Below are 55,512 nucleotides of genomic sequence, written 5' to 3' on the forward strand. Positions count from 1 at the left end.
ACGCCCTTCGACCTGGAGGACGACGGCGTGCTCGCGGCCCGCTTCCCGCGGTTGTGGGCCCGGTTCGGCCCCGGGTAGCCCCACGGAAGGGTGCCGGGGCCGGACCGGGCGGTCGGTGCGCCGCCGGGCCGGGGGCCGGGATCAGAAGTGGGTGCCGCCGTCGATGCGGACCTCGGTGCCGGTGATGAAGGCGCCGTCCTCGGAGGCGAGCATCGCGACGACGCCGGCGACGGTCTCGGGGCCGGCGAAGCCCTGGCCGAGGGCGGGGGCGAGCTTGGCGAAGAGCGACCAGTCGGTGTCCTCGGGCAGGCCGGGGCCCTGGGACTGCTTGGAGGCGCCCGAGCCGTCGGTCATGCCGCTGGATATGGAGCCGGGCTGGACGGCGGTGAAGCGGATGCCCTGCTTGGCGTACTCGGCGGCGAGCGCGTGGGTCATGGACTGGATGCCGCCCTTGCTGGCCGCGTAGGCCGCCATGTAGGGGTGGGCGAACATCGCGGACGTCGAGGAGAAGTTGACGACGGCGGAGCCGTTGCCCTCCAGGAGGGCCGGGATGGCCTCGCGGATCACCAGGAAGGTGCCGGTGAGGTTGATCCGGAGGACCTGCTCGAAGGCGTCGAGGCTGGTCTCGTGGGTGTGCGAGGAGCGCAGGATGCCCGCCGCGTTGACCAGCACGTCCAGGCCGCCGAGGACCTCGACGGCGGCGGCGACGCCCGCGCGCACGGAGTCCTCGTCGCCGATGTTCACCACGAGGGTGGTGAGGCGGTCGGCGGCGTCGCCGGCCTTGGCGACGGTGTCCTTGAGGCCGTCCTCGCTGATGTCGGCGGCGACGACGCGGCCGCCCTCGGCCAGCATGCGCAGGACGGTGGCCTGGCCGATGCCGGAGCCGCCGCCGGTGACGAGTGCGCGGCGTCCCTCGTAACGGGTCAGCTGGTTCATGACGACAACCTCTCGATCTCACACGTTCCGGCTCATACGTTCCGGACTGATGCCACCGTACGCCTGACTGGCACGTTTTGCCACCCCTGCACAGCGTGCATTTCTGGCAGGCGCGGGCGTACGCTGGGGGCGTGAGCACCAAGCCCCCCTCCCTGACGGAGCGCCGCAAGGCCGCCACCCAGCTCGACATCGCCCGCGCGGCGGCCGAGCTGTTCACCGAGCGCGGGCCCGACGACACCACCGCCGAGGACATCGCCCAGCGGGCCGGGGTCGCCCTGCGCACCTTCTACCGCTACTTCCGCTCCAAGCAGGACGCCGTCGCCCCGCTGCTCGCGGGCGGCGCCGACCGCTGGCGCGCCGAGCTCGCCTCCGCCGGGCCGGACACCGCGCTGCCCACCGCCCTGGAGCGCTCCATCGCCGACTCCCTGGCCGCCGCGGACACCGAGGCCGAGGAGGGCCTGCGGTGGACCCGCGGGCTGCTGCGCGCGGCCGAGCACGACCCGGCGCTGCGCGCGGTCTGGTTCCGGGTCAACCAGGAGTCCGAGGACCGGCTGCGCACGGTCCTCGCCGGGCTGGCGGGCCCCGGCACCGACCCCCTGGAGGTGCGGCTCGCGGCCGCCGCGGCCACCGACGCGATCCGGCTCGCCCTGGAGACCTGGGCCGAGACCGACGCGCCGGTGCGCGGGCCGGGCTCGCCGGCCGAGCTCGCGGTGCGCTGCCTGCGCGAGCTCATGGGCGGGATGCGGCTGCTCGCGCCCCCGTCAGCCGAGCAGTGAGCGCCCCATCAGGACGTCGTCCACGAAGGCGCCGGCCAGCAGGAACTCGCCCGGCAGCACGCCCTCGACGGTGAAGCCCTCACTCTCGTAGAGCGCGCGGGCCGGGGCGTTGTGCCCGAGCACCCGGAGGGTGAGCCGGCGGGCCCCCTCGGCCCGGGCCCGGTCCGCCGCGGCCCGGAGCAGGGCGCGGGCCACGCCCCTGCCGCGGGCCGCCTCGGCGACGGCGAGGCCCTGGATCTGGCGGACGTGCGCGTGGCAGGCCAAGGGGGTGGGGGCGACGACCCGGACGTAGCCGAGCAGCGTCCCGTCCCGCTCGGCGACCAGGTAGTCCCCCGGCCGGTGCCGCTCGTCGAAGAAGGGGGCTTCCGGTGCCGGCCGGGGCTGCACGGCGTGCAGGGGCGACCAGGTCGCCCGGTCGAGCGCCGCCAGCGCGGGCTCGTCGGCGGCCACGGCGGTCCGCACCCGCGTCCGCGGGCCCTCCCGGTGCCCCGTCTCCTCCGGTTGTCGCGGTGTCTCGGGCACGCTCATGCGGGCCACTGTGCCATGGCCTCCCCCGGGCGGGGCAGGATGGCCGCATGAAGCGACAGACTCGCCGGCGCATCGCCGTCACCGGAGCGTCCGGGCTCATCGGCGCCGCCCTCGTGCGCTCCCTGCGCGCCGACGGCCACGAGGTCCTGCGGCTGGTGCGGCGGCCCGCCGTCACGGCCGACGAGGTGGAGTGGGACCCGGCCCGGCTGTACGTGGACGCCGCCGGCCTGGTCGGGGTCGACGCCGTGGTGCACCTGGCCGGCGCCGGCGTCGGCGAACGGCGCTGGACCGAGGCGTACAAGAAGGAGATCCGGGACAGCCGGGTGCTCGGCACCCGGGCGATCGCCGAGGCGCTCGCCTCGCTCGCCGACCCGCCCGAGGTGCTGGTCTGCGGCACGGCCCTCGGCTACTACGGCGACACCGGCACGCGCGCGGTGGACGAGAGCGCCCCGGCCGGCGAGGGCTTCCTGCCGGAGGTGTGCGTGGCCTGGGAGGCCGCGGCGGCGCCCGCCGAGGCGGCCGGGATCCGCGTCGCGTACGCCCGGACCGGTCTGGTGGTGGCCCGCGAGGGCGGCGCCTGGGGGCGGCTCTTCCCGCTGTTCCGGGCCGGGCTCGGCGGCAGGATGGGCGACGGGCGCCAGTACTGGAGCTTCATCGCGCTGCACGACGAGGTGGCGGCCCTGCGGCATCTGGTCGACACCCCGGCGGCCTCCGGCCCGGTGAACCTGACCGCGCCCGAGCCGGTCACCAACCGCGAGGTGACGGCGGCGATGGGGCGCGTGCTGCGCCGCCCGGCCCTCCTGCACGTGCCGGCACCCGCGCTGCGGGTGGTGCTCGGCGAGTTCGCCCGGGACGTGCTGGGCAGTCAGCGGGTGCTGCCCGGGCGCCTGTTGGAGACCGGCTTCGACTTCGCCTTCCCGACCATCGACGAGGCGGTCGGCGCCGCCGCCCGCTGACGCCACGTCAACTCCCCGCGTGCTCCCCCGTGCTGCGTGCACCCCGTCGCGCGCGGCTGCCCGCCGTGGGAGCGCTGCCTAGTCTCGTGCCGAACGAGGGCATTCCGGGGGCCCGTTGGGGGCATAGGCCTCCCACGAACCGCGCCGACCTGGGGAGGGGCACGTGCTCAACAACGCGGACGTCGTCGTCGTAGGAGCCGGGATCGCGGGTCTCGCGACCGCTCATCAGCTGACCGCGGCCGGTCTGTCGGTCACGGTCCTGGAGGCCGCGCCGCAGGTCGGCGGCAGGATGACGACCGACACCGTCGACGGCTTCCGGCTCGACCGGCTCGGGCCGCTGTTCACCGCGCCGGAGGTCGCGGGCGTGCCGCTGCGCCCGTTCGCCCCGGGGGTGCTCGTGCACAGCGACGGGCGCTGCGCCCGCTGGGGAGCGCCGCACACGCCGTGGGGGGCGGGCCCCTGGGGCACGGGGGGCGTACGGGGTCTGGGGGGAGCGCGCGGCATGGCGCGGGCCCTCGCCGGTGCCCCGCGGAACCCGGCGGTCTCGCTCGACCAGGCGCGCCTCGGCGCCTCGCTGGTGCGGCTGGCCACCACGCCGGCCCAGCGACTGCTGACCCGCACCGAGCGCACCGCCCGGGAGGCCCTGACGGCCCGGCTGCCCGCCCGCACCGTGCAGGGGGTGCTGCGCCCGCTGCTCGCCGCGCTGCTCGGCGACCCCGATCTGTCGACCTCCAGCCGGCGCGCCGACCTCGCGCTCCGGTCCTTCGCGCGGGGGCGGCTCGGGGTGCCGGAGGGAGGGTCGGGGGCGCTCGTGGCGCGGCTCGCGGCACAGCTGCCGCCGGGCACCGTCCGGACCGGCGTCCGGGTCACCGAGGCGTCGATCTCCCGGGTGACGACGGCGGAGCACGGCGTCTTCGGCTGCCGCGCGGTGGTCGTGGCGACCGACGGCCGGACGGCGGCGGAGCTGCTGCCGGGGCTGCGGGTGCCGGAGTACCACGCGGCGACCGTCCTCCACCACACGGCGCCGGCCGCCCCGACGGCCGATCCGGTGCTGCTCCTGGAGTCCGACCCGGGCGGGCCGGTGGCGCACACGGCGGTGATGAGCGCGGTGGACCCGCGCCGCGCGCCGGACGGCCGGGTCCTGATCACCTCGACGGTCCTCGGCACGCCGCCGGACGACACCGAGCGGCGGGTCCGCAAGCACCTGGCGACGCTGTACGGCACGTCCACCGACGACTGGGACCTGCTGGCCCTCCACCACACCCCCCGCGCCTTCCCGGCCCTGCGCCCGCCCTTCGACCCCGAGCGCCCGGTCCGCCTCCTGGCCGGCCTCTACGTCTGCGGCGCCCACCGCTCCACCGGCACCCCCCTCGGTGCCCTGACCTCGGCCCGCCGCACGGCGACGGCCCTCCTCGCCGACCTGGGCGTGCGGCCGGCGGCGCCGGAGCGGGGGGCGGAGGCGGCGTAGGCGGTTCCCTCGCGCCGGCCCCGCGCCCGCCGGGGCCGCGGGCCACCCGGCCGCGCCGGGCCGCCCGGGTCAGACCGGGCGCCTCCGGCTGCGCGCTAGCCCAGGGCCGCCACGCGATCGCGGTAGGTGCGGGCGGCCGGGGCGTCGCGGTACGGCTCCAGGCGGCGTTCGAAGTCGCGGACGTATTCCACCGCGCGGGCCGAGCGCATCTCGGCGGCCTGCTGGGCGGCCTCGGCGCCCAGCGCGCAGGCCTGGTCGAGTTCGCCGAGGGCGAGCCGGGCGGAGGCGAGGACCACCCGGCAGAAGAGGCGGCTGCGGGCGAAGCCGGGGGCGCGGAGCTGGAGGGCGCGTTCGGCGTGCTGGGCGGCGGCGCGGTACTGCTGGAGGTCGCGGTGGCAGTGCCCGAACTCGTCGGCGAGCTGTGCCTCGTCGAAGGAGCGCGCCCAGTAGGGCACCTCGTCGCCGGGCCGGGCCGCCTCCAGGGCCCGTTCGGCGCGGGCCAGGGCGGCGCCGCAGGCCCGGGAGTCGCCGAGGACGGCGTGCCCGCGGGCCTCGACCGAGTGGAGCAGGGCCTGGACGACCGGCGGGGCGGCGGCCCCGACGCCCTGCTGGGCGACCCGGGCGAGCTGCACGGCCTCGCGGCCGTGCCCGAGGTAGACGGCCTGGTGGCTCATGGTGATGAGGACGTACGAGCCGTAGGCCCGGTCCCCGGCGGCCTGGGCGAGCCGCAGCGCCTGGACGAAGTAGCGCTGGGCGAGGCCGTGCGCGGCGATGTCGTACGAGGTCCAGCCGGCCAGCCGGGTGAGGTCGGCGGCGGCGCCGAACAGCCGGCGCCCGACGCCCTCCCCGTACGTGCCCCGCAGCATCGGCTCGGCCTCGTGCTCCAGGTAGCGCACCAGCGCCTGGCGGGCGTGGCCGCCGCCGTAGGCGTGGTCGAGGGTGCGGAAGAGCTCGGCGACGGAGCGCAGGGCCGCGATGTCGCCGCTGGACACCCGCTGGCCGGGGCCCCGGTCCGTACCGCGCTGGCGGGGCACGGAGTAGCGGCCCTGGAGCGGCACCCGCGGGTCCTGCGCGGCGGCGGAGCCGGGGCGGCCGGCGGCGGGGGCGGGCTCGCCGCGCGCGACCCGCTCGTCGGCGCGGCCGATCAGCCAGTCGCGGCTGGGCACGACCAGGCCGGCCGGGGTGAACGCGATCTTCCGCAGCTCGGCGTGGCTGCCGGAGTCCTTGCGCCACAGGCCGCTGACGATGTCCACGGCCTCCTCGGGCGTGGCGGCGAACTCCAGGCCCGCGTAGACCGGCGCGCAGGCGTCCAGGCCGAGGTCCTGCGCGGAGAGCCGGCGGCCCAGGCGGCGGGTGAAGACCTCCGCGATCAGCGCCGGCGTGGTGCCGCGCGGCTGCTGCCCGCGCAACCACCGGGTGACCGAGGTCTTGTCGTACCGGAGGTCGAGGCCGTGCTCCAGGCCGAGCTGGTCCACCCGTCTGGCGAGACCCGCGTTGGAGAAGCCCGCCTCGGCGATGAGCGCGGCGAGCTGGCGGTTCGGGATGCGCTGCGAGGGTCGTTCCGTCATCAGCTGTGCGGTCTCCTGCCTTCCGGGCCCGGGGTGGCAGCCCGTATGGACCCTCGTGGCCCTCATGGAACGGCGTGAATTTAGCGGCAGTCACGGCCATTACCACCACCTTCGCCCCACATTCATCCGATCGTGTGAGGATTGGCTGTCCGCTGACGTGGGGCTCGGGGGCCGGCGTAGAAGCTGCTCGCCCCGACGCCGGAGGGGTGCTCGCGCACCTGCCGGAGGCCGTTCGGGCGCGCCGCCGTACAGTGGCATGGGCGCGAATGACGCATGGTGCCGAGCCGGCTCCCGCCCCCGGGACGATCCCCGGGAACCCGGCCCGCGGCACCCAGGAGGAGGCATGGCCGTGAGTGAGCTGCGATTCGTCCGTCTGGGCTTCGGCGACGACGCCGTGGACTACCGGGTGGCCTGGGACAAGCAGCGCGAGGTGCACGCCGCGCGGTTCGCCGACGAGATCGAGGACACCTGTCTGCTCCTGGAGCATCCGCCCGTGTACACGGCGGGCCGGCGCACCGAGGACAGCGAGCGGCCGCTGGACGGCACGCCCGTCGTGGACGTCGACCGCGGCGGCAAGATCACCTGGCACGGGCCCGGCCAGCTGGTGGGCTACCCGATCATGAAGCTGCCCCGGCCGGTCGACGTGGTCGCCCACGTCCGCCGCCTGGAGGAGGCGCTGATCCGCACCGCCGCCGAGTTCGGTCTGGAGACCACCCGGATCGAGGGCCGCAGCGGCGTCTGGGTGCTCGGCGACCCGGTCGAGCAGCGCCCGGCGCTCGGCGGCCTGTCGCTCGACTTCGACCCTCGGCTGACCGACAGCGAGTTCGACCCCCGGCTCAACGGCCCCGAGTACGCCCCGTCCAACGCCGGCCAGCGCCGCGAGGACCGCAAGCTCGCCGCCATCGGCATCCGGGTCGCCAAGGGCGTCACCATGCACGGCTTCTCGTTCAACGTGAACCCCGACAACACCTGGTTCGACCGGATCATCCCCTGCGGCATCCGCGACGCGGGCGTGGCCTCGCTCGCGAACGAGCTCGGCCGGGACGTCACGATCGAGGAGGTGCTCCCGGTCGTGGAGCGGCACCTGCGGGACGTGATGGCCGAAGCGGTGCTCAAGCCGCGCGAGATCGAGCGCGAGACGATCCCGCACGAGGCGCCCCGGCGCGAGACGGAACGGGCCTCGGCCTGAGGAATGCGCACCCATGGCCACGGGTTGGCCAAGGGTGAAGGCATGAGAACCAACGGGCGTACCCTGGTGGACGCCGAAGAATCGAAGCTACAGGAGCCGATGTGTCCGCAGTCGCACCCGACGGACGCAAGATGCTGCGCCTGGAGGTCCGGAACGCCCAGACCCCCATCGAGCGCAAGCCCGAGTGGATCAAGACCCGCGCGAAGATGGGCCCGGAGTACAACAAGCTCCAGGGGCTGGTGAAGAGCGAGGGACTGCACACGGTCTGCCAGGAGGCGGGCTGTCCCAACATCTTCGAGTGCTGGGAGGACCGCGAGGCCACCTTCCTCATCGGCGGTGACCAGTGCACCCGCCGCTGCGACTTCTGCCAGATCGACACCGGCAAGCCGGAGGCCCTGGACCGCGACGAGCCGCGCCGGGTCGGCGAGTCCGTCGTCACCATGGACCTGAACTACGCCACCATCACCGGCGTCGCCCGCGACGACCTGGAGGACGGCGGCGCCTGGCTGTACGCGGAGACCGTGCGCCAGATCCACCAGCAGACCGCGGAGCGCGCCGCCGGCCGCACCAAGGTCGAGCTGCTGGCCCCCGACTTCAACGCGGTGCCGGAGCTCCTCCGCGAGGTCTTCGACTCCCGCCCCGAGGTCTTCGCGCACAACGTCGAGACCGTGCCGCGGATCTTCAAGCGGATCCGCCCCGGCTTCCGCTACGAGCGCTCCCTGGACGTCCTCACCCAGGCGCGGGACTACGGTCTGGTCACGAAGTCCAACCTGATCCTGGGCATGGGCGAGACCCGCGAGGAGATCAGCGAGGCGCTGCGCCAGCTGCACGAGGCCGGCTGCGAGCTGATCACCATCACGCAGTACCTGCGCCCCTCCGTCCGGCACCACCCCGTGGAGCGCTGGGTCAAGCCCGACGAGTTCGTGGAGCTGAAGGAGGAGGCCGAGCAGATCGGCTTCTCCGGTGTGATGTCGGGCCCGCTGGTCCGTTCCTCCTACCGGGCCGGCCGCCTCTACCAGCAGGCCATCGAGCGCCGCGGCGCGGTCGACAACGCCACGCAGGCGGTCTGAGACACCGGGGCGCCGCACCGCGGGCCCCCGGCCCTCGCCCGCTCCCGTCCGGGGCCCGTACGCAGCCGCGTACGGGCCCCGGCGGCCTTCCGGGCCGCGCGCGTCAGGCTTTCATCAGTGTTTGACCCCCGGGTCATGCCCTGGTAACACCGTTCTGTGAGGCTGTACTCACTCACCGCCACCGAGCGTTCACGGAGGCCCTCGCCCATGCAGGCCGCGCACATCCGAGCCAACGCCCTCCCGACCGTCACCGGCGCCCTGCGCGCCGTCGAGTCCGTGCTGCTCTCCCGCGGGCAGCGCACCGCCCGGCGCAACGCCTGGACCTCGGTCCTGGAGGACCGCCGCCGCGCCAAGGACCGGGTCGAGGCGCAGCACGTCCTGGAGGCCGTGGAGGGGCGCGCGTCCCGGGGCACGTAAACTTCAGGACATGGCGAGGAAGGCAAACACGGGCGGCGCTGACGCCGCGAACCCCGGGCGACTGAAGCAGATCGCCCTCACGTACAAGATGACCCGGAAGGCCGACCCGAAGGTCGGTCTCGTCGTCGCGGGCGTGGGCATCGTCGTACTCGGTGTCCTCCTCGCGATCGGCTTCCTGATCGGTCACCCCGTCTACCTGGGCATCCTCGGCTTCGTGCTGGCGTTCCTGGCGATGGCGATCGTCTTCGGCCGGCGTGCCGAGAAGGCGGCCTTCGGGCAGATGGAGGGCCAGCCGGGCGCGGCCGCGGCGGTGCTGCAGAACATCGGGCGCGGCTGGACCGTGACCCCGGCGGTGGCGATGAACCGCAACCAGGACGTGGTGCACCGCGCGGTCGGCCGCCAGGGCATCGTGCTGGTCGGCGAGGGCAACCCGAACCGGCTGAAGACGCTGCTCGCGGCCGAGAAGAAGAAGATGGCCCGGATCGTGGTGGACGTCCCGGTGACGGACATCCTCGTCGGCAACGACGAGGAGGCGGGCCAGGTCCCGCTGAAGAAGATCCGCACCAAGATGCTGAAGCTGCCGCGACTGCTGTCCGGCCCGCAGGTGACGGCGGCCAACGACCGGCTGCGGGCGATGGGCGACCTGATGAGCAACATGCCGCTGCCGAAGGGCCCGATGCCGAAGGGCATGCGGATGCCGCGCGGCGGGAAGATGCGCTGACGCGCCGAGCACACATGCCGAAGGGCGCCCCGGACCTGGTCGGTCCGGGGCGCCCTTCGGCATCTCGCCGTCACACCGTGCGGGGGCGGGTCAGATCCTGACCTGGACGGCGCCGGAGAAGCGGTCGTGCAGGCCGCGGCCGTCGCGGTCCCAGATCAGGGCCGGGATGGCGAGGCAGACCAGGACCGAGCGGAGCGCCGCCCGCAGCGGGTTCAGCCGGCCCCCGCGCGCGGAGACGACCCGCAGCCGGAAGAGCAGCTTGCCGGGGGTGGCGCCGACGGTGCCGACCGTGAGCGCGCTCATGACCAGCAGGATCACCAGCGCCCAGTTGCCGGTCGCCTGGTCGTAGCCGTGCGTGATGAGGCCGTATGCGATCAGCATGCAGAGGGCCCAGTCGACGGCGAGGGCGCCGAGGCGGCGGCCGGGGCGCGCGATGGAGCCGGGGCCCTCCTCGGGCAGGCCGAGCTGCTGCCCGCGGTAACCGAAGTCCACGCCCGCTTCTTCGGCGGCGGCGCGGGGGCCGGAGAGCCATGATCCGAGTGCTTGCCTGTTGTCCACCCGACCACGGTACTGCGCCCGTTTTTGATCACTTCGGCCCGGGTGGCCGGGACGCCGGGGATCCGGCGCGCGAGCGGAGCACGAGCGCGGAGCGCCCGGGAAGCGCACCCGCCCCGGTTAACTTCGACGAAACAAATGGGTCATGCTTGAGAAATCCCGTCTGCCTATGGTCGGGTCCAGCGTGAGCCACCGCACTGGCCCCACGACCGAGCTGCAACCCCGCCCCTCCCCGGGCCGGGAGTAGGAGGAGTTGGATGTTCCAGAACGCCGACGAGGCCAAGAAGTTCATTCAGGACAATGACGTCAAGATGGTCGACGTCCGGTTCTGCGACCTTCCGGGCGTGATGCAGCACTTCACGATCCCGGCGACGGCGTTCGACCCGTCCGAGGAGCTGGCCTTCGACGGCTCGTCGATCCGCGGCTTCCAGGCCATCCACGAGTCGGACATGGCCCTGCGCGCCGACCTGTCGACGGCCCGCCTGGACCCGTTCCGCCGCGACAAGACGCTGAACATCAACTTCTTCATCCACGACCCGATCACGGGCGAGCAGTACAGCCGTGACCCGCGCAACATCGCGAAGAAGGCGGAGGCGTACCTGGCCTCCACCGGCATCGCCGACACCGCGTACTTCGGCCCCGAGGCCGAGTTCTACGTGTTCGACTCGGTCCGCTTCGAGACCTCCGCGAACCAGGGCTTCTACCACATCGACTCCGAGGCCGGCGCCTGGAACACCGGCAAGGAGGAGGACAACCGGGGCTACAAGGTCCGCTACAAGGGCGGCTACTTCCCGGCCCCGCCGGTCGACCACTTCGCCGACCTGCGCGCCGAGATGTCCCTGGAGCTGGAGAAGGTCGGCCTGCAGGTCGAGCGCCAGCACCACGAGGTGGGCACCGCCGGCCAGGCGGAGATCAACTACAAGTTCAACACGCTGCTCGCCGCGGCCGACGACCTGATGCTGTTCAAGTACATCATCAAGAACGTCGCCTGGCGCAACGGCAAGACCGCGACCTTCATGCCGAAGCCGATCTTCGGCGACAACGGCTCGGGCATGCACGTCCACCAGTCGCTGTGGTCGAACGGCGACCCGCTGTTCTACGACGAGGCCGGATACGCGGGCCTGTCGGACACCGCCCGCTACTACATCGGCGGCATCCTGAAGCACGCCCCGTCGCTGCTCGCCTTCACCAACCCGACGGTGAACTCCTACCACCGCCTGGTGCCGGGCTTCGAGGCCCCGATCAACCTGGTCTACTCGCAGCGCAACCGCTCCGCCGCGATGCGCATCCCGATCACGGGCTCGAACCCGAAGGCCAAGCGCGTCGAGTTCCGCGCGCCGGACCCGTCCTCGAACCCGTACCTCGCCTTCTCCGCGCTCCTCCTCGCGGGCCTCGACGGCGTCAAGAACAAGATCGAGCCGGCCGAGCCGATCGACAAGGACCTGTACGAGCTCGCTCCCGAGGAGCACGCGAACGTCGCCCAGGTCCCGACCAACCTGGAGTCCGTCCTCCGCGCCCTGGAGGAGGACAACGAGTACCTGCAGGCCGGTGGCGTCTTCACCTCCGACCTGATCGAGACCTGGATCGACTACAAGCGCACCCACGAGATCGCGCCGATCCAGCTCCGCCCGCACCCGCACGAGTTCGAGCTGTACTTCGACCTCTAAGCCGGCTGTTCCGGCGAGGCCCGTCGTCCCCTTCCGGGGGCGGCGGGCCTCGCCGTTTCCGGGGCTCGGGGTCAGCGGCCGAAGCGGATCAGGGCGCGGACCATGCGGCAGGTGGTGTCGGACGGCGGGTGGATGCCGAGCTGGCCGGCGGTGGCGCGTATCTTCGCGTTCGTCGCCCGCGAGGGCAGGTAGACGCCCGCGTCGAGCAGGGCGATGGCGAGGCGCATGGCCTTCAGCCGGCGGTTGTGCGTGACGTACCACTCGCGGGGGCGGCCCGCGGGGAGCGGCTTCTTCTGCAGCGGCTTCCAGGGTTCGAGGGACGGTGTCCGGATCATGGCGACAGCCATGGGCGACCTCCTGGCGAACGGTGGGTGCGGGCCCTCCCCGGGACCCTCACCTTCACCCCCGATTTTAGTGGCCCCCACTGACAATCGCCCCTGGCCAGACGCGTCTTGAGGGGGTGGGGAAAGGTGGTGCGAGGGGGGTTTGAAGGTACGTTGGAGGGCATGGAGATCTGGATCAATCCCGCCTGTTCCAAGTGCCGCGGCGCGCTGACCCTGCTGGACGCCGAGGGCGCCGACTACACCGTGCGCCGCTACCTGGAGGACGTGCCCTCGCCGGACGAGATCCGCGCCGTCCTGGAGCGGCTCGGCCTGGAGCCGTGGGACATCACCCGCACCCAGGAGGCGGCCGCCAAGGAGCTGGGCCTCAAGGACTGGCCGCGGGACGCGGCGCACCGGGACCGCTGGGTGACGGCGCTGGCCGAGCACCCGAAGTTGATCCAGCGTCCGATCATCACCGCCGACGACGGCACGGCCGTGGTGGCCCGCTCCGAGGAGGCGGTGCGGGACGCGCTGTCCCGCTGAGCCTGGGGTCGGCGGCCCGGACCCGGGCCGCACCGCGGTGCGGCCCTCCCCTCCCGCGTCGGTGGCCGGCGGGCGGGCCTCACACCACGGCGACCGCCTCGGGCCCCGGCGCGGTCCCGGTCTCCGCGCCGGTCGTCGCCGCGGCCTCCGCCGCCGCCAGGATCTCGGTCAGCCGGGCCCCGAAGCGCACGTCGCAGGGGTGCGGGCGGCCGGTGCGGGCGGCTTCCAGGAGGGCGTCGACCGCCGCCTGGAAGGCGTCGAGGGCGCCGTCCCAGTACGGCATGACGGCCTTGCCCCGCTCGCCGTGGACCGAGAGGGCGGCCTCGGAGGCGGCCTGCGGGGCGCTGAGCGTGAGGGTGGCGGTGCTGCTCGCGCCGGAGGTGTGGCGCAGCGTCAGATGGCGGGTGTCCGCCCGGCCGGCGACGCAGCTGACGGAGGTGACGTCACCGAGGAGCGGCAGGAAGACGGAGAGGACGTGCGGGCCGACGTCCCACAGGCCGCCCTTCTCGCGCCGCCAGGGCGAGGCGGCGTAGGCACTGTCGGCGTCGGGCGAGAACAGCGCGCCCAGCCAGTGCGCCTCGCCGAGGAACCAGCCGCCCACGGCGGCCTGTTCCTCTGTCCACCGGGCGGTGGGCGGGGCGAAGCGGAGGGTGCAGAAGACGATGGAGGCCACCCCGGCGCCCGTGACGGCGTCGGCGAGCGCGCGGGCCGTCTCGGCCGAGGTCGTCACCGGCTTGTCGAGGATGACGTGGCAGCCGGCCGCGGCGGCCCGGGCGGCCAGCGGGGCCTGGACGTCCGGCGGCAGCGCGAGCGCGACCGCGTCGCTGGCGTCGAACAGCGCGTCCACGTCCTCGAAGGCCTTCGTGCCGTACGCGGCGGCGAGGGCGGCGGCGGCCTCGGGCCGTCTGCCCCAGACCCCGCTGAACTCCACGTCCGGATGCGCCGCGAGCGCGGGGGCGTGGGTGCGCTCGGCCCAGGGGCCGGTGCCGAGGAGTCCGATGCGGAAGGGGGTGCCGGGAAGCTTCGTCATGCCGACCAGTCTGCCGGTCGACGCCCCGCCCCGGCTCCGGGATCCCCCTGATCCGTCCCCGGCCCGGCCCGGAGCGCACGCCCGGGGCGCACGGCTCCCGCTCCCCCCCCAGCCGCCGGTCTCCCCCCGGGTCCCCGCCTCCCGGCCCGTACGTATACGGCGGCGCCGTCGGCCTCGTGCCCGGGCGCACGGCCCGCCGGGAAAACGGAGGAAGGCTGAGTAACACGGGGTTCACAAACGGGCAACCGACGGGAAATCCCGTGTTGCGAAGCTGCGCACGACGCAGACACCGCCGCCACCGCAGCTCTCGCGACGTCGCGAGCCGCCGCCGACCGCGGAGCACCCGCAGCACGCCAAAGGATGAGGCCCCGTGACCTTCAAGGCTGAGTACATCTGGATCGACGGCACCGAGCCGACCGCCAAGCTCCGTTCCAAGACGAAGATCATTCCCGGTGCGGTCCTGCCGCTGGAGGAGCTGCCGATCTGGGGCTTCGACGGTTCCAGCACCAACCAGGCCAAGGGTCACGCCTCGGACCGCGTGCTCAAGCCGGTCTTCTCCTGCCCGGACCCGATCCGCGGCGGCGACGACATCCTCGTGCTGTGCGAGGTCCTGAACACGGACATGACGCCGCACGAGTCCAACACCCGCGCCGCGCTGGCCGAGGTCTACGCGAAGTACGCCGCCCAGGAGCCGATCTTCGGCATCGAGCAGGAGTACACCTTCTTCGACGGCGAGCGCCCGCTCGGCTTCCCGGTCGGCGGCTTCCCGGCCCCGCAGGGCGGCTACTACTGCGGCGTCGGCGCGGACGAGATCTTCGGCCGTGACGTCGTCGAGGCGCACCTGGAGAACTGCCTGAAGGCGGGTCTGGGCATCTCCGGCATCAACGCCGAGGTCATGCCGGGCCAGTGGGAGTTCCAGGTCGGCCCGCTCGCGCCGCTGGACGTCGCCGACCAGCTGTGGGTGGCCCGCTGGCTGCTCTACCGCACGGCCGAGGACTTCAACGTCTCCGCGACCCTGGACCCGAAGCCGGTGAAGGGCGACTGGAACGGTGCCGGCGCGCACACCAACTTCTCCACGAAGGCGATGCGCGAGGGCTACGACGCGATCATCACCGCGTGCGAGGCGCTGGGCGAGGGCTCGAAGCCGCTCGACCACGTCAAGAACTACGGCGCCGGCATCGACGACCGCCTGACCGGTCTGCACGAGACCGCCCCGTGGGACCAGTACTCCTACGGCGTGTCCGACCGCGGCGCCTCGGTCCGCATCCCGTGGCAGGTCGAGCAGGACCGCAAGGGCTACATCGAGGACCGCCGTCCGAACGCGAACGTGGACCCGTACACGGTGACCCGCCTCCTGGTGGACACCTGCTGCGCGGCCCTGGAGAAGGCCGGCCAGGTCTGATCCGTACCGGCCCGGTCCGGAACGCCCGGAGGGGGCCCCGCCGTCGAACGACGGTGGGGCCCCTTCGCGTTGGGGCGGCGGCCCGGTGGCCCGCGATGTGACGCATCCGGTGCTCCGGGGGGTGCTCAGCGCATTTCCCTCCTGGTTTAATAGGGATATGGCCGCCATGCAGAACGACACCGCGAAGGGTCACCACGACCTCGAGCCGTTCTGGCCTTCCCGCCAGCACCACGACTTCGACCGGTGCTGTCGGCGCGTGAGGAACGCGTCGGCCCTCTAAAGCCCCCGGAGCGATCTCCGGCCCCCGGCCTTCGGCCGCCGCGCAATGACGTACGACGCCTTCGTCCCGTCCGTCCGTGACTCGCGCGAAAAGAGCTGAGCCCTCATGGCCCACACCCACACCGCCGCCACCGCCACCGCCGCTCCCCTGAACCCGGCGCTGACCGCACCGCGCCCGCGCCTGCGCGCCGTGGCGCCCGACGAGGTCGCCGGGCTCGCCCGGGTGGCCGACTTCCTGCCGCCGGGCGCCACCCTGCTGCCGGCGCCCCCGCACACGCTGCCCGCGCTGCCCGGCCGTCCGCCGATGGTCGGCTATCTGGTGCTGCTCCCCGCCGACCAGCAGCAGGCCGCCCCGGCCGCCACCACCACGGAGACGGGGCCGGTGACCATCGACGGGGTGCAGCGGATCGCCCGGGTCGACGGGCGGGCGCTCGACCTGACGTATCTGGAGTTCGAGCTCCTCGCCCATCTCGTCGCCCACCCGCACCGGGTGCACACGCGCGACCAGCTGGTGACCACGGTGTGGGGGTACGGGCACGTGGGCGACGGCCGGACCGTCGACGTGCACGTGGCCCGGCTGCGCCGCAAGCTGGGCGCCGAGCACCGCCACACGATCCAGACCGTGCGGCGGGTCGGCTACAAGTACACGCCCTGATCAGTCCGCCGGCCGGGCTCCCGGTCGCGTGGTCGGCCTCGCCCGGGCGAGCAGCGCCAGGGCGAGGTCGACGGCCAGGAACGCCACCAGGCTGAGGCCGAGCAGCGGCACGAACCAGCCCAGCAGCGCCGTGCCCGCCAGCAGCGGGAGCAGCGTCGCCGGCGGGACCCGGCGCCAGGTGCCGCGGGCGACCGGACGGCCCGGCCGGCGCAGCCACCACATGCGGTAGCCCCAGACGACCAGCAGGATCAGGGCGAGCGCGAGGGCGGCCAGCGCCAGCTGGTTGAACAGGCCGAGGTAGAGGCCCATGTGGGCGTCGATACCGATCCGGGTGAGCTTCGCGAGCAACGGGTAGTCCGCGAAGCGCAGTTCGTCGAGGACGGTGCCGTCGGCCGGGTCCAGGGCGACCGAGTCCAGCTCCGCCGGGAACTGCTTGTCGGTCTCCTTGACCACGTAGCCGCTGCCCTCGGCGGGCAGGACGACCGCGATCGACGGGCTGTCGATCCCGGCCGCGCGGGCCGCCGCGACCGCCCGGTCGAGGCCGATGTCCGCGCCCGCCGGAGCGGCCTGGGAGGGGGCCGGGTGGTGGCCGGCGCCGTGCCCGGCGTGCTCGCCGCCCCCGCCGGCTCCCGTGCCGGAGGTGACGGTCGCGGAGAGCTTCGGGGTCGCGCCGCCGAGCCGGTCCTGGACGCCGCCGATGTTCTCGCCCGCGTACCGCGACCAGGTCAGTCCGGTCGCGGACAGCGCCACGAGACCGGCCGCCGCCCACAGGCCGACGGCGCCGTGCCAGGAGAGGGTGCGGCGGCGGGACTTCGGCCCGCCCTCGGGCAGCAGGAGCGAGCGGCGCGAGCGGCGGCGCCGCCCCACCCAGAGCAGCACGCCGCCGAGCGCCACCACCCACAGCCAACTGGCGGCCAGTTCGCTGTAGTTGCGGCCGAGCTCGCCGAGGTGCAGATCGACGTGGAGGCCGGAGACCCAGGTGCGCAGCGGCAGCGCGCCGGAGCTTCCGTAGCTGGGCAGCTCCCCGCGTATCGCGGCGGTGTACGGGTCGACGAACACGCCCATGGAGGTGCCCTCGGGCGCCTCCGGGTCGGCCATCAGCACGCGCGTGGTGGCGCCGGGTTCGGCGCCGGGCCACACCGCCGTCACGGTGCCGCCGGGGCGGGCGGCGCGGGCCGCGGCGACCTGGCGCTCCAGGGGCAGCGCGGTGGCGCCCTCGGGCACCGGGACCTCGAGCTCGTGGGCGTACACCAGCTTCTCGGCCGGGACGGCGAGCGCGTACAGGAGGCCGCTGACGGCCGCCACGAGGAGGAACGGGGCGACGAGCACGCCCGCGAAGAAGTGCAGCCGCAGCACGAGCGGCCGCAGCGCGGCCCAGCCGCGCGCCCGGCCGGAGGCGGATGCCGGATTCGGGTCCGGGTCGGAGGTCGGGGCCGGATCGGAGGTCTGGGTCTGGGTCGGAGTGGGCGCAGCCGTCGCCGGTCGGTCCGGTTCCGGGCGTGCGAGGTCGTCGAGTGTCATGACGGTCCTGAGGGTCGTCGACCCGGCGGACGGCTCCGGGCCCGCGGAGGCACGGCGGCACCGTGGACGGCGCGCGTGACGCGGCACGGCCCGGCCGTACGGCACGGGTCGGGTGTCGACAAGGGAAGACGACCCTCGTCGATCACGTCGGACCGATCACGTCGGACCGATCACGTGGGACGGATCCGTACGGATCGGTCCGCTCGGACCGGTCCGTTCGGGCGGTCACGTCAGACGTGGGCTCCGAGGGCCGTGGCGCGGGGTGCGGGCGGGGACGGCGGACCGCGGCGGGAGACGGTGTGGGCGAGGAGGACGCCCCTCGGGCGCCGGGTCCGGCGGGCCGGGCGCAGCGGACGGCGGGCGCGCGACGGGGCGGGGACGCGGACGCGTACGGCGGCGAGCAGCAGCCGCAGCGGAACGGCGGCGCGGGCGCCGGCCGTCCGGGCGAGGGCGAACAGGGCGGCCTCGCCCCGGGCCAGCCAGAGTCCGCAGGCCAGCGCGGCGAGCAGGTGCGCGGCGAGCATCCCGGCGCCCGAGCCCGAGCCCGTGCCCGAGCCCGAGCCCATGGTCGCGCCGGTCAGGTGTGCCGTGTCCGCCGTGTGGGTCATGCCCGGCATCGCGGCCATCGGGTCCGCGCCGGCCGGTCCGGGGCGCTCCCCCGCACCGAGGATCAGGTGCAGGACGCCCTGGACGGCGGTGAGGCCGGACGCGACGGCGACGGGCCCGCGCCGGCGGCCGGCGGCGGACCAGGCGAGGGCCGCGGTCACCGCGAGGGCGGTGAGGAGCGAGGAGGGCGGCACCGGGTGGGCAGACATGGACGAATGCCCCACCGCAGCCAATGTCACGCACACCACCGCGAAGAGTGCGGCACGGAGGGCGCGCAGCGGCGACCGGGGGTGCGTCATGGTGCCCCCATGCTGTCACTCCTCCCGCGCGCACGGGAGACCGCCTCCCGGCCACGGGCCGCCGTTCCCGGAGCCGCTCCGCACCCCATCGGTTACGGTGCACAGGAAAAGCGCGAATTGCGAAGTGCGCCGCTTCGTACGGGTCCGGAGGAGTCGACGCATGCCCGCCATCCCCGCCACCACCGTCGCCAACCTCCGTGACCTCGGGTCGCTTCCACTCGGTCCGGGGCGCAGCGTGCGGGAGGGTCTGGTGTTCCGGTCCGGGCAGCTGGACCGGCTCGATCCGGCGGACACGGCGGTGGGCACGCTCGGGATCCGCACGGTGGTCGACCTGCGGACCGCGGGCGAGCGGGCCGAGCGGCCCGACCGGGTGCCGCCGGGCGGGCGGCTCGTGGTGGCCGACGTGCTGGCCGACTTCCTGGCGACCAGCGGGCTGCCGCCGGCCGCGCGCCTGAAGACCCTGCTGTCGGATCCGGCGCTGGCGGAGGAGCACCTGGGCGGGGGCCGGGCGCAGGCCGCGTTCACGCGCACGTACCGGGCCTTCGTGACCACGGAGTCGGCCCGTGCCTCGTACCGTGCCCTGCTCACCGAGCTCGGCGATCCCGCGGCCGGTCCGCTGCTCTTCCACTGCACGGCGGGCAAGGACCGCACGGGGTGGGCGGCCACCGTCGTGCTGTCGCTGCTCGGCGCGGACGAGCGGACCGTGATGGGCGAGTACCTGGCGGTCAATCCGGGGGTGCGGGAGGCCTTCGCGCCGCTGATCGAGGGGTTCACGGCGCAGGGCGGCGACCCGGACCTGGCTCTCGCGCTCATCGGGGTGGTGCCGGAGTACCTGGAGGCGGCCCTGGACGAGGTGGCCGTCCGGCACGGCTCGATGGAGAAGTACGTACGCGAGGGGCTCGGCGTGCCCGACGAGGTGGTCGACGTCCTGCGCGAGCGCCTGACCGCGCACGCCGCCTGACCGCGCACGCCGTCCGACCCCGTACGCGGCCCGACCCCGTACGCGGACCGGATCCGCGCCTCCCGCCCCCGGCCGCCGGCCGCCCGGTCACCGCGCCCCGCGCGCGCTCCCGCGTGACCCGTTCGGGGGACGCCGGCCGGGGTGACCATCGCACCATTCGCTCGTTCTGCTGAAGGTGAGCACCCAGGAATCCGAGGAACTCGCCCCTTCCCCCGCCCCCGGCTCCCCCGGTCCCGCGGTCCCCGGTCCGGTCGACGTCGAGCAGGCCGAGGCCGCGCTCGTCGAGCACTATCCGCGGCTCGTCCGGATCGCCTATCTGGTGCTTCCGCCCTCGCTCGGGCGCAACCGCCGGGTGCTGACCGCGCACGCGCTGGTGCAGCGCTCGCTGCCGCGCCGCCGGACCTCGGGCGCGGACGCCGGGGCGGTGCCGGGGGCGCGCCGGGCGGCGGACGAGGACGCGGTCGACCCGGGGTACGCCTACGTCCGGGGCGAGGTGCTGCGGCAGGCGCTGGTCGCGGGGCTGCCCTTGCGCCGCCGGGCGCTGCCGCGGCGGGCGCAGCTGCCGCCGCTGCTGCCGCAGGTGTGGGGGCTGCGGGTGTTCCCGCGGGCCGGTGGCGCCGACGAACTCGCCCTGGACCAGCGGCTGTCCGCGCTGTCCGGGGCGGGCCGGGCGGCCTACGTGCTGCGCGGTCTGGAGCGGCAGGGCGACCCGGAGGTGCTGCGGGTGCTCGGCGCGGCCGGGGTGGCGGACCCGCGGGCGGCGCTCGCGGAGGCGGACGGAGTCGAGGCGCAGTACGTGCTCCTGGAGTCGCCGGAGTTCGACCCCTGTTCGCTGCAGGCGCGGCCGACGGACCTGATGCGGCGGCGCCAGCACGGCCGGGCGGCGCTCGCGGCGGCCGCGGCGGTGGTGGTGTGCGGGGCGCTGCTCGGACTGCCGGGCGACGGGTGGGGGAGAAACGGTGCTGCGGCCCCCTCGTACGCCCGCAATCCGGCCGCCGAGGCGGCGCTCGACCCGGCGGGCGTGAAGCGGGTGGGGGCGGCCGAGTGGCGGGTCTCGCCGCGCACCGACTTCTCGGTGTGGCCGGCCCGCGGCGGGCTGACCGGGGACACGGCGCTGCTGCGCCGGGCGCTGGCGGTGTGGGCCCGGCCGGGGCCGACCGTGCGGGCCTCGGCGACGCCGGGCACGCCGCCGGGGCCGCCGATGGGCTCGCCGCAGCTGCTGTTCGCGGGCGAGGTGGACGCGAACCGGGTGGTGGTCTTCCACGACGGGCTGCGGGTGGTGCGGTACGCGGAGCCGGTCGGCGACACCAGTGGCGCGGTGCTCGACTTCGCGCGTACGGACGGGGCGGACGCGGTGGGTTCGGCGGCGCTCGTGGTGTCCCGGGCCGGGGGCAACGTCCGCTATCTGACGGCACCTTGGGTGCGGGAGGCGGCGGTGCGGGACCTGCTCCTGCCGGACAAGGCGCCGCGGGTGCTGACCCGGGACCCAGCGGGGGTGACCGAGCCGATTCCGAGTCCGGTGACGGCGGCGGGCTGCACCCGCTGGACCGCGCTCCAGCTGCGCGACGAGACGGGGCCGCGGCTCTTCACCGACCTGGGCGAACTGGCCCCGGCCCGGCTGACCTCCGGCCCGCCCGGGCGCCCGGCCGACGTCACGGGCGCGGCGGCGCGCGGACAGTGGGCGCGGATCGCGTGCGGGCTGCCGGCGCTGGCCTCGCACGGGGTGCGGACGGTCAACTCCTGGGCGTACGCGCGCCAGTCGCTGCCCGAGGACGCGGGGCGCGCCGAGTGGTGGTGCGTGCGGGGCGAGACCTGGCGGGGCACCGGGAGCCGGAGCGTGGCCCTGTTCCGGGCGCCGGGCGCGACCGGCCCGGCGGCGCCGGCCGCCCGCTCGGAGGGCACCCCGGCCTGCGGGCCGAAGGATCCACGGGTGCTCGCGGGTGTGGTGTGGCAGGCGCGGAGCGGGCAGTGGTACGTGCTCGCGGCGGGCTCGCCGGACTTCGCGTCGCTGACCCTGACGGGCGGGGTGAAGGCCCGCTCGGAGGGACCGTTGCTGGCGGTCAAGGCGGCGGCCGGAAGTCGCGCCGACCTCGTCGGGACGCTCGCGGACGGCCGGCGGGTGAGCGCCCTGCGCTGACCCGCCGGCTCGACCGCCGGGTCCTCCTCCCCCGACTCACGGGATGCGCGGGAGCCGGGGGAGGTGACAAGGCGCGGGGGCCGCTCGGCGATGGGGAAAAAGCACGTGCACGACCCCTGTTCCTCGGGCTTACCCCTCAGTACATTGACGCCATGTCTAATACGCAGCCCGCCCCGGTCGCGTCGGAGCACATCGAGCTCAAGGCCCGCAAGGTCTCCTTCGACTGGGAACAGACACCGCTCCACTGGGTTCCCGGCGACCCCTTCACCACCCACACCATCAACGTGCTGCACCTGCTGCTCCCGGCCGGCGAGCGCTGGTTCGTGCACGTCTACAAGCAGGTCCTGCCGTACATCACCGACGAGCGGCTGCGGGCGGACGTCATCGGCTTCATCGGCCAGGAGGCCGTGCACTCCCAGGCGCACGACGACGTCCTGCCGCACCTGAAGAAGCAGGGCCTCGACCCCACGCCGTACACCGCGCAGGTCGACTGGTTCTTCGAGAAGCTGCTCGGCGACCGGACGCTGCCGCCGGGGCGGCCGCGGCGCTGGTGGCTGATGGAGCGGGTCGCGCTGATCGCGGCCATCGAGCACTACACGGCCTTCCTCGGCAACTGGGTGCTCAACGCCGAGGCGCTGGACCGGGTGGGCGCCGACCCGGTGATGCTGGACCTGCTGCGCTGGCACGGCGCCGAGGAGGTCGAGCACCGCTCGGTCGCCTTCGAGCTGTTCATGCACCTCGACGGCGGCTACCGGCGGCGGGCCCGCACCTGGGCGACCGCCTTCGGCGCGCTGGTCTTCCTCTGGCAGCGCGGGGTGCGCTTCTTCATGGAGCACGACCCGACCGTGCTCGGCGCCAAGCCGAGCGTGGGCCAGTTGGTGCGCAAGGGCCGCGAGGGCGTCCTGCCCGCCACGCCCGACCTGCTGCGCGCGATCCCGCGCTACCTCAGCCGGAGCTACCACCCCTCCCAGGAGGGCTGCACCGCCCAGGCCGCCGCCTACCTGGCCTCCTCCCCCGGCGCCAACGGAGGCCGGGTCTGATGCGTCTGCGTACCGTCGTCCTCGTCGCCGGGGCCGCGCTGCTCGCCAAGCGGGCGCTGCGGCGCCGGATCGACGCCTCTCCGCTGTGGCCGATGCCCGCCCTGGAGGTGCCCGTCTCGGGCCGGGGCCGGCAGGCCACCGTGACCCGGCACGTCCTGGTCGCCGCCCGGACCGAGCCCGCCGAGGGGGTCGTCGAGCTGCGCCTGGAGGGCTCCGGGCTGCCCGCCTGGCAGCCCGGCGCGCACATCGACCTGGTGCTGCCCTCCGGGACCGTCCGGCAGTACTCGCTGTGCGGCGATCCGGCCGAGCCGGACGTCTACACCGTCGCGACCCGGCTGATCGAGCCGGAGCAGGGCGGCCGCGGCGGCTCCCGCGAGGTGCACGAACAGCTCCACGTGGGCACCGAGATCGAGATCCGCGGCCCGCGCAACCGCTTCCCGCTGGTGCCCGCGCCCTCCTACGTGTTCGTGGCCGGCGGCATCGGGATCACGCCGGTCCTGCCGATGCTGCGCGCGGCGGAGGCGGCCGGGGCCGAGTGGCGGCTGCTCTACTGCGGGCGCAGCCGGGCCACCATGCCGTATCTGGACGAGGTCGAGAAGCTGGGCGGCGGGCGGACCACGGTGGTCGCCGAGGACACCGACGGGCGGCCGGACCTCGGTTTCCTCGCCGGGCTCCCGGCGGAGACCGAGGTGCACTGCTGCGGCCCCGAGGGGCTGATGGAGGCGGTGTCCGCCGCGCTGCCGGAGGGCAGGGTGCCGCACCTGGAGCGCTTCTCCGCGGCCCGTACGGAGGGCGGCGCGCCCTTCGAGGTCGAACTGCGGCGCACCGGGCGCACGTTGACGGTGGCGGCCGACCAGTCGGTGCTCTCGGCGGTGCGCGAGGCGGTCCCGGGCGTCCTCTACTCCTGTCGGCAGGGTTTCTGCGGGACCTGCCAACAGCGGGTCCTGGAGGGCGAGGTGGACCACCGCGACGAGCTGCTGACCGACGCCGAGCGGGCGGACTCGATGCTGATCTGCGTGTCGCGGTGCGCCGGGCGGCGGCTGGTCCTGGACCTGTAGCGAGGACGCCGGTCGGGTCCTAGGTCCTGTCCGGAAAGTGGCGTCGTCTGCCCGCAGGGTAGGGCTCCCGGCGTCCGGTGCGTGCGATCGCACGGCGGAGGTGGGGGCACCTCCCCGGCCGCCAGGCCGAGGAGGCGGAGACGAGGCGTGCCATGGCGACCGACGACAACGCGGGCGCGGGGGCACCTCCCGTGCCCGCGGGGCCACGGGGGACTGCGTGCTGGGGGCACTCCCCCAGGCTCCGCCGGGGGCACCCCCACCCAGGCGAAGCTCTGGCGGAGCCACGAGCCAGGCGAAACCTTCCGGGCCGGCCCTAGGGGAGCACCAGCCAGTCCAGGGCGAACGCGGTGGCGAGGCCGCCGGCCAGGAGCCAGGTGGCCAGCCGCGTCCGCCCGTTGCGGGACAGTTCGATGACGACCCCGCACAGGATCATGGCGAGTCCGTAGACGCCGACGACGAGGACCGAGGTGTGCGCCGCCAGGCGGGTCACGAGGACCGCGGCGGTCACGACGAGCAGCACGGATCCGGCGATGACACGCGCCAGCCGTGCCTGCCGGGGCGTGAGTCCGGTCGGCTCCGCCTCGGTCTCCGGGACGTCCTGCTCAGAAGCACTCATGGGGCGGGAGCGTAACGGACTCCCGTTAGGCTGTTCGCATGACGACCGGGGTACGCCGACGGATGGGCGTCGAGGAGCGCAAGCAGCAGCTGATCGGGGTGGCCCTCGAGCTGTTCAGCCACCGCTCGCCCGACGAGGTCTCCATCGACGAGATCGCGGCGGCCGCGGGCATCTCCCGGCCGCTGGTCTATCACTACTTCCCCGGGAAGCAGTCCCTGTACGAGGCGGCGCTGCGCCGTGCGGCGGACGAGCTGGCGGCCCGGTTCCTGGAGCCGCCGCACGGCCCGCTGGGGGCCCGGCTGCTGCGGGTGATGGGCCGGTTCTTCGACTTCGTGGACGACCACGGGCCGGGCTTCGCCGCGCTGATGCGGGGCGGTCCGGCGGTCGGCTCCTCGACGACGAACGCGATGATCGACGAGGTGCGGCAGGCGGCGTACGAGCAGATCCTGGCGCACCTGGAGGTGACCGAGCCCTCGGCGCGGCTCGAACTGGTCGTGCGGTCCTGGGTGTCGCTGGCCGAGTCGACGGCGCTGCTGTGGCTGGACGGGCGCCGGGTGCCGCGTGCGGAGCTGGAGCTGCAGCTGGTGCACGACTTCGCGGCGCTGACCGCGGTCAGCGCCGCGTACGACGACGAGATGGCGAAGATCGTGGTGCGGATCCTCGCCGACGAGCCGGCCGACGGGCCGTTCGGCGATCTGGTGGGCCGGCTCGTGGCGCTGGTGCCGCAGGTCGGCGAGGTCTCCGGTCAGTAGGACGGGTCGAGGTCGCGGACCTCGGCGGAGACGTGCACGCCCTCCGTGTCCTTGAGGTAGTCCGGGACGAGCGCGAGGACGGCCCGGCGCAGCCGGGACTTGGCCTCGTCGCTGCGGCCGGTGAGCAGGGCGATCTCCACGTGGACGACGCTGCCGTCGGCGGAGCCGTCGCCGACGACGAGCTCCTCTACTTCGCGGAAGCGGGTCGTGCAGGCTTCGAGGCGGGCGTCGACGGTCTCCACGACGAGCGGGTGCAGCGCGAGCGCGAAGCCGCGCCGGTCGAGGGGCGCGGAGTAGTCGACGGTGATGAACGGCATGGGGGTCACTCCTGGTGGTGCGGATGTCGGGCCCAGCTTGACCGGCGCCCGCCGCACGCACAAGGGACCGTTCGCGGGGCGAACGGTCCCTTGTGTCCTGCGGGAGATACGACTCCGGGATCAGCGGGCCGTGAAGACGGCCACCGTGCGGGCCGGGACCGTGAAGGTGCCCGAGGCCTCGTCGTAGGCGGCGGTCTTCACCACCGGGTCGGCGCCGGCGGCCTGGACCGGGTGGAGGCGGTAGCCCTTTCCGGCCAGTTCGGCGACGTGCTGCGTGGTGCCGGCCGGGGTCGCGTTGAGGACGACGACCAGGTCGCCGAGGCGCATGGTGATCACGCCGGGCGTCTCGTCGCGGCCGGACAGCGGGAAGGACAGCCGCTGCTGCACCTCTCCGGCGGTCGCCAGGGAGAAGACGGGCTCCGTGGTGCGGATCCGCTGGAGGTCGCGGTAGGCGGCGGAGGCGCGGGTGATCTCCGGGCAGCCGACGGTGAGCGCGGGGTTCACCAGGAGCGGCTTGCCGTAGGACCACTTGGCCTTGTTGTCGGCGGCCGGCGGGAGGCCCCGCCCGAAGCCGTTGCCGTCGCGGCAGTCCCAGTGGATGGCGTTGAACCAGTCCCCGCTGTCGTACGAGTTGCGGTCGAGGGACTTGGAGCGGAGCAGGTCGCTGCCGGCCTGGGAGAGCGCCGGGCCCTGGGAGAGGGTGCCGGTGGCCATGGCGAGGACCTGCATGCGGGCCCGGTCGGCCGCCGGGGTGCCGGCCGGGAGCTTGAAGGCGAGGGCGTCGAAGAGGCTCTCGTTGTCGTGGGCGTCGGCGTAGGCGAGGGCGTCGCCGGGTGCGGCCGCGTAGCCGGCCGGGGCGCCGTTGTAGTCGACCTCGGAGCCCTTGACCGTGCGCCCTGAGGTGTCGGTGAAGGTGTACGAGGCCAGGTTGCCGGACAGGCCGACCTTGATGAGGTCCTGGTAGTGCAGGAGGCGGGCCTTCTGCTGTTCCGGGCTGCCGTTGGCGGCGGAGCCGTTGGGGTCGGTGAACAGGCCGGAGGCGAAGCCCTGGACGCCGGGGTCCTCGTCGAAGGGGCCGCCGCCGCGGACGGCGTCGCGGGCCCGGTCGGAGAAGGTGGCGACGCCGGTGCCGGCCATGTTCTTCTGGGTGGCCTGGACGAAGCGGGCGTCGTCGGCGATCTCGCCGAAGTTCCAGCCCTCGCCGTAGAGGATGATCGCCTTGCCGTCGACGCCGTCCTTCTCGACGGTGAGCGCGTCGAGTGCGGCCCGCACGGCGAGGACGTTGGCCTTGGGGTGGTGGCCCATGAGGTCGAAGCGGAAGCCGTCGACCTTGTACTGCTTGGCCCAGGTGACGACCGAGTCCACGACGAGCTTGCCCATCATGGCGTTCTCGGGCGCGGTGTTGGCGCAGCAGGTGGAGGTGGCGACGGTGCCGTCGGCCTGGAGCCGCTGGTAGTAGCCGGGCACGATGCGGTCGAGGACGGACTTGTCGGACTGTCCGGCGGCCACGGTGTGGTTGTAGACGACGTCCATGACGGTGCGCAGGCCCTCGCCGTTGAGCGCCTGGACCATCCGCCGGAACTCGACGGTGCGGCGGGTGCCCTCGGGGTCGGTGGCGTAGGAGCCCTCCGGCACGGTGTAGTGCAGGGGGTCGTAGCCCCAGTTGTAGGCGTCCTTGGCCGCGGCGGCGGCGACGCAGGCCTGCTGATCCTCGGAGTCGGGGGCGTAGACCTTCAGGTCGCAGGCGGGTTCGGTGCGGTCGGACCTCTTCTCGGGGATGGTGCCGATGTCGAAGGCCGGGAGCAGGTGGACGTAGGAGGTGCCGGAGTCGGCGAGCGCCTTGAGGTGCCGCGAGCCGGCGCTGGCGGTGTCGCCGAAGGCGAGGTAGGTGCCGCGGTGGGCGGCGGGCACGGTGCTGTCCGCGACGGAGAAGTCGCGGATGTGCAGCTCCTGGATCTGGGCGTCGCGCAGCGGCACGGCGGCCGGCTTCCGCAGGCCCTGCCAGCCCCGGGGGGCGAGCTTCGGGTCGGCGAGGTCGACGACGAGGCTGCGGGCGGAGTCGGTGGTGAGCGCGGTGGAGTACGGGTCGGTGACCCGGTTCTCGACGAGCTTGCGCACGCTCGGCGCCCAGACCTTCACGACGTAGCGGTAGGGCTTGCCGGCCCAGTCGCGCGGGCCGGTGACGGACCAGACGCCGGAGGCGGCGTCGCGCCGCATGGGCACGGTCCTGCCGTCGAGTTCGAGGGCGACGGACTGGGCGGTGGGGGCCCACACGGAGAGGGTGGGGCGGCCGTCGCGGAAGACCGGGCCGAGCGCCTTGCGGGTGGCCTGTGCGGCGTAGAGGTCGTCGAGGACGCCGGCGGTCTGCACGCCGGTGGCGGCGAGCAGGGCGCCGTTGGCGGCGCGCTGGGTGGCGATCAGCTGGCCGCGCAGGGAGTCCCGGACGCGGTCGGCGTCGCGCGGGTCGACGGTGAAGGCCGGGTAGTCCTTGAGGTGCGGGAACCTCGCCTTCTGGGCGTCGGTGAGGGCGGCGGGGCTGAGCCGCAGCCAGCGGCCCTCGTCGCTGAGGGCGCCGTCGGTGACGGTGATGCCGCCGTCCGCGCTGCCCGGCGCGTACACCAGCTGCTGGCTGGTGGCGTCGGTGGCCTTGACCTTCCAGACGACGGTGGTGCGGTCGATCCACTGCGCCTCGGCCTTGCCGAGGTCGAGGCTGGGGGCCGCGCCGGTGGTCGGGAGCAGGTACTTCGGCTGTCCGGCGAGCAGCCAGACCTCGTTGCCGTAGGTGGCGAGGTCGAGGGACTGGTCGGTGGGCAGGTCCTTCTCGTCGCCCTTGTGGAGGATGTACGAGAGCGAGCTCGCGCCCTCGGCCAGCGGCACCTCGTACACGGCGCCGTAGGCGTCCACGCGGGTGGGCATCAGCGGCTTGGACCAGTCGGTGGGCTGGGCGGCGCCGGTCCACAGGTGCAGGCCCCAGCCGTCGTAGTTCCCGTCGGGGCGCTGGTAGTGGAGGACGACCTTGGTCCGGTCCGGGGTGGCGGGGGCCGGGTTGGTGTCGGACTGGCCGTCGGCGCCCTGCGTGATCCAGACCTCTCCGGTGCGGCCGAGGGTGATGCTGCGCTGGGGGCCGTCGGCGGTGCCGTCCTTCTCGACGGTGTACGGGAGGGTGGAGGCGCCCTCGGGGACCTTGACCCAGGCGAAGGCGCCGTGGGCGTCGCGTCCGGTGAACGCGGCCTCCTGGCCGGCCGCCTTCAGTTTCCAGCCCTCGTAGTTCCCGTCCTCGCGCCGGTAGTGGACGACGGCGTGGGTGCGCTCGACGGCGACCGGCTTCTCGGGGGCGGGGGGCGCGCCGGCGGTGGTGGCGGCCAGCGCGCTCGCGGTGCGCCCGGCGGCGTCGACGGCGACGGCCTTGTAGCGCAGGGCGGTGCCGGCGGGCGCGGTGACGTGCTGGGTGGTCTTGTACGGGGCGTGGTCGGCGGTGCCGAGGGTCTGCCAGGGTCCGTCGCCGACCTGGGCGGCGAACACGACCCGGTTGAGTCCGCCGCCGGTGACGTCGGCGGACAGTTCGACGGTGCCGGTGGCGCCGGCGGCCGGGGCCCGCAGGGTCACGGCGGGCGCGGTGGCGGGCGCGGGCAGCGGCGCGTCGGCCCTGAGGACGAGGGAGCCGAGCGCCGGGACGGTGACGGTGACGGCGCCGTCCTTCGCGGCGACGGCGCCCCGGCCGCCGTACAGGGTGTGGAAGCGTGCCGAGTCGACGGGGACGGTGACCGTCTTCGGCTCGGTGGCGCTGTTGGTGGCGACCAGGTACTCCACCCGGGCCTCGGCGTCCGTGCGGGAGAAGGCGTAGACGGAGCCCTCGGCGAGGCGTTCCTGCTGGACGCCGTCGCGCAGGGCCGGGTTCTCCTTGGTGAGCTTCGACAGCTCGGCGATGGAGCGGTAGATCGGGTGGCCGGTGTCGTACGCGTCGGAGGCGTGCGTGCGGTCGGTGCCGAGCTGGTCGTCGTCGAGGTAGTCGGCGATCCGCGAGGCGAAGAGGGTCTGGCGGGCGTCCTTGTCGCCGCCGGGGCCGGTGAAGCCCTGCTCGTCGCCGTAGTAGACGACCGGGTTGCCGCGGCTGAGGAACATCAGCTCGTTGGCGAGCCGGGCCCGCCGGACGAGTTCGGCGTCGCTCGCGTCCGGGTGGTCCTGCTCCAGGAAGCTTCCGATGCGGCCCATGTCGTGGTTGCCGAGGAAGGTGACCTGCTCGTAGGCGTTGGCCTTGTCGGTGGTGTAGCGGTAGTCGTCGGCGAAGACCTTGGCGAGCCGGTCTGCGCCGGCGCCCTGGGAGGCGAAGGCGCGGGCCGCGTCCTGGAAGGGGAAGTCCAGGGTGGCGTCGAGCCGGCCGCGGGTGACGTAGGGGCCGGTGACGGCGGTGTCGGCGGAGTAGACCTCGCCGAACATGAAGAAGTCCTCGCGGCCCTGCTTCTTCGCGTACGCGTCGAGGGCGGTGGCCCACTGGGTCCAGAAGTCCAGGTTCACGTGCTTGACGGTGTCGATGCGGAAACCGTCGATCCGGAAGTCGTGGACCCACTTCTCGTAGATCCTCTTCATGCCCTCGACGACCTCGGGGCGCTCGGTCCACAGGTCGTCGAGGCCGACGAAGTCGCCGTACTCGGCTGACTCGCCGGCCCAGGTGGAGTCGCCGCGGTTGTGGTACATCGACGGGTCGTTGAGCCAGGCGGGCACCTTGGTGCCGGCCTCCGCCTTGTGGACCGGGGTGTACGGGAAGGCGTCGGCGTCCACCTCGGCCGGGACGCCGGCGCGGTCGTCGAAGGGGCGGCCGGTGGCGTCGAGGTACGGGTAGGCGCCCTTGGGGCGGTAGCCGTACTTCTTCTCGGCGTAGTCGACGGTGTCGGCGGTGTGGTTGGTGATGACGTCGAAGAAGACCTTCATGCCCTTGGCGTGGGCGGCGGCGATCAGGCGCTTCAGGTCGTCGTTGGTGCCGAAGTGCGGGTCGACCTGGGTGAAGTCGGTGATCCAGTAGCCGTGGTAGCCGGCCGAGGCGTCCTTGCCCTCGCCCTGCACGGGCCGGTTCTTGAAGATCGGCGCCATCCAGATGGCGGTGGTGCCGAGGCCCTTGATGTAGTCCAGGCGCTGGGTGAGCCCCTTGAGGTCGCCGCCCTGGTAGAAGCCCTTGTCGCTGGGGTCGAAGCCGGTGGCGGTGCGGGAGCCGGTGAGGCCGCCGCGGTCGTTCCCGGTGTCGCCGTTGGCGAAGCGGTCGGGCAGGACGAAGTAGAACTGCTCGCGAGTGAGGTCGTGGCGGGCGGGCTCGGCGGCGAGCGCCCGGTCGGAGGGCGGCGCGGGCGGCCGCGGTGCCGCCGTCGCGGGGACGGCGGGCACCAGGGCCGCGCACAGGGCGGCGGCCAGTGCGACCGCCGTTCTCTTGCGTATCACGGAGGTGCTCCCTGGGCAGGGGGACGGGAACGTCAGTTGCGGAAGGTGTCGTTGAGGACGACCTGGCCCGAGGCGGGCACGGTCGCGGTGCGGTTGGCCCCGGACTCCCAGGTCACGTTCCCGGCGGCGTCCTTGCGGAGGTACTTGTACTCGAAGGACGTGCCGGCGGGCAGGGCGACCGTCAGCTTCCAGACGGGGTACGCGGCGGGGTCGAGCTTGAGGGCCGCGGCCGGGGACCAGTTGCCGAGCTCGGCGCGGTTGCCGGTGACGTAGATGTTCTGGCCGACCGCGGTGGTGGCGTTGACGTTGAACGAGGCGCCGGTGGTGGCGGGCGGCTGGGTGGTGCCGCCGCCGCTGCAGCTCATGGCCCCGGTGTGCAGGGCGAGGGCGGTGTCGGCGGCCAGCGTGGCGGTGAACTGCCCGGCCGCGTTCACGGTGACCGAGCCGCCGCTCTGCACGTCGCAGTAGGTGCCGGCGGGCAGGGAGGTCTGGAAGGTGCGGGTGAGGGCCGAGGACTCGTGGTTGATGGCCACGTAGGCCTTGGCGCCGCGGCCGAACGCGATGGCGTTGTTGCCGTTGTCCCACCAGTCGGTGACGGCCTGGCCGCGGGCGGTGTTGCGGAAGGCGACCATGGAGGAGATCTCGCGCCAGGCGTGCTGGCACTTCCAGCCGTCGCTGTAACAGGCGTTCACCTGGTGGTTGTTGGGCGCGCCGGCGTCCTTGTCGGTCCACTCGTAGCCGGAGTGGACGTCCGGGGAGCCGTAGGGCCAGGCCAGCATGAAGACGGAGGCGAGGGTGTACTGGGCGCCGTTCTTGTAGTTGAGGGTGTCGCCGCCGCGCTCGGTGTCGTGGTTGTCCACGAAGACGGCGGACTGGCCGGAGGGCATGTAGCCCCAGGCCTCGCCGAAGTTCTTGAGGTAGGCGAGCTTCTCGCCCTGGAGGACCCGCTTGAGGTCGCGGGCGTAGCGGAACTCCTGGACGTCGCCGTTGCCGAGGTACTCGCTCGGGGCGACGGCCTCGCCGGCCCCGTAGATGGCCTCCTGCTTCCAGTAGACGGAAGGATTCGTCAGCCGGGACTTGATGTTGGCGAGGTCGGCGGCCGGCATGTGCTTGGCGGCGTCGACGCGGAAGCCGTCGACGCCGAGCGTCAGCAGGTCGTTGAGGTAGCCGGCGATCCGGCCGCGCACCCAGTCCTCGCCGGTGTCGAGGTCGGGGAGGCCGACGAGTTCGCAGTTCTGGACGTTGGCGCGGTCCTGGTAGTTGCTGATGGTGGCGCGGCAGTCGTCCATGTCGGCGCCGGAGTAGAGGCCCGGGTAGGCGTACTTGGAGAACGAGGTGCCGCCCGTTCCGGTGCCCGAGGAGTTCGCCATGTGGTTGATGACGGAGTCGGCGACGACCTTGACCCCGGCGGCGTGGCAGGTGTCGACCATGTTCTTGAAGGCGGTGCGGTCGCCGAGCGGGCCGGCGATCTTGTAGCTGACCGGCTGGTACGCGGTCCACCACTGGGGTCCCTGGATGCGTTCCTGGGGCGGGGAGACCTGGACGTAGCCGTAGCCGGCGGGGCCGAGCTGTTCGGTGCAGGCCTTCGCCACCGAGGCGAAGTTCCACTCGAACAGCACGGCGGTGACGTCCTTCGTGCCGGGCGGGGCGGCCTGGGCGGTGGGGGATCCCGTGACGGCCACTGCGGCTCCCGCCACGAGGGCGAGCGCGCCGGCCACGGTCTTTCGGGCCATGTTTCCTCCTGTACGACGTCCCTGTCGCAAGAAGTTGCCGAAAATGACAGCAACTGTTTTCAGCCGCGACCGTAGGGGTGCACAGGTGTGCGGTCAATACTTCCGACACCGCAACGCAACATCTTGCGCAAGGAGTTACGCGAGCGCCGCCGCCGTGGACCCGCGGACCACCAGCTCCGGCTGGAACACGAACTCCGTGCGCTGCACCGGGTTTCCCTCGATCTCCTCCAGGAGCGCGCCGACCGCCGCCGTCGCCATGGCCTGCACGGGCTGGCGCACGGTGGTGAGCGGCGGGTCGGTGAAGGCGATCAGCGGGGAGTCGTCGAAGCCGACCACCGAGACGTCCCGGGGCACGTCCAGGCCCCGGGCGCGGGCCGCCCGGACCACGCCGAGGGCCATCAGGTCGGAGCCGCACACGATGCCGGTGCAGCCCTCGGCGAGCAGCAGGTCGGCGGCGGCGTGCCCGCCCTCCACGCCGAACAGGGTGGGCCGCACGAAGCGTTCGGCCTCCTCCCGCTCGATGCCGAGCAGGGCGTGCAGTTCGGCGGCGAAGCCCTCCGCCTTGCGGCGCGAGGGCACGTAACGGGTCGGCCCGATGGCGAGCCCGATGCGTTCGTGGCCCAGTTCCACGAGGTGCCGTACGGCCATCCGGGCCGCGGCCCGGTCGTCGGGCGAGACGAAGTTGGCGTCGACGTGCTCGTTGAAGCCGTTGATGAGGACGAACGGCACCCCCCGCTCGGCGAGCCGGGTGTAGCGGGCCGGGTCGGCGGTGGCGTCCGCGTGCAGCCCGGACAGGAAGACGATGCCGGCGACCCCGCGCTCCACCAGCTGCTCGACCAGCTCGTCCTCGGTGGCGCCGCCGGGCATCTGGGTGCAGAGCACCGGGGTGTAGCCGTGCCCGGCCAGGACCTGTTCGACGACCTGGGCGAAGGCCGGGAAGATCGGGTTGGTCAGCTCGGGCACCACCAGGCCGATCAGGCCGGCGCTGCGCCGTTTGAGCCGTACCGGACGCTCGTAGCCCAGCACGTCGAGCGCGGCCAGCACCTTGTGCCGGGTCGCGCCGGCCACGCCCGCCTTGCCGTTGAGGACCCGGCTGACGGTGGCCTCGCTCACCCCCGACTGGGCCGCGATGTCCGCGAGCCGCGGGGCGCCCCCTCCGGCGCCCCGCGGCAGGGGGATCGTCACACCGCCCACCAGGCGGTGGTGTCGGCGGGCAGCAGGGCGTTGCCCTCGCCGTCGGTGTCGACGATCCGGATCTCCTCGTCCGCACCGGCGGACGAGAGGAGCAACCGGCCGGGCAGCGGGACGGAGATGGCCCGGCCGGTGGTGTTGGCGGTGCAGACGAATCCGCCGCGGCGGAAGGAGAGCACACCCTCGGGTGCCTCCAGCCACTCGACGGACTCGCCCGCACCGAGTTCGGGGCGCTCGCGGCGCACGGCGAGCGCGCTGCGGTAGAGCTCCAGGGTGGAGCCGGGGTCGCCGGTCTGCGCCTCGACGCTGAGCGCGCCCCAGGTGGCGGGCTGCGGCAGCCAGGAGCCGCCGGAGCCGAAGCCGTAGGAGGAGCCCTCGGCGGTCCACGGGATCGGGACGCGGCAGCCGTCGCGGAAGCCGTCCTGGCCGGTGGCCCGGAAGAAGGACGGGTCCTGGCGCACCTCGTCGGGCAGGTCGGTGACGTCGGGCAGGCCGAGCTCCTCGCCCTGGTAGACGTAGGCGGAGCCGGGCAGCGCCAGCATCAGCAGGGTCGCGGCGCGGGCCCGGCGCAGACCGAGTTCCCGGTCGCCGGGGGTGCGCAGCTGGGTGCCGAGGCCCGCCGGGTTGGCGAAGCGGGTGGCGTGCCGGGTGACGTCGTGGTTGGACAGCACCCAGGTGGTGGGGGCGCCGACCGGGCGCATCGCGGCGAGCGAGGCGTCGATGACCCGCCGCAGCTCCTCGGCGTCCCAGTGGGTGCCCAGGTACTGGAAGTTGAAGGCCTGGTGCATCTCGTCGGGGCGCACGTAGTTGGCGGTGCGCTCGACGGTGGGGGTCCAGGCCTCGGCGACGAGGACGCGCTCGCCGTCGTACTCCTGCAGCACCTTCCGCCAGGAGCGGTAGATCTCGTGGACGCCGTCCTGGTCGAAGAAGGGCATGACGTCGTTGCCGAGCAGCTTCAGCTGGTCGTGGCTGCCGATGTCGGGCAGGCCGGCGGCCTTGACCAGGCCGTGGGCGACGTCGACGCGGAAGCCGTCCACGCCCATGTCGAGCCAGAAGCGCAGGATCGAGCGGAACTCGTCGCGGACGGCGGGGTGTTCCCAGTTGAAGTCGGGCTGCTCGGGCGCGAAGAGGTGCAGGTACCACTCGCCGGGGGTGCCGTCCGGGTTCTCGGTGCGGGTCCAGGCGGGGCCGCCGAAGATGGACTCCCAGTCGTTGGGCGGGAGTTCGCCGGCCGCGCCCTTGCCGGGGCGGAAGTGGTAGCGCTCGCGCAGCGGGGAGCCGGGGCCCTCGCGCAGCGCGCGCTGGAACCACTCGTGCTGGTCGGAGGAGTGGTTGGGGACCAGGTCGACGATGATCCTGAGGCCCAGTGCGTGGGCCTCGCGGATCACGGCGTCGGCGTCGTGCAGGGTGCCGAACATGGGGTCGATGGCCCGGTAGTCGGCGACGTCGTAGCCGGCGTCGGCCTGCGGCGAGGCGTAGAAGGGGGAGAGCCAGACGGCGTCGACGCCGAGCTGCTTCAGGTACGGCAGCCGGCTGCGGATGCCGGGCAGGTCGCCCATGCCGTCACCGTTGCCGTCGGCGAAGCTGCGCGGATAGACCTGGTAGATCACCGCGTCTCTCCACCAGCCCGACTGCGTGCCGGAGGCGGTTGCGGCGTCGGCGGCGGGGGCGGCGAGGTGCTGGGTCATGTCTTCCTTGCTTCGTAAGAAGGGTGCGGGCACGGGATGCGCGGCCACGGGTCTCGTCGGCTCAGCCCTTGACGGCACCGGCGGACATGCCGGTGACGAGGTGGCGCTGGGCGAAGAGGAACACCAGGGCGGCGGGGATGGCGATGAGCACGGAGGCCGCGGTCATCGGGCCCCACTGGGCGCCGTACTGGTTGACGAACTTCTGCAGTCCGCCGGCGAGGGTCAGGTTCTCGTCGCCGACCATGAAGGCGGAGGCGTAGGCGACCTCGCCCCAGGCGGTGATGAAGGAGTAGAAGGCGGTCACCGCGATGCCCGGCTTGGCGAGCGGCAGGATGAGCCGCCAGAAGGTGCCGAAGGGGGTCAGTCCGTCGACGTAGCCGGACTCGTCGATCTCCTTCGGGATGGTGTCGAAGAAGCCCTTCATCATCCAGGCGCAGAACGGCACGGCGATGGTCAGGTAGGTGATGACGAGGCCGGTCGAGGTGTTGAGCAGGCCCATCGACGCCATGATGTTGTAGATCGGCACGATGAGGACGGCGACCGGGAACATCTGGGTGATCAGCAGCGTCCACATCAGCCCGCGCTTGCCGGGGAAGCGGAAGCGGCTGACGGCGTAGCCGGTGGTGGAGGAGACGAAGACGCCGAGCAGGGTGGTGAGGGCGGCGACGAGCAGCGAGTTGCCGAACCAGGTGAGGAACGGGGTGTCGTTCAGCAGGTTCGTGTAGTTCTCGAGCGTCGGCTCCTTCACGAAGTCCGTGGTGGTCGCGTACTTCGCCGGCTTGAGCGAGGTCAGCAGCACCCACAGCACCGGGAAGACGGCGATCACGGAGGCGACGATCAGGGAGACGTGCAGCCCGACCGAGGCGAGCGGCGAACGGCGGCCGCGGCGCGGGGGGTTGGTCCGGGCCGGGGCCTGGGCCCGGTGCTTGGCGGGGCCGGTGGCGGTTGCGGTGGTCACCAGACTTCTCCCTGCTTGCGGAGGACCCGCCGGTAGACCGCGGCGAAGACCATCAGGAGGACCAGGATCAGCACGCCCCACGTGGAGGACTGCGCGTAGTCGCGCGGGCTGATCTCGAAGGAGAACTTGTAGGCCTGGGTCACCAGGATCTGGGTGGCCTCACCGGGACCGCCCCGGGTGAGCAGGAAGATCACCGGGAACATGTTGAAGGTCCAGATGGTGCTCAGCAGGATCACCGTGGTGGACACCGAGCGCAGACCGGGCAGGGTGATGTGCCGGAAGCGCTGCCAGGCGTTCGCGCCGTCCATCTCGGCGGCCTCGTACATCTCGCCGGGGATGGACTGCAGACCGCCGAGCAGGGCGACCATCATGAAGGGGACGCCGAGCCAGACGTTGACGGCGATGACCGAGAACTTGGCCCAGGTGGGGTCGTTGAGCCACGGGACGGCGTCGATGCCGCCGCCCGCGAGCAGCTGGTTGAGGATGCCGCGGCGCTCGTCGTAGAGGAAGCGCCAGGCGAAGACGGAGACGAAGCCCGGCACGGCCCAGGGCAGGATGAGCAGCATGCGGTAGACACCGCGGCCGGCCATCTTGCGGTTGAGCATGTTCGCCAGGACCAGGCCGAGGGCGAAGGTGACCGACACGCAGGCCACCGTCCACAGCAGGGTCCAGCCGAGGGTGGCCAGGAACTGGCTCCCGGTGAGCGCGTCGACGTAGTTGTCGACGCCGACGAACTCGTAACTCGCCGGGATGTGGTTGACGCCGATGGAGCGTTCCACGTTGCGCTCGTTGGCGTCGGTGAGCGACAGCCAGATGCCGCGGACCAACGGGTATCCGATGATCACGCCGATCACGACGACGACCGGGGCGACCATCGCCCAGGCGTACCAGTGGGTGGAGAGGGAGCGCCGTACGGCGCCCTGGGATCCACCGTTGCGCTTGCCAGTTCCGCGGCTCCGGCCGCGGGCGGTGTCGCCCGCGGCCTTCGCCACCGACTGGCTGCTGGTGTCCACAGCCATCAGCCGGTCTGCCTTCCTTCGTGCTCCGTCTCCGGCACGGGGTTGGTTACTTCCAGTCCTTCAGGAGCTTGCGGTAGGAGTCGCCCGCCGTCTTCGCTCCCTGCTCCGGGGTGGTCTGGTTGGTGAGCACCTTGGTGTACTCGGTGACGAGCGGGGCGAAGAGGCTGCCGCCCTCCGGGATCCACGGGCGCTCGACGGCCTTCTCGACGACCGGCTTGAAGAAGGTGATCATCTCGTTGGTGGCCACCTCCGTCTTGCCGTACGCGGAGGTACGGGTCGGGAGCAGGCTCAGCTCCTTGGCGACCTGGGCCTGGACCTCGGTCGAGCTCATGTACTCGACGAAGGCGTAGGAGGCGGCCAGGTTCTTGGAGCCGGCGTAGACGGCGAGGTTGTGGCCGCCCTGCGGGGCGCCCTGGCCGGCGGAGCCGGCCGGGACCGGGGCGATGCCCAGGTTCGCCTTGTCGGCGAACTCCTTGCCGGTGTAGGTGTCGGCGACGGCCCACGGGCCGTTGATCATCATCGCGACCTTGCCGTCCTTGAAGGCGGCCTGCATGTTGTCCCAGCCGTTGGTCGCGTCGGTGATCGCGGCCTTGGAGTCGACCAGGTCCTTGACGGTCTTGAAGGCCTTGACGCCGGCCGGGTTGTCGATGGTGACGGTCTTGGTGTCGGCGTTGACCATGTCACCGCCCTCTCCGTACAGGAAGGAGAGGAACCAGTAGGCGTCGTCGCCGCGCAGGTACAGGCCGGTCTTGCCGGTCTTCTGCTTGATCTTGGTGGCGACGGACTTCAGCTCGTCGATGTTCTTCGGGACCTCGACGCCGGCGTCCTTGAAGATCTTCTTGTTGTAGAAGATGCCCATGGAGTCGATGACCTGCGGCACGGCGTAGGTCTTGCCGTTGTACTTGGTGGACGCGGCGGCCTGCTTGAGGAAGTCGTCGTCGTCCTTCAGGGCGGGGGTGCCGTCCAGCGGGGCGAGGTAGCCGAGGTTCGCGAAGTCCGGGGTCCAGGCGACCTCGGAGCGGATCACGTCGGGGGCGCCGGAGCCGGACTGGGCGGCGTTCTTGAACTTGTTCTGGGCGTCGCCGAAGGGCACGTTGACGTACTTGACCGTGACCTTGGGGTGCTTCTTGGTGAAGTCCTCGGCGATCTTCTTGAAGACCTTGTCCTCGGAACCGACCGTGGAGGTGTCCCACCAGGTGACGGTGCCGGAGAGCTCGCCCGAGCCCTTCGTGTCGCCGCCGTTACCGCTGCCGCTCCCGCCGCACGCCGCCAGGGTCACGCCCAGGGCCGCGACCAGCGCGGTGGCCGCTATGCCACGCCGCATGTGAACTCCTATCGATGGTCCCGGATCGGACGAGGGGCTGAAACACCTTCCTCATGCGACCGCTCCCTCGCGGCGCGCCGGGTTGCCAGGAACGTAACAGGGATGAAAACGCGCCGAAAGACCTTGCGTGAAATTTCTGCAAGCCTCGGCGATCGTTACATCCACGTGTCCCGAAGGTTGCCGACGAGCCGCTTGACAGGCCCCGGGACCGGGCTTCCAGGGCGCGCACCCGGTGCGGCAGAAGCCATCGGAGCTTGCAAGGACTTGCGCAAGGGCCGCGAAGACGGCCGGAAGCCGCGTTCGGTGGGCAATCCGACGCCCGACCGGTACAGTCCACTCCCATGACCGCGCGGCTCGCCGACATCGCAGCCCAGGCGGGGGTCAGTGAAGCCACAGTCAGCCGCGTGCTCAACGGCAAGCCCGGTGTGGCCGCGGCCACCCGTGAATCCGTGCTTGCCGCACTCGACGTGCTCGGCTACGAGCGCCCGGTCCGGCTGCGCCAGCGCAGCGCCGGCCTGGTCGGACTGATCACCCCCGAACTGGACAACCCGATCTTCCCCGCGCTCGCGCAGGTCATCGGGCAGGCCCTCACCCGGCAGGGATACACGCCGGTGCTCGCCACCCAGACCCCCGGCGGGTCCACCGAGGACGAGCTCACCGACATGCTGGTCGAGCGGGGCGTCGCCGGCATCATCTTCGTCTCCGGGCTGCACGCCGACACCACGGCCGACACCACCCGCTACGACCAGCTGCGCGGCAAGGGCGTCCCGTACGTCCTCATCAACGGCTTCTCCCCCAAGGTGCAGGCCCCCTTCGTCTCCCCCGACGACCGGGCCGCCATGGTGCTCGCCGTGACGCACCTGGCCGCGCTCGGGCACACCCGGATCGGCCTCGCCGTCGGACCCAAGCGCTTCGTGCCGGTGCTCCGCAAGATCGAGGGCTTCCGGCGCGGGATGCGCGAGCGGCTCGGCCTCTCCCCCGAGCAGACCGAGGAGCTGATCCAGCACTCGCTCTACACCCTGGAGGGCGGGCAGGCCGCCGCAGGGGCGCTGATCTCCCGGGGCTGCACCGCCATCGTCTGCGCCAGCGACATGATGGCGCTCGGCGCGATCCGGGCCGCCCGGGAGCGGGGCCTGACCGTGCCGAAGGACGTCTCGGTGGTCGGCTTCGACGACTCCCCCCTCATAGCGTTCACCGACCCGCCGCTGACCACCATCCGCCAGCCCGTGCAGGCGATGGGGCAGGCCGCGGTCCGCGCCCTCCTGGAGGAGGTCGGCGGCACCCCGGCCCCGCACAGCGAGTTCGTGTTCATGCCGGAGCTGGTCGTCCGCGGCTCGACCGCGTCTGCACCCCTGGGCCGTCCCTGAGCCGCGGGGTCGTCCCTGAGGCGGAGCGGGTGCGCCGGATACCCGTCCGAGGGATGATCGGTCGGGGGGACGGCATCTGGCAGACTCTCCTCCCATGGGTGAAACGACCGTGAAGAGTTTGGAAAGCCGGACGAACCCGTCGGCACCCATCGTGTCCGGCGGCCGGGCACGCCTGCGCCCGCGGACCCCGCGACGCCCGCGGATCTGGTTCGAGGTCCTGCTCATCGCGGTCAGTTACTGGCTGTACTCGCTCATCCGCAACGCGGTACCGGAGCAGAAGGCCCAGGCGCTCAAGAACGCCGACTGGATCTGGCAGGCCGAGCACTCCCTCGGCCTGGCCTTCGAGCACACCGTCAACCACGCCGTGAACTCGGTGACATGGCTGATCGTGTCGATGAACTACTACTACGCGACCCTGCACTTCGTGGTCACCATCGGTGTGCTGGTGTGGCTGTACCGCTGGCACCCGGGCCGTTACGCGGCGTTCCGCACGGTGCTGTTCGCGACCACGGGAGTGGCCCTCGTCGGCTACTACCTGTATCCGCTGGCGCCGCCGCGCCTGATGAACGGCCAGAACTTCGTCGACACCGTGCTCGTCCACCACACCTGGGGCTCGATGGCCTCGGGCAACCTCAAGCACATGTCGAACCAGTACGCGGCGATGCCGTCGATGCACATCGGCTGGTCGCTGTGGTGCGGGCTGACGATCTTCCTGCTCGCGAAGGCCCCGTGGGCCCGGATCCTGGGCCTGCTCTACCCGGTGGCGACCCTGGTCGTCATCGTCGCCACCGCCAACCACTTCTGGATGGACGCGGTCGGCGGCATCCTCTGCCTGGCCTTCGGCTTCGGCGCCTCGTACGTCTGGTACGGCTCGCGCCCGCACAAGCTGCCCAAGCTGGTGGAGCCGGCGGCCTCCCGGCCCCGGGGCGTCCCAGCCGGCGAACGGGCGGGGAACGAGGAGACCGGGGCCGGGGAGACCGGGGCCGGGGAGACCGGGAGCGAGAAGGCCGGGCGCGAGAAGGCCGGGCGCGAGAAGGCCGGGGCGGCCTCGGACGAGCAGGAGAAGGTCACCTCCGGCAGCTGACCGGACCGACACCCGTCGTCCGTGACCCGGCGCGCTCGACCGCTCGCCCCCTGTTCGCCCGGCCCCGGGGGCACACCGCTCACGCCCCGTGCGCCCGGCGTCGGGGGCACGCCGCTCACGCCCCGTAGAACAGCTCCTCCATCACCGCGCGCGCCCGCCGCGTGACGCGCCGGTAGTCGTCGACCAGCTCGCCGACCCGGCCCGGGCCGTAACCCAGGTAGCGGCCGACGGCGGCCAGTTCGCGCGGTTCGGAGGGGAAGGTGTCGCCGGGACGGCCGCGGACCAGCATCACCGCGTTGCGCACCCGGGTGGCGAGCACCCAGGCCTCGTCGAGGGTCTGGGCCTCGTCCGCGGCGATCAGGCCGGCCTCGTGGGCGGCGGCCAGGGCCGCGCGGGTGCGGGTGGTGCGCAGGCCCGGCTCGGCCCAGCCGTGCCGCATCTGGAGCAGCTGCACCGTCCACTCGACGTCGCTCAGCCCGCCCCGGCCCAGCTTGGCGTGCAGGGTCGGGTCGGCGCCGCGCGGCAGGCGCTCGGTCTCCATCCGGGCCTTGAGGCGGCGGATCTCCCGGACCGCGTCCTCGCCCAGGCCCTCCGCGGGATAGCGCAGCGGGTCGATCAGCCCGACGAAGCGGGCGCCGAGCTCCGGGTCGCCGGCCATCGGCTCGGCCCGCAGCAGGGCCTGGCTCTCCCACACCAGCGACCAGCGGCGGTAGTAGGCCTCGTAGGACTTGAGCGTGCGCACCAGGGGGCCGCTCTTGCCCTCCGGGCGCAGGTCGGCGTCGATGAGCAGCGGCGGGTCGGCGGTGGGCAGCTGGAGCAGCCGGCGCATCTCGGTGACGACCCGGTTCGCGGCCTTCGCCGCCTCCTGCTCGTCGACGCCCTCGCGCGGCTCGTGCACGAAGAGCACGTCGGCGTCGGAGCCGTAGCCCAGCTCGTGGCCGCCGAAGCGGCCCATGCCGATGACGGCGAAGCGGGTCGGGAGCTCCTCGCCCCACTCGGCGCGCACGGCGGCCCGCAGCGCTCCGGCGATGGTGGCCGCGTTGAGGTCGGTGACGGCCTGCCCGACCCGGTCGACCAGGGCGCCGGGGTCGGACTCGCGGGGGCTGTCCTCGGTGCCGTACGAGCCGATGAGGTCGGCCGCGGCGGTACGGAACAGCTCCCGGCGGCGCACCCCGCGGGCGGCGGCCACCGCCTGCTCGGCGCCCTCGGCGCGGCCCACCGCGGCGAGCACCTCCTGCTCCAGGTGGTCCCGGCCGCGCGGCCCCAGGCCCTCGGGGTCGCCGAGGATGGCGACCGCCTCGGGGGCGCGCAGCAGCAGGTCGGGGGCGAGCCGGCCGGCCGAGAGGACCCGGGCGAGGTTCTCGGCGGCGGCGCCCTCGTCGCGCAGGAGCCGCAGGTACCAGGGGGTTTTGCCGAGGGCGTCGGAGACCTTGCGGAAGCCGAGCAGTCCGGCGTCCGGGTCGGCCGAGTCGGCGAACCAGCCGAGCAGCACCGGCAGCAGCGTGCGCTGGATCGCGGCCTTGCGGCTGACCCCGGAGGACAGTGCCTCCAGGTGGCGCAGGGCGGCGGCCGGGTCCGCGTAGCCGAGCGCTTCGAGGCGCTGTCCGGCCGCCTCGGGGCTGAGCCGGATCTCGCCGGGGGCGAGCTGGGCGACCGCGTCGAGCAGCGGGCGGTAGAAGAGCTTCTCGTGCAGCCGGCGGACCACGGCGGCGTGCCGCCGCCACTCGCGGCCCAGCTCGGCCACCGGGTCGGTGCGCAGGCCGAGGGAGCGCCCGAGCCGGCGCAGGTCCTCCTCGCCCTCCGGCACCAGGTGGGTGCGGCGCAGCCGGTGGAGCTGGATGCGGTGCTCCATGGCGCGCAGGAAGCGGTAGGCATCGTCGAGCTGGGCGGCGTCGGCGCGGCCCACGTAGCCGCCGGCGGCGAGCGCGGCCAGGGCGTCGAGGGTGGTGCCGCTGTGCAGGGTGGTGTCGCTGCGCCCGTGCACCAGCTGGAGGAGCTGGACGGCGAACTCGACGTCCCTGAGGCCGCCGGGGCCGAGCTTGAGCTCGCGGTCGACCTGGGCGGCGGGGATGTTGTCGACCACCCGGCGGCGCATCTTCTGCACGTCGGCGACGAAGTTCTCGCGCTCGGCGGCCTGCCAGACCAGCGGCGAGACGGCGGCCACGTAGGCGGCGCCGAGCTCGGCGTCGCCGGCCACCGGGCGGGCCTTGAGCAGGGCCTGGAACTCCCAGGTCTTGGCCCAGCGCTGGTAGTACGCGAGGTGGGAGGAGAGGGTGCGGACGAGCGGGCCGTTGCGGCCCTCGGGGCGCAGGTTGGCGTCGACCGGCCAGATGCTGCCCTCGACGGTGGTCTCGGAGCAGATCCGCATGAGGTGGGAGGCGAGCCGGGTCGCGGCCTGGAGCGCCTTGGCCTCGTCGGAGCCCTCGGCCGCCTCGCCGACGAAGATCACGTCGACGTCGGAGACGTAGTTGAGCTCGTTGCCGCCGCACTTGCCCATGGCGATCACGGCGAGCCGGCACTGCCCGGCGTCCTCGGGGGCGGCGGCGCGGGCGATCCGCAGCGCGGCGCGCAGGGTGGCGGTGGCGAGGTCGGCGAGCTCGGCGGCGGTCTGGGTGACGTCGGTGGTGCCGCACACGTCACGGGCGGCGATCGACAGCAGACAGCGGCGGTAGGCGACGCGCAGCGCCACCGGGTCGTCGGCGCCGGCGAGCCCCTGCTCGAACTCGGCGACGCCCGGGTGCAGATCGGCCGCCTCGTACGTGACGAGGGCCTGCCAGTCGCGCGGGTGCCGGGCCAGGTGGTCACCGAGCGCCTCGGAGGTGCCGAGCACGCCGAGCAGCCGGTCCCGGAAGGGCTTCGCGGACAGCAGCGTGGTGGTGAGCGCGGACCGCTCGGCCTCGGGCTGCGCCTCGACGAGCCGGACCAGGCCGCGCAGGGCGAGGTCGGGGTCGGCGGTGGCGCCGAGGGCGTCGAGGAGGACGGAGTCGCCGCGCAGCGGGGCCAGCTCGTCGAGGTCGAGCAGCCGCTCGGCGGCGGACGGATCGGTGAACCCGTGCCGCAGCAGCCGGGTGAACGTGCTGCTCCTGCGTCCCGGCACCGTCATCCCGCCGCTCCTCCACCGGTCGATCGAGCCCCTGGGCGAGCCTATCCGGCGAAACGCCCACGATGCGCTCCGGGGAGCGCGGGGCGGCTCCGGACGGCAGAATCCGCACCATGAACTGGACCCTCGAAGTGGTGGCCGTCCCCGTCGCGGACCTGGACCGGGCCAAGGAGTTCTACGGCGAGACGCTGGGCTTCACCGTCGACCTGGACCAGCAGGTCGCGCCCGGCGTCCGCATCATCCAGATCACCCCGCCCGGCTCGCGCTGCTCCCTCTCCCTGCTCCAGGGCATGCCCGCCTTCCCGGGCACCCGCGAGATGGCCCCCGGCACCCTGCACGGCCTCCAGCTCTGCGTCACGGACATCGAGGCGGCCCGCGACGAGCTGGTCGAGGCGGGCGTCGACGTGTCGCCGGTGATGCACGTGGGCGCGACGGGCTGGGAGGAGGGCAAGGGCGACACCTGGAACTCCTTCCTGACCTTCGCCGACCCGGACGGCAACGGGTGGTGGGTGCAGGAGGCGCCGTCGGAGCTGTCGGAACGCTAGTCCTCGAGGACGAGGCGGTAATGGCGCACGACCTCGTCCTCCCCCTCGTACGCCATCCCGGCCGCCTCCATCACCCGGTGGGAGGCGACGTTGTCGAGGTCGGCGTCCCCCCGGACCGCGGTGGCACCGGCCTCGCGGGCCCGGGCGATCAGCGCCCGCAACGCCTCCGACGCGTACCCCCGCCCCCGCACCCCGGGCACGAGCCCGTACCCGACGGTGACGACCCCGTCCGCGTCCGGTGGCCCGTGGAACCCGATCCCGCCGACGGCGACCCCGTCCGCGAGCCGCCGTATCTCGTACGGCCGGAACACCCCCGGGTCCCCGCGCTCGGCCACCTTCTCCAGGAAGCTCCCCACCCCCCGGACGTCCCCCGCCGTCGGATACCCCTCGGCCCACCGGTCCCCGACCCCCGGCCGCCCGCCGACGAGCCGCCGCCCCTCGTCGACGGAGAGCGGGTGCAGCAGCAGCCGGGCGGTCTCGATGATCTTCACGTCTGTCACGGGCGGCAGTGTCGACCGGCCCGGCCGTCGCCCGCAACGCAATTGGCTTCGGCGGCGCCTACAGCACCGGCAGGTTCTTCCGCAGCTCGAAGGCCGTGACCTCCGACCGGTACTCCTCCCACTCCTGCTTCTTGTTGCGCAGGAAGAAGTCGAAGACGTGCTCGCCCAGCGTCTCCGCCACCAGTTCGCTGCGCTCCATCAGGGTGATCGCCTCGCCCAGGTTCTGCGGGAGGGGCTCGATGCCCATCGCGCGGCGTTCGGCGTCCGAGAGGGCCCAGACGTCGTCGTCGGCGCCGGCCGGGAGTTCGTAGCCCTCCTCGATGCCCTTGAGGCCGGCGGCGAGGAGGACCGCGTAGGTCAGGTAGGGGTTGGCGCCCGAGTCGATGGAGCGGACCTCCACGCGCGAGGAGCCCATCTTGCCCGGCTTGTACATGGGGACCCGGATCAGCGCGGAGCGGTTGTTGTGGCCCCAGCAGATGTAGGCGGGGGCCTCGCCGCCGGAGCCGGCGGTGCGGCCCGAGCCGCCCCAGATGCGCTTGTACGAGTTGACCCACTGGTTGGTGACGGCGGAGATCTCGCCCGCGTGCTTCAGCAGGCCCGCGATGAAGGAGCGCCCGACCTTGGACAGCTGGTACTCCGCGCCCGACTCGTAGAAGGCGTTCCGGTCGCCCTCGAAGAGGGAGAGGTGGGTGTGCATGCCCGAGCCCGGGTAGTCCGAGAAGGGCTTCGGCATGAACGTGGCCTGCACGCCCTGCTCCAGCGCGACCTGCTTCATGACCAGACGGAAGGTCATGATGTTGTCGGCGGTGGACAGCGCGTCCGCGTACCGCAGGTCGATCTCCTGCTGGCCCGGGGCGCCCTCGTGGTGGGAGAACTCCACCGAGATGCCCATCGACTCCAGCATCGTGATGGCCTGGCGGCGGAAGTCCATGCCGACGTTCTGCGGAGTGTGGTCGAAGTAGCCGGAGTTGTCGGCCGGGGTGGGCCGGCTGCCGTCCAGCGGCTTGTCCTTCAGCAGGAAGAACTCGATCTCGGGGTGGGTGTAGAAGGTGAAGCCCAGGTCCGAGGTCTTCGCCAGGGCACGCTTCAGGACGTAGCGCGGGTCCGCGAAGGACGGCGAGCCGTCGGGCATCAGGATGTCGCAGAACATCCGGGCCGTGCCCGGGGCCTCGGCGCGCCACGGCAGGATCTGGAAGGTGCCCGGATCGGGCTTGGCGATCATGTCGGACTCGTAGACCCGGGCGAAGCCCTCGATCGCGGAGCCGTCGAAGCCGATGCCCTCGTCGAAGGCCTGCTCCAGCTCGGCGGGGGCCACGGCCACCGACTTCAGGAAGCCGAGCACGTCGGTGAACCACAGACGCACGAAGCGGATGTCGCGCTCCTCGAGCGTACGGAGCACAAATTCCTGCTGCTTGTCCATTTTCACACCCATCCTCGCTGTTCAGGCCGCCTGTTCCCACCGCCTCGGGCACTTCGGGGGGCGCCTGAGCATCCCACCACTTGGTTTCGTGCACGTTGCACACCCATACTGCCTGCTCCCTTGTGACACAGGTAACGGGGGAAGGGCCGAAAACCGCCGGGTCGTCTCCCGGGCCGGTACCGAGTGGTACCCCGTTCGGCCCACGGGCCCCCTTCTGCCACTACGATCGGCGCCCATGGAGGGCCCGCGGCGGACACGCCTGTCCCGGCACCTGCGTCCCATGGCACTGACGAGTGCCGTGGCGACGCTCCTCGGCGCGCTCTTCCTCTGCCTCGGCACCGCCGCCGTCCCCGGCCACCGGGAGCCCCGGCCGGCCGCCGCGCAGACGGTCACCCGCGCGCCCGGGCCCGCCACGAGCGCGGAGACCCGGGACGAGCACTACGCGTGCCCGTACGAGCGGGGCAACTGCTCCCTCTTCCCCGCGCTCTCCCCCGCCGTGCTCAGCGCCCCGCCGCTCGACCCGCCGCTGCACGCGGACGGGCGGCCGGCCCGGCCCGGCGAGGCGCGCGGCGACGGACGGCCGCCGCACCCCGACGCCCGGCCGCGCGCGCCGGACCTCCACGTCCTTCAGGTGCTGCGGACCTGAGCCGGTCCGGCCCGGCGGTCCGCACGGCGCGCCCCGCCCCGCCGTACCGGTTCCGCCCGCACACCCCGCACGACTTTCCCCGGCATCCCCGGATTCCCCGGTCTCCCCCGGGCCCTCCCGGACTTCCAGAAGGACGACATCATCATGGCGAACCGCTCCACCACTGCCGACCGCCGCGCCCGAATAGAGGAGATGCGCCGCGCCGAGCAGGCCCGCGAGCGCCGCAACCGCTTCCTCACGATCGGCATCAGCGCCGTCGTGGTCCTCGGCCTCGTCGGCTTCGGCGGCTGGGTGATCAACAAGGAGAACACCAAGCAGGAGCAGCAGGAGGCGGCCGCCAAGGCGCCCATCGAGGGCGAGAAGTCCTGGGACGCCAAGAAGCTGGGCCGCAACCACGTCCAGACCCCGGTCAAGTACGACATGAACCCGCCGGTCGGCGGCGACCACAACCCGGTCTGGCAGAACTGCAACGGCGACGTCTACGACAAGCCGGTCAACGACACCAACGCCGTGCACTCCCTGGAGCACGGCGCGGTCTGGGTGACGTACAACAAGAAGGCCGCAGCGGCCGACCTGGAGAAGCTCAAGGCCAAGGTCAAGAAGACCCCGTACTCGCTGATGAGCCCGGTCGACAACCAGTCCGGCGCCATCATGCTGAGCGCCTGGGGCAAGCAGGTGACCGTGGACGGCGCCGACGACCCGCGCGTGAACGCCTTCTTCACCAAGTACGTGACCGGCCCGCAGACCCCCGAGCCGGGCGCGGCCTGCACCGGCGGCATCGGCGCGGACGGTCAGGGCGGCGCCGGGATGGGCCAGTGAGGCTGAACCGGACGCAGTGGGCGTCCGTCACGGCCGTGGTCCTCGCGCTGCTCTTCGCGGGCGGGGCGGTCACCGTCGCCTCCGCGGACCGGGACGGCGACGCCCCGCGCACGCCGACCGCCGAGTCGGCGGACGCGGGCTTCGCCCGGGACATGGCCGTCCACCACCAGCAGGCCGTCGAGATGTCCTTCATCGTCCGGGACCGGACGAAGGACGAGGCGGTGCGCCGGCTCGCGTACGACATCGCCAACACCCAGGCCAACCAGCGCGGCATGCTGCTGGGCTGGCTCGACCTGTGGGGGCTGCCGAAGGTGCAGGCCGGGGTGGCGCCGATGACCTGGATGGGCATGGGCGTGGACCTGGGCGGCGAGGACGGCGAGCTGATGCCGGGCATGGCGACCCGGGCCGAGCTCGACCAGCTGCGCCGGGCCTCCGGCCGCGAGGCCGAGGTGCTGTACCTGAAGCTGATGACCGAGCACCACAAGGGCGGCATCCACATGGCGCAGGGCTGTGTGGAGCGCTGCGTGCCCGGGGTCGAGCGCGACCTCGCGCAGGGCATGGTCGACGCGCAGGAGTCCGAGATCACGCTGATGGCGGACATGCTCAAGGAGCGTGGCGCCGGGGCGTGACGGACGCCGCGGACCGACGGCCCCCGTGACCCGCTGCGGTCGCGGGGGCCGTGCCGCGCCCGCAGAATGGGAGCGCTCGGGGACGTACGCAGACAGGTACGAGCAGGTCCGACGAAAGGTACGCACCCCATGACCACGGCGAAGGACATCATGCACCCGGGGGCCCAGTGGATCCCGGCACACGAGACGCTCGACCGCGCCGCCCAGTTGATGCGCAACCTGGACGTCGGCGCGCTGCCCATCGCCGACGAGAACGAGCGGCTGTGCGGCATCATCACGGACCGCGACATCGTGGTCGGCTGTGTGGCCATGGGCCACGACCCGGCGAAGGTGACCTGCGGCGAGATGGCGAAGGGCACGCCGCGCTGGATCGACGCCGGCGCGGACGTCGGTGCCGTCCTGGAGGAGATGCAGTCGCACCAGATCCGGCGGCTTCCGGTCGTCGAGGAGAAGCGGCTGGTCGGCATGATCAGCGAGGCCGATCTGGCCCAGCACCTCTCGGACGAGCAGCTGAAGGCGTTCTGCGAGAGCGTCTACGCGGCGTCCTGAGGCCCCGCCCCCGGGGCGAGGACGGCCCGGGCCACCGCGTCCGGGCGGTCCAGCATGACCAGATGGCCCGACGGTCCGGCCGCCTCGTAGCGGGCGCCGAGCCGCCGGGCCAGCGTGCGCTGGCGGCGCTCCCAGCGGGCCGAGCCGTCGGGCGCGGCGAGCACGGTGACGGGCAGGCCCGGCGGCAGCGGGGCGTGCGCGCGCAGGGCGAGGAGTTCGGCGGCGACGGCGGCGTAGCGGGCGTTCTCGTCGAGGGTGCCGCGCAGCACGCGTGAGCTGCCGTAGACCCGGCGGACGAGGTCGGCGGGCGGCGGGGAGGGGGCGGGCCGGCGGTACGAGGAGCGGCGTACGGACAGGGCGCGCAGCCCGGGGCCGAGCGCGGCGGGCAGTCCGGCGGCGGCGAGGGCCGCGCCGACCGCGCGGGCGAGCACGGGGGCGGCGCGGGAGGGGCGGGGGCGTTCCTCGACGGAGGAGTCGACGAGGACGAGGCCGGCGGTGCGGGCCGGGTGGAGCCGGGCGAAGGCCTCGGCGTGGAAGCCGGCAATGGAGTGCCCGACGACGGTGACGGGGGCGCGACCGGGTGCGACGGCGTCGAGGACGGCGGCGATCCGGTGCGCCTCGCCGGCGGCGGTGACGGGCGCGGTGGCGCGTTCGGACAGGCCGTGGCCGGGGCGGTCGAAGCGGACGACGGTGCGGTGCGGGGCGAGCAGCGGGACGACCGGGTCCCAGTCGAACCAGCTCATGCCGAGCCCGGCGGCGAGCACGCACACCGGTCCGCGGCCGTCGACGACGACGTGGTGGGCGACGCCCCCGATCCGTACGAAGCTCATCGCGGCTCCCGGGCGACGGTGCGGGCGAGGACGGCCAGCCACACGGCGACGAGCAGCACCTGGAGGCGCTGTCCGGCGCCGAGCAGCCAGGTGCCGCGGCCCGCCTCGAAGGCGGCGACGGCGGCGAGGGTCCAGGCGGTGGCGGCGAACTCCAGGGCGACGAGGGCGGGTCCGGTACGGGCCAGCGACGAGCGGGCGCGGTGGCGGCGCGCGGCGACGGTGAGGGCGAGCATCGCGGTGAGCGCGCCGGTCATGGCGAGCCCGGAGCTGATGGCGTGCGCCGTGTGGGTGGCGGGCACGAGCCCGGCGGTCTCGCGGGCGGCGCACTCGGGGTCGGCGGTGGGCGCGCAGCTGAGCGGCAGCCGGGAGTCGACGGCGGTGGCGGCCCCGAACAGCGCGAGCGCGACCCAGCCGGTCACCGCCCACGCCCGGCGGGGGCGCACGGCGGCCAGGCCGGTGAGCGCCCCGCCGAGGACGAGCACCCCGGCGGCGAGGTCGGTGGCACGGAACAGCCCGCCCAGCGGCTGGTCGGCGGCGGCGAGTTCGGAGACGTACGTCTGCACGGGATCGAGCCCGGTGCGCAGCACGACTTCGAGCACCCAGGCGGTGTACGCGAGCGCACCGAGCCCGAGCAGCACGGCGGCCACCCGACGAGCGCGCCGGGTCCCCCCGGCATTCCTGGACACACCGGGTCGAACGCGGGGGCCCGGCACTGGGTTCCCGGCAACCCCGGCGCGATGGCGCGGGGGCGCGGCGGGCGGCGCGACGGTCGGCGCAGGCGCGCCGGCGGCGCGGAGGGCGGCGCGACGGTCGGCGCGGGCGCGCCGGGGGCGCGGAGGACGGCGCGACGGTCGGCGCAGGCGCACCGAGGCCCGGCGGGGCGGCAGGCGGCACGGCGCGGGCGCCGCCCGGAGCCCCCACCCATCCGCCCGCACCGGCCGGAGGCCGCGCGGCGACGCCGGCCCCGCGCGCCTGCGCATGACTTGGCGGAGGTCCGGGCAAGAAGTCGGCCCCGCTGCCCGCACCGGCCGCGAGCTGCGCCGGAGCGCCGGATCAGGATCCCGGGCAGGCCCGAAGGCGCCGGGGCGGGGCGATGGGTTCCCGGCAAGCCCCGCGCGATGGCGCCCGGAGGCGGCACGGCGGTCGGCGCAGGCGCACGCGCGGGGGGGCGTCCGCCGCCCCCACCCCCGCACCGGCCGGAGGCGCGCAAGCAGCGGCGCTGACGCGAGCTCGGGCCCCGGCGCCGCCGGGCGCCGGCAGGATCCCGGGCCGGGCCCGGAGCCGCCGGGGGGCCCGCGTGGGGGTGCAGGCACGCCGCTGACGCGTGCTCGTGCGCCGGAGCCGCCGGGGCGCCCGCGCCGGGCCCCGTCCCGTCCCGTTCACGCCGTCCGCAGGACATAGCGTCGAGTTGACGATAAACTGGCCGCGTGCCTCAACTACGCCTCGCCCTGAATCAGATCGACTCCACCGTCGGCGACCTCGCCGGGAACGCCGAGGCCGTCGTCCACTGGACCCGGCATGCCGTCGGCCAGGGGGCGCACCTCGTCGCGTTTCCGGAGATGACGCTCACCGGCTATCCCGTCGAGGACCTGGCCCTGCGGCCCTCCTTCGTCGAGGCCTCCCGGGGCGCCCTCGCGGCGCTCGGGCGGCGGCTCGCCGAGGAGGGGCTCGGGGAGGTGCCCGTGGTCGTCGGCTATCTCGACCGTTCCGAGCACGACCGGCCGCGGCTCGGGCGGCCGGCCGGGTCGCCGGAGAACGCGGCGGCGGTGCTGCACCGCGGCCGGGTGGTGCTGCGCCTCGCCAAGCACCACCTGCCGAACTACGGCGTCTTCGACGAGTACCGCTACTTCGTCCAGGGCGACACCCTGCCCGTGCTGCGCGTGCACGGCGTGGACGTGGCGATCGCGATCTGCGAGGACCTGTGGCAGGACGGCGGCCGGGTGCCGGCGACCCGCACCGCCGGGGCCGGGCTGCTGCTCTCGGTGAACGCCTCCCCGTACGAGCGCGACAAGGACGACACCCGGCTCGAACTCGTCCGCAAGCGCGCCCAGGAGGCCGGCTGCACCACGGCCTACGTGGCCATGATGGGCGGGCAGGACGACCTGGTCTTCGACGGCGACTCGATCGTCGTGGACGCGGCCGGCGAAGTCCTGGCCCGCGCGCCGCAGTTCTCCGAGGGCTGTCTGGTGCTCGACCTCGACCTGCCGGCCGCGGCCCCGCTCGCCGAGGCCCCGACCGGGGTGGTGGACGACGGGCTGCGGATCGACCGGGTGGTGCTCTCCGAGGAGCCGCTGCCGGCCTACGAGCCGGAGGTGACGGGCGGCTTCGCCGAGCGCCTCGACGACGACGAGGAGGTCTACTCGGCGCTGGTCGTCGGCCTGCGCGCGTACGTTGCCAAGAACGGCTTCCGTTCCGTCCTGATCGGCCTGTCCGGCGGCGTGGACTCGGCGCTGGTCGCCGCGATCGCCTGCGACGCGCTCGGCCCGGCGAACGTGTACGGGGTGTCGATGCCCTCGAAGTACTCCTCCGACCACTCGCGCGCCGACGCCGCCGAACTGGCCCGGCGCACCGGACTGAACTTCCGCACGGTGTCCATCGAGCCGATGTTCGACGCCTACATGGGCTCCCTGGCGCTCACCGGGCTCGCCGAGGAGAACCTGCAGTCGCGGCTGCGCGGCACGCTGCTGATGGCGCTCTCCAACGAGGAGGGCCACATCGTGCTCGCGCCGGGCAACAAGTCGGAGCTCGCGGTGGGCTATTCGACGTTGTACGGCGACTCCGTCGGCGCGTACGGGCCCATCAAGGACGTGTACAAGACGGATGTCTTCCGGCTGGCCCACTGGCGCAACCGGGCCGCCGAGGAGCGCGGCCAGACCCCGCCGATCCCGGAGAACACCCTGACCAAGCCGCCGAGCGCGGAGCTGCGCCCGGGGCAGGTGGACACCGACTCGCTGCCGGACTACGGGGTCCTGGACCGGCTCCTGGAGCTGTACGTGGACCGGGACCGCGGCAAGGACGAGATCGTGGCGGCGGGCTTCGACCCGGAGCTGGTGGCGCGGACCCTGCGGATGGTGGACCTCGCGGAGTACAAGCGCCGGCAGTACCCGCCGGGCACGAAGATCTCCGCGAAGGGCTTCGGCAAGGACCGGCGACTGCCCATCACCAACCGCTGGCGGGAGTCGCCCGCCTGAGGACCCGTGGGGAGGGTGCTCAGAGCTTGACGCGGGCGGCCACCGGAAGGTGGTCGCTGCGCGTCTCCGGCAGCGTCCAGGAGGCCAGCGGCTCGACGTCGCGCACCAGGATCTGGTCGATGCGGGCCATCGGGAACGAGGCCGGCCAGCTGAAGCCGAAGCCGTCGCCGGCCGCGCCCTGGGTGGAACGCAGCTGGGAGGTCACGCCGTTGAGGGCGCGGTCGTTCATGGTGCCGTTGAGGTCGCCGAGCAGCACCAGGCGCCGGTTCCGCTCGCGGGAGATGGCCTCGCCCAGGGCGTCGGCGCTGGCGTCGCGCTGGTTGGCGGTGAAGCCGGCGTTCATCCTGACCCGTACGGAGGGCAGGTGGGCCACGTACACGGCGACCTCGCCGGCCGGGGTGGCGACGCCGGCGCGCATGGCGCGGGTCCAGCCGAGCCGGATGTCGACCGGACGGGCGTCGCGCAGCGGGTACTTGCTCCACAGGCCGACGGTGCCCTGCACCGCGTGGTGGGGGTAGTCGGCGGCGAGGGCCCGCTCGTAGGCCGGGACCATGTCGCCCTTGAGCTCCTCCAGGGCGATGACCTCGGCGCCGGAGGCGGCGAGTTCGCGGGCGGTGCCCTCGGGGTCGGGGTTGTCGGCGTTCACGTTGTGGGAGACCACGGTGAGGTCGCCGCCCGAGCGGGACTTGTCGACGACCAGGCCGCCGAAGAGGTTGAGCCAGACCACGGCCGGCAGCAGCAGCGCGACGAGCGCGGTCGCCGAGCGGCGCAGCAGCGCGAGCACGAGCAGCACCGGCACGGACAGTCCGGCCCAGGGCAGGAAGGTCTCGGTCAGACTGCCCAGGTTGCCGATCCGGTTGGGGATCTCGGCGTGGAACACCATGACGAGGGCGACGAGTACGGCGCACAGCGCGAGCAGCACGCCCCGGCGCCAGATGCCGCGGTCGCCGCGCCATCCCGCGAGGTAGCGGGCGAGGCCGCGGCCGGACCGCGCCGCCGGCCGGGAGGCGGAGTCCTGGTCGCCCGGCGTTCCGCCGTCTTCGGTCTCCGTCATGTCCACCCGCGCCATCGCTGCCGTCCTCACTGCCTTGCTGTGCGACCCGCTCCCGACACTAGGCGATCGCGGGTCGGTCGTACGCATCGAGGGACGACACCCGCGCGTGGCGGGTTCCTGCAGGTGGCGCGGTGGGGGTGGCTGTGACAGAACGCGCACATTCGTCCCCGGCCGGCCGCCGGGTCAGGGCGACGAGGGTCCCGGGGGCCGCAGGCCGGTGAGGACGGCGTCGACGACCTGCTCGGGGAGGCCGGGCTCCAGGGAGGCGCCGGGCCGCAGGACCGTGCGCACCAGGACCGGGCCGACGAAGAGGTCGTTGACGAGCTCGGGGTCGAGGTCGGAGCGCAGTTCGCCGCGCTCGATGCCGCGCCGCACGGCCTCCATGCCCATCCGCCGGCGGGGTTCGATCACGCACTGGTGGTAGGCGTCCCACAGCTTGGGATAGAGCTGCATCTGCGAGAAGACGGCGTGCAGCGCGGAGGCCCGCTTGGCGAGCCCGCGCTGCCGCACGGCTTCGAGGAAGGCGATGAGGTCGTCCCGGACCGAGGTGCCGGGCAGCACCGGGTCCGGGGGGTCGACGGAGCGCAGCAGGTCGACGAAGAGCTCGTCCTTGCCGGGCCAGCGGCGGTAGATGGTGGCCTTGCCGACGCCGGCGGTGCGGGCGATCTTCTCGATGGACACCTCGGAGAGCGACAGGCCGCTCTCCAGGAGGGCCACGACCGCGTCGAAGATCGCCTGGTCGGCGGCCTCGCTGCGGGGCCGCCCGCGCCGTACCGCGCCGCCCTCGGGGCCCGGGCAGCCGGGTCCGCGGGCGGGCGCGGGGACGGGAGCAGGGGCGGGTGCTGCCCCGCCTGCGTCCTGCTGCGAGCGCTGCGACACGTGCCTTCCGCCTCTCCTCCTGGGCCCGCTCCGCCGGCCCGCCGCCTACCTGGGAACCGATTCTCCCGCTTCCGCGCGGCTGCCGGGAACGCCGGCCTCCGGTGCGCCGCCCGGAGGGGTGGTGCGGCCGGGCAGGAAGACGGCGACGACGACGGCGCCGAGGACG

50 protein-coding genes (2 of these 50 running past the window's edge) are annotated in these 55,512 nt (G+C 73.6%); 25 read left to right on the forward strand and 25 right to left on the reverse strand.

From position 1 onward, the window contains the following. On the forward strand, positions 1 to 78 hold the 3' portion of the coding sequence (locus ACIGW2_RS18485; RefSeq protein WP_361587304.1) for a DUF4240 domain-containing protein. 444 nt of this gene lie to the left of the window's left edge; the window shows 78 of its 522 coding nt (coding positions 445–522); its start codon lies beyond the left edge, outside the window; its stop codon occupies positions 76 to 78. 63 nt (positions 79 to 141) lie between these two features. Here the strand turns inward: ACIGW2_RS18485 and ACIGW2_RS18490 are convergent, their stop codons facing one another. Next, the gene (locus tag ACIGW2_RS18490; protein ID WP_391654476.1) at positions 142 to 936 is read right to left on the reverse strand and encodes an SDR family NAD(P)-dependent oxidoreductase; all 795 of its coding nucleotides are present in this window, start codon (positions 934 to 936) and stop codon (positions 142 to 144) included. Positions 937 to 1,067: 131 nt separating this feature from the next. Between ACIGW2_RS18490 and ACIGW2_RS18495 the strand changes: the two genes are divergently transcribed. Next, positions 1,068 to 1,712, forward strand: coding sequence for a TetR/AcrR family transcriptional regulator (locus ACIGW2_RS18495; protein WP_391654475.1), 645 nt, complete (start codon positions 1,068 to 1,070; stop codon positions 1,710 to 1,712). On the opposite strand, the gene ACIGW2_RS18500 is transcribed toward ACIGW2_RS18495, so the two are convergent. After that, complete coding sequence (locus ACIGW2_RS18500) at positions 1,698 to 2,240, reverse strand: GNAT family N-acetyltransferase (protein WP_391654474.1); 543 nt, start codon at positions 2,238 to 2,240, stop codon at positions 1,698 to 1,700. The genes ACIGW2_RS18495 and ACIGW2_RS18500 overlap by 15 nt on opposite strands. A 47-nt stretch (positions 2,241 to 2,287) precedes the next feature. Between ACIGW2_RS18500 and ACIGW2_RS18505 the strand changes: the two genes are divergently transcribed. Together ACIGW2_RS18505 and ACIGW2_RS18510 are read left to right on the forward strand one after the other, a co-directional pair. Then, positions 2,288 to 3,196 carry a TIGR01777 family oxidoreductase gene (locus tag ACIGW2_RS18505; RefSeq protein WP_391654473.1) on the forward strand — a complete coding sequence of 303 codons (909 nt, stop codon included), beginning with the start codon at positions 2,288 to 2,290 and terminating at the stop codon, positions 3,194 to 3,196. Between the two features lie 163 nt (positions 3,197 to 3,359). Beyond that, complete coding sequence (locus ACIGW2_RS18510) at positions 3,360 to 4,664, forward strand: NAD(P)/FAD-dependent oxidoreductase (RefSeq protein WP_391654471.1); 1,305 nt, start codon at positions 3,360 to 3,362, stop codon at positions 4,662 to 4,664. A 95-nt stretch (positions 4,665 to 4,759) separates the two neighbouring features. Here the strand turns inward: ACIGW2_RS18510 and ACIGW2_RS18515 are convergent, their stop codons facing one another. Further along, positions 4,760 to 6,232: a regulator gene (locus ACIGW2_RS18515; protein WP_391654470.1), complete on the reverse strand. Its 1,473-nt coding sequence runs from the start codon at positions 6,230 to 6,232 to the stop codon at positions 4,760 to 4,762. A gap of 349 nt (positions 6,233 to 6,581) precedes the next feature. Here ACIGW2_RS18515 and lipB point away from each other — a divergent pair, with 349 nt between their 5' ends. The 4 genes from lipB to ACIGW2_RS18535 all read left to right on the forward strand — a co-directional run bounded on the left by lipB (position 6,582) and on the right by ACIGW2_RS18535 (position 9,629). Further along, positions 6,582 to 7,421 carry a lipoyl(octanoyl) transferase LipB gene (lipB, locus tag ACIGW2_RS18520; protein WP_361587178.1) on the forward strand — a complete coding sequence of 280 codons (840 nt, stop codon included), beginning with the start codon at positions 6,582 to 6,584 and terminating at the stop codon, positions 7,419 to 7,421. Between the two features lie 101 nt (positions 7,422 to 7,522). Continuing rightward, positions 7,523 to 8,491, forward strand: a complete 969-nt coding sequence (lipA, locus tag ACIGW2_RS18525) for a lipoyl synthase (RefSeq protein WP_356070491.1) — start codon at positions 7,523 to 7,525, stop codon at positions 8,489 to 8,491. A gap of 207 nt (positions 8,492 to 8,698) precedes the next feature. Next, positions 8,699 to 8,908, forward strand: a complete 210-nt coding sequence (locus tag ACIGW2_RS18530; RefSeq protein ID WP_356070493.1) for a hypothetical protein — start codon at positions 8,699 to 8,701, stop codon at positions 8,906 to 8,908. A gap of 10 nt (positions 8,909 to 8,918) precedes the next feature. Beyond that, positions 8,919 to 9,629 (forward strand): DUF4191 domain-containing protein, encoded by a 711-nt coding sequence (locus ACIGW2_RS18535; RefSeq protein WP_356070496.1) that lies wholly within the window; start codon positions 8,919 to 8,921, stop codon positions 9,627 to 9,629. A 90-nt stretch (positions 9,630 to 9,719) separates the two neighbouring features. On the opposite strand, the gene ACIGW2_RS18540 is transcribed toward ACIGW2_RS18535, so the two are convergent. Then, positions 9,720 to 10,187, reverse strand: a complete 468-nt coding sequence (locus ACIGW2_RS18540) for an RDD family protein (RefSeq protein ID WP_361587182.1) — start codon at positions 10,185 to 10,187, stop codon at positions 9,720 to 9,722. A 254-nt stretch (positions 10,188 to 10,441) separates the two neighbouring features. On the opposite strand from ACIGW2_RS18540, the gene glnA reads away from it, so the two are divergent. Then, positions 10,442 to 11,851, forward strand: coding sequence for a type I glutamate--ammonia ligase (glnA, locus tag ACIGW2_RS18545; protein WP_356070502.1), 1,410 nt, complete (start codon positions 10,442 to 10,444; stop codon positions 11,849 to 11,851). 71 nt (positions 11,852 to 11,922) lie between these two features. On the opposite strand, the gene ACIGW2_RS18550 is transcribed toward glnA, so the two are convergent. After that, on the reverse strand, positions 11,923 to 12,198 hold the full coding sequence (locus tag ACIGW2_RS18550) for a hypothetical protein (protein WP_361587186.1): 276 nt from the start codon (positions 12,196 to 12,198) through the stop codon (positions 11,923 to 11,925). A gap of 159 nt (positions 12,199 to 12,357) precedes the next feature. On the opposite strand from ACIGW2_RS18550, the gene ACIGW2_RS18555 reads away from it, so the two are divergent. Further along, entirely contained in the window at positions 12,358 to 12,717 is a 360-nt protein-coding gene (locus tag ACIGW2_RS18555; protein ID WP_361587189.1) for an arsenate reductase family protein, read from the forward strand. Positions 12,718 to 12,796: 79 nt separating this feature from the next. Here the strand turns inward: ACIGW2_RS18555 and ACIGW2_RS18560 are convergent, their stop codons facing one another. Beyond that, on the reverse strand, positions 12,797 to 13,747 hold the full coding sequence (locus ACIGW2_RS18560) for a Gfo/Idh/MocA family protein (protein ID WP_391654468.1): 951 nt from the start codon (positions 13,745 to 13,747) through the stop codon (positions 12,797 to 12,799). 370 nt (positions 13,748 to 14,117) lie between these two features. On the opposite strand from ACIGW2_RS18560, the gene glnII reads away from it, so the two are divergent. Together glnII and ACIGW2_RS18570 are read left to right on the forward strand one after the other, a co-directional pair. After that, the gene (gene glnII, locus ACIGW2_RS18565) at positions 14,118 to 15,149 is read left to right on the forward strand and encodes a glutamine synthetase (protein ID WP_361587195.1); all 1,032 of its coding nucleotides are present in this window, start codon (positions 14,118 to 14,120) and stop codon (positions 15,147 to 15,149) included. 385 nt (positions 15,150 to 15,534) lie between these two features. Next, the gene (locus ACIGW2_RS18570; protein WP_361587197.1) at positions 15,535 to 16,083 is read left to right on the forward strand and encodes a winged helix-turn-helix domain-containing protein; all 549 of its coding nucleotides are present in this window, start codon (positions 15,535 to 15,537) and stop codon (positions 16,081 to 16,083) included. On the opposite strand, the gene ACIGW2_RS18575 is transcribed toward ACIGW2_RS18570, so the two are convergent. Continuing rightward, positions 16,084 to 17,604, reverse strand: a complete 1,521-nt coding sequence (locus ACIGW2_RS18575; protein WP_399844478.1) for a PepSY domain-containing protein — start codon at positions 17,602 to 17,604, stop codon at positions 16,084 to 16,086. It abuts the gene before it with no gap. 230 nt (positions 17,605 to 17,834) lie between these two features. Then, positions 17,835 to 18,419 (reverse strand): hypothetical protein, encoded by a 585-nt coding sequence (locus tag ACIGW2_RS18580; RefSeq protein WP_399844480.1) that lies wholly within the window; start codon positions 18,417 to 18,419, stop codon positions 17,835 to 17,837. A gap of 250 nt (positions 18,420 to 18,669) precedes the next feature. Here ACIGW2_RS18580 and ACIGW2_RS18585 point away from each other — a divergent pair, with 250 nt between their 5' ends. The 4 genes from ACIGW2_RS18585 to ACIGW2_RS18600 all read left to right on the forward strand — a co-directional run bounded on the left by ACIGW2_RS18585 (position 18,670) and on the right by ACIGW2_RS18600 (position 23,705). Continuing rightward, complete coding sequence (locus ACIGW2_RS18585) at positions 18,670 to 19,470, forward strand: tyrosine-protein phosphatase (protein WP_399844482.1); 801 nt, start codon at positions 18,670 to 18,672, stop codon at positions 19,468 to 19,470. Positions 19,471 to 19,645: 175 nt separating this feature from the next. After that, positions 19,646 to 21,607 carry a hypothetical protein gene (locus tag ACIGW2_RS18590; protein ID WP_399844484.1) on the forward strand — a complete coding sequence of 654 codons (1,962 nt, stop codon included), beginning with the start codon at positions 19,646 to 19,648 and terminating at the stop codon, positions 21,605 to 21,607. Positions 21,608 to 21,759: 152 nt separating this feature from the next. Beyond that, positions 21,760 to 22,647, forward strand: coding sequence for a metal-dependent hydrolase (locus ACIGW2_RS18595; RefSeq protein WP_391654463.1), 888 nt, complete (start codon positions 21,760 to 21,762; stop codon positions 22,645 to 22,647). After that, positions 22,647 to 23,705 (forward strand): PDR/VanB family oxidoreductase, encoded by a 1,059-nt coding sequence (locus ACIGW2_RS18600; protein WP_391654462.1) that lies wholly within the window; start codon positions 22,647 to 22,649, stop codon positions 23,703 to 23,705. The genes ACIGW2_RS18595 and ACIGW2_RS18600 overlap by 1 nt, the downstream gene beginning before the upstream one ends. A gap of 313 nt (positions 23,706 to 24,018) precedes the next feature. Here the strand turns inward: ACIGW2_RS18600 and ACIGW2_RS18605 are convergent, their stop codons facing one another. Continuing rightward, entirely contained in the window at positions 24,019 to 24,321 is a 303-nt protein-coding gene (locus ACIGW2_RS18605; protein ID WP_391654461.1) for a hypothetical protein, read from the reverse strand. A 38-nt stretch (positions 24,322 to 24,359) separates the two neighbouring features. On the opposite strand from ACIGW2_RS18605, the gene ACIGW2_RS18610 reads away from it, so the two are divergent. Continuing rightward, positions 24,360 to 25,073, forward strand: a complete 714-nt coding sequence (locus ACIGW2_RS18610; protein ID WP_391654460.1) for a TetR/AcrR family transcriptional regulator — start codon at positions 24,360 to 24,362, stop codon at positions 25,071 to 25,073. On the opposite strand, the gene ACIGW2_RS18615 is transcribed toward ACIGW2_RS18610, so the two are convergent. The 8 genes from ACIGW2_RS18615 to ACIGW2_RS18650 form a co-directional block, all read right to left on the reverse strand. Continuing rightward, on the reverse strand, positions 25,067 to 25,390 hold the full coding sequence (locus ACIGW2_RS18615) for a 5-carboxymethyl-2-hydroxymuconate Delta-isomerase (RefSeq protein ID WP_391654459.1): 324 nt from the start codon (positions 25,388 to 25,390) through the stop codon (positions 25,067 to 25,069). The genes ACIGW2_RS18610 and ACIGW2_RS18615 overlap by 7 nt on opposite strands. 120 nt (positions 25,391 to 25,510) lie before the next feature. Beyond that, entirely contained in the window at positions 25,511 to 30,820 is a 5,310-nt protein-coding gene (gene pulA / locus ACIGW2_RS18620) for a pullulanase-type alpha-1,6-glucosidase (RefSeq protein ID WP_399844487.1), read from the reverse strand. Between the two features lie 32 nt (positions 30,821 to 30,852). Next, a complete protein-coding gene (locus ACIGW2_RS18625; protein ID WP_391654456.1) occupies positions 30,853 to 32,553 on the reverse strand; it encodes a carbohydrate-binding module family 20 domain-containing protein in 1,701 nt (566 codons plus the stop codon). Between the two features lie 135 nt (positions 32,554 to 32,688). After that, entirely contained in the window at positions 32,689 to 33,747 is a 1,059-nt protein-coding gene (locus ACIGW2_RS18630; RefSeq protein WP_356070544.1) for a LacI family DNA-binding transcriptional regulator, read from the reverse strand. Continuing rightward, complete coding sequence (locus ACIGW2_RS18635; RefSeq protein ID WP_391654454.1) at positions 33,735 to 35,432, reverse strand: alpha-amylase family glycosyl hydrolase; 1,698 nt, start codon at positions 35,430 to 35,432, stop codon at positions 33,735 to 33,737. Before ACIGW2_RS18635 ends, ACIGW2_RS18630 begins: the two co-directional genes overlap by 13 nt. Before the next feature lie 61 nt (positions 35,433 to 35,493). Then, the gene (locus ACIGW2_RS18640) at positions 35,494 to 36,390 is read right to left on the reverse strand and encodes a sugar ABC transporter permease (RefSeq protein WP_399844490.1); all 897 of its coding nucleotides are present in this window, start codon (positions 36,388 to 36,390) and stop codon (positions 35,494 to 35,496) included. Then, positions 36,387 to 37,409, reverse strand: coding sequence for a carbohydrate ABC transporter permease (locus tag ACIGW2_RS18645; protein ID WP_391654452.1), 1,023 nt, complete (start codon positions 37,407 to 37,409; stop codon positions 36,387 to 36,389). The genes ACIGW2_RS18640 and ACIGW2_RS18645 overlap by 4 nt, the downstream gene beginning before the upstream one ends. Before the next feature lie 46 nt (positions 37,410 to 37,455). After that, entirely contained in the window at positions 37,456 to 38,733 is a 1,278-nt protein-coding gene (locus ACIGW2_RS18650; protein WP_391654451.1) for an extracellular solute-binding protein, read from the reverse strand. Between the two features lie 341 nt (positions 38,734 to 39,074). On the opposite strand from ACIGW2_RS18650, the gene ACIGW2_RS18655 reads away from it, so the two are divergent. Both ACIGW2_RS18655 and ACIGW2_RS18660 read left to right on the forward strand, forming a co-directional pair. Further along, positions 39,075 to 40,100: a LacI family DNA-binding transcriptional regulator gene (locus ACIGW2_RS18655; RefSeq protein WP_391654450.1), complete on the forward strand. Its 1,026-nt coding sequence runs from the start codon at positions 39,075 to 39,077 to the stop codon at positions 40,098 to 40,100. A 94-nt stretch (positions 40,101 to 40,194) separates the two neighbouring features. Next, positions 40,195 to 41,184, forward strand: coding sequence for a phosphatase PAP2 family protein (locus tag ACIGW2_RS18660; protein WP_399844493.1), 990 nt, complete (start codon positions 40,195 to 40,197; stop codon positions 41,182 to 41,184). Between the two features lie 115 nt (positions 41,185 to 41,299). Here the strand turns inward: ACIGW2_RS18660 and ACIGW2_RS18665 are convergent, their stop codons facing one another. Next, complete coding sequence (locus ACIGW2_RS18665; RefSeq protein WP_399844495.1) at positions 41,300 to 44,287, reverse strand: bifunctional [glutamine synthetase] adenylyltransferase/[glutamine synthetase]-adenylyl-L-tyrosine phosphorylase; 2,988 nt, start codon at positions 44,285 to 44,287, stop codon at positions 41,300 to 41,302. 110 nt (positions 44,288 to 44,397) lie between these two features. Between ACIGW2_RS18665 and ACIGW2_RS18670 the strand changes: the two genes are divergently transcribed. Further along, complete coding sequence (locus ACIGW2_RS18670; protein WP_391654447.1) at positions 44,398 to 44,829, forward strand: VOC family protein; 432 nt, start codon at positions 44,398 to 44,400, stop codon at positions 44,827 to 44,829. Here the strand turns inward: ACIGW2_RS18670 and ACIGW2_RS18675 are convergent. Then, complete coding sequence (locus tag ACIGW2_RS18675) at positions 44,826 to 45,329, reverse strand: GNAT family N-acetyltransferase (protein WP_399844497.1); 504 nt, start codon at positions 45,327 to 45,329, stop codon at positions 44,826 to 44,828. The genes ACIGW2_RS18670 and ACIGW2_RS18675 overlap by 4 nt on opposite strands. Before the next feature lie 58 nt (positions 45,330 to 45,387). Beyond that, complete coding sequence (locus tag ACIGW2_RS18680; protein WP_356070572.1) at positions 45,388 to 46,749, reverse strand: glutamine synthetase family protein; 1,362 nt, start codon at positions 46,747 to 46,749, stop codon at positions 45,388 to 45,390. Positions 46,750 to 47,029: 280 nt separating this feature from the next. Here ACIGW2_RS18680 and ACIGW2_RS18685 point away from each other — a divergent pair, with 280 nt between their 5' ends. The 4 genes from ACIGW2_RS18685 to ACIGW2_RS18700 all read left to right on the forward strand — a co-directional run bounded on the left by ACIGW2_RS18685 (position 47,030) and on the right by ACIGW2_RS18700 (position 49,392). After that, a complete protein-coding gene (locus ACIGW2_RS18685) occupies positions 47,030 to 47,395 on the forward strand; it encodes a hypothetical protein (protein WP_399844499.1) in 366 nt (121 codons plus the stop codon). A 144-nt stretch (positions 47,396 to 47,539) separates the two neighbouring features. Further along, complete coding sequence (locus ACIGW2_RS18690; RefSeq protein ID WP_361587243.1) at positions 47,540 to 48,214, forward strand: DUF3105 domain-containing protein; 675 nt, start codon at positions 47,540 to 47,542, stop codon at positions 48,212 to 48,214. Then, a complete protein-coding gene (locus tag ACIGW2_RS18695; protein ID WP_361587245.1) occupies positions 48,211 to 48,843 on the forward strand; it encodes a DUF305 domain-containing protein in 633 nt (210 codons plus the stop codon). Before ACIGW2_RS18690 ends, ACIGW2_RS18695 begins: the two co-directional genes overlap by 4 nt. Before the next feature lie 129 nt (positions 48,844 to 48,972). Further along, a complete protein-coding gene (locus tag ACIGW2_RS18700) occupies positions 48,973 to 49,392 on the forward strand; it encodes a CBS domain-containing protein (protein WP_361587247.1) in 420 nt (139 codons plus the stop codon). On the opposite strand, the gene ACIGW2_RS18705 is transcribed toward ACIGW2_RS18700, so the two are convergent. Both ACIGW2_RS18705 and ACIGW2_RS18710 read right to left on the reverse strand, forming a co-directional pair. Then, a complete protein-coding gene (locus ACIGW2_RS18705; RefSeq protein WP_391654443.1) occupies positions 49,377 to 50,222 on the reverse strand; it encodes an alpha/beta fold hydrolase in 846 nt (281 codons plus the stop codon). The genes ACIGW2_RS18700 and ACIGW2_RS18705 overlap by 16 nt on opposite strands. Beyond that, a complete protein-coding gene (locus ACIGW2_RS18710) occupies positions 50,219 to 50,869 on the reverse strand; it encodes a DUF998 domain-containing protein (protein WP_399844502.1) in 651 nt (216 codons plus the stop codon). Before ACIGW2_RS18710 ends, ACIGW2_RS18705 begins: the two co-directional genes overlap by 4 nt. Positions 50,870 to 51,649: 780 nt before the next feature. On the opposite strand from ACIGW2_RS18710, the gene ACIGW2_RS18715 reads away from it, so the two are divergent. Then, complete coding sequence (locus tag ACIGW2_RS18715; RefSeq protein ID WP_391654441.1) at positions 51,650 to 53,413, forward strand: NAD+ synthase; 1,764 nt, start codon at positions 51,650 to 51,652, stop codon at positions 53,411 to 53,413. Between the two features lie 19 nt (positions 53,414 to 53,432). Here the strand turns inward: ACIGW2_RS18715 and ACIGW2_RS18720 are convergent, their stop codons facing one another. From ACIGW2_RS18720 to ACIGW2_RS18730, 3 genes are all read right to left on the reverse strand, one after another. Beyond that, a complete protein-coding gene (locus ACIGW2_RS18720) occupies positions 53,433 to 54,467 on the reverse strand; it encodes an endonuclease/exonuclease/phosphatase family protein (protein WP_399844504.1) in 1,035 nt (344 codons plus the stop codon). Positions 54,468 to 54,650: 183 nt separating this feature from the next. Then, the gene (locus ACIGW2_RS18725; RefSeq protein WP_356076412.1) at positions 54,651 to 55,346 is read right to left on the reverse strand and encodes a TetR/AcrR family transcriptional regulator; all 696 of its coding nucleotides are present in this window, start codon (positions 55,344 to 55,346) and stop codon (positions 54,651 to 54,653) included. Positions 55,347 to 55,391: 45 nt separating this feature from the next. Then, positions 55,392 to 55,512: the 3' portion of a DHA2 family efflux MFS transporter permease subunit gene (locus ACIGW2_RS18730; RefSeq protein WP_399844506.1), read on the reverse strand. Its footprint extends 1,526 nt past the window's final position; the window shows 121 of its 1,647 coding nt (coding positions 1,527–1,647); its start codon lies off the right edge, out of view; the stop codon is at positions 55,392 to 55,394.

Origin of the sequence: Streptomyces sp. NPDC053541, assembly GCF_044544705.1 — a bacterium.
Classification (GTDB): domain Bacteria; phylum Actinomycetota; class Actinomycetes; order Streptomycetales; family Streptomycetaceae; genus Streptomyces.

What these genes read in the sequence shown, in the direction of transcription:
- ACIGW2_RS18515 (WP_391654470.1), bottom strand. Translation starts at nt 6,232, where the DNA reads ATGACGGAACGACCCTCGCAGCGCATCCCGAACCGCCAGCTCGCCGCG.
- ACIGW2_RS18680 (WP_356070572.1), bottom strand. Translation starts at nt 46,749, where the DNA reads ATGGACAAGCAGCAGGAATTTGTGCTCCGTACGCTCGAGGAGCGCGAC.
- ACIGW2_RS18560 (WP_391654468.1), bottom strand. Translation starts at nt 13,747, where the DNA reads ATGACGAAGCTTCCCGGCACCCCCTTCCGCATCGGACTCCTCGGCACC.
- ACIGW2_RS18690 (WP_361587243.1), top strand. Translation starts at nt 47,540, where the DNA reads ATGGCGAACCGCTCCACCACTGCCGACCGCCGCGCCCGAATAGAGGAG.
- ACIGW2_RS18665 (WP_399844495.1), bottom strand. Translation starts at nt 44,287, where the DNA reads ATGACGGTGCCGGGACGCAGGAGCAGCACGTTCACCCGGCTGCTGCGG.
- ACIGW2_RS18720 (WP_399844504.1), bottom strand. Translation starts at nt 54,467, where the DNA reads ATGACGGAGACCGAAGACGGCGGAACGCCGGGCGACCAGGACTCCGCC.
- ACIGW2_RS18660 (WP_399844493.1), top strand. Translation starts at nt 40,195, where the DNA reads ATGGGTGAAACGACCGTGAAGAGTTTGGAAAGCCGGACGAACCCGTCG.
- ACIGW2_RS18700 (WP_361587247.1), top strand. Translation starts at nt 48,973, where the DNA reads ATGACCACGGCGAAGGACATCATGCACCCGGGGGCCCAGTGGATCCCG.
- ACIGW2_RS18490 (WP_391654476.1), bottom strand. Translation starts at nt 936, where the DNA reads ATGAACCAGCTGACCCGTTACGAGGGACGCCGCGCACTCGTCACCGGC.
- glnA (WP_356070502.1), top strand. Translation starts at nt 10,442, where the DNA reads ATGTTCCAGAACGCCGACGAGGCCAAGAAGTTCATTCAGGACAATGAC.
- ACIGW2_RS18610 (WP_391654460.1), top strand. Translation starts at nt 24,360, where the DNA reads ATGACGACCGGGGTACGCCGACGGATGGGCGTCGAGGAGCGCAAGCAG.
- ACIGW2_RS18530 (WP_356070493.1), top strand. Translation starts at nt 8,699, where the DNA reads ATGCAGGCCGCGCACATCCGAGCCAACGCCCTCCCGACCGTCACCGGC.
- ACIGW2_RS18580 (WP_399844480.1), bottom strand. Translation starts at nt 18,419, where the DNA reads ATGTCTGCCCACCCGGTGCCGCCCTCCTCGCTCCTCACCGCCCTCGCG.
- ACIGW2_RS18605 (WP_391654461.1), bottom strand. Translation starts at nt 24,321, where the DNA reads ATGAGTGCTTCTGAGCAGGACGTCCCGGAGACCGAGGCGGAGCCGACC.
- ACIGW2_RS18585 (WP_399844482.1), top strand. Translation starts at nt 18,670, where the DNA reads ATGCCCGCCATCCCCGCCACCACCGTCGCCAACCTCCGTGACCTCGGG.
- ACIGW2_RS18570 (WP_361587197.1), top strand. Translation starts at nt 15,535, where the DNA reads ATGGCCCACACCCACACCGCCGCCACCGCCACCGCCGCTCCCCTGAAC.
- ACIGW2_RS18550 (WP_361587186.1), bottom strand. Translation starts at nt 12,198, where the DNA reads ATGGCTGTCGCCATGATCCGGACACCGTCCCTCGAACCCTGGAAGCCG.
- ACIGW2_RS18555 (WP_361587189.1), top strand. Translation starts at nt 12,358, where the DNA reads ATGGAGATCTGGATCAATCCCGCCTGTTCCAAGTGCCGCGGCGCGCTG.
- ACIGW2_RS18625 (WP_391654456.1), bottom strand. Translation starts at nt 32,553, where the DNA reads ATGGCCCGAAAGACCGTGGCCGGCGCGCTCGCCCTCGTGGCGGGAGCC.
- ACIGW2_RS18635 (WP_391654454.1), bottom strand. Translation starts at nt 35,432, where the DNA reads ATGACCCAGCACCTCGCCGCCCCCGCCGCCGACGCCGCAACCGCCTCC.
- ACIGW2_RS18535 (WP_356070496.1), top strand. Translation starts at nt 8,919, where the DNA reads ATGGCGAGGAAGGCAAACACGGGCGGCGCTGACGCCGCGAACCCCGGG.
- ACIGW2_RS18505 (WP_391654473.1), top strand. Translation starts at nt 2,288, where the DNA reads ATGAAGCGACAGACTCGCCGGCGCATCGCCGTCACCGGAGCGTCCGGG.
- ACIGW2_RS18650 (WP_391654451.1), bottom strand. Translation starts at nt 38,733, where the DNA reads ATGCGGCGTGGCATAGCGGCCACCGCGCTGGTCGCGGCCCTGGGCGTG.
- ACIGW2_RS18645 (WP_391654452.1), bottom strand. Translation starts at nt 37,409, where the DNA reads ATGGCTGTGGACACCAGCAGCCAGTCGGTGGCGAAGGCCGCGGGCGAC.
- ACIGW2_RS18685 (WP_399844499.1), top strand. Translation starts at nt 47,030, where the DNA reads ATGGCACTGACGAGTGCCGTGGCGACGCTCCTCGGCGCGCTCTTCCTC.
- ACIGW2_RS18705 (WP_391654443.1), bottom strand. Translation starts at nt 50,222, where the DNA reads ATGAGCTTCGTACGGATCGGGGGCGTCGCCCACCACGTCGTCGTCGAC.
- ACIGW2_RS18500 (WP_391654474.1), bottom strand. Translation starts at nt 2,240, where the DNA reads ATGAGCGTGCCCGAGACACCGCGACAACCGGAGGAGACGGGGCACCGG.
- ACIGW2_RS18615 (WP_391654459.1), bottom strand. Translation starts at nt 25,390, where the DNA reads ATGCCGTTCATCACCGTCGACTACTCCGCGCCCCTCGACCGGCGCGGC.
- ACIGW2_RS18595 (WP_391654463.1), top strand. Translation starts at nt 21,760, where the DNA reads ATGTCTAATACGCAGCCCGCCCCGGTCGCGTCGGAGCACATCGAGCTC.
- ACIGW2_RS18600 (WP_391654462.1), top strand. Translation starts at nt 22,647, where the DNA reads ATGCGTCTGCGTACCGTCGTCCTCGTCGCCGGGGCCGCGCTGCTCGCC.
- ACIGW2_RS18655 (WP_391654450.1), top strand. Translation starts at nt 39,075, where the DNA reads ATGACCGCGCGGCTCGCCGACATCGCAGCCCAGGCGGGGGTCAGTGAA.
- ACIGW2_RS18670 (WP_391654447.1), top strand. Translation starts at nt 44,398, where the DNA reads ATGAACTGGACCCTCGAAGTGGTGGCCGTCCCCGTCGCGGACCTGGAC.
- ACIGW2_RS18575 (WP_399844478.1), bottom strand. Translation starts at nt 17,604, where the DNA reads ATGACACTCGACGACCTCGCACGCCCGGAACCGGACCGACCGGCGACG.